Annotated in this window: 57 protein-coding genes (1 of these 57 only partly in view); 27 read left to right on the top strand and 30 right to left on the bottom strand. The window is 67.2% G+C overall.

What is annotated here, in order from left to right:
* Positions 1-263 carry the 5' portion of a hydroxyphenylacetyl-CoA thioesterase PaaI gene (gene paaI / locus C5C07_RS17835; RefSeq protein ID WP_004978302.1) on the bottom strand. The gene continues 148 nt to the left of window position 1, outside the view, so the window shows 263 of its 411 coding nt (coding positions 1-263); the start codon lies at positions 261-263; the stop codon falls past the left edge of the window.
* Positions 264-359: 96 nt separating this feature from the next.
* Between paaI and C5C07_RS17830 the strand changes: the two genes are divergently transcribed.
* Positions 360-830 carry a MaoC/PaaZ C-terminal domain-containing protein gene (locus C5C07_RS17830; RefSeq protein ID WP_004978303.1) on the top strand — a complete coding sequence of 157 codons (471 nt, stop codon included), beginning with the start codon at positions 360-362 and terminating at the stop codon, positions 828-830.
* Positions 831-851: 21 nt separating this feature from the next.
* Here C5C07_RS17830 and C5C07_RS17825 read toward each other — a convergent pair whose 3' ends face one another.
* Positions 852-1,370 carry a VOC family protein gene (locus C5C07_RS17825; protein ID WP_050460289.1) on the bottom strand — a complete coding sequence of 173 codons (519 nt, stop codon included), beginning with the start codon at positions 1,368-1,370 and terminating at the stop codon, positions 852-854.
* A 55-nt stretch (positions 1,371-1,425) separates the two neighbouring features.
* Here C5C07_RS17825 and C5C07_RS17820 point away from each other — a divergent pair, with 55 nt between their 5' ends.
* From C5C07_RS17820 to C5C07_RS17790, 7 genes are all read left to right on the top strand, one after another.
* On the top strand, positions 1,426-2,430 hold the full coding sequence (locus C5C07_RS17820) for an LLM class flavin-dependent oxidoreductase (RefSeq protein WP_115805734.1): 1,005 nt from the start codon (positions 1,426-1,428) through the stop codon (positions 2,428-2,430).
* A 180-nt stretch (positions 2,431-2,610) separates the two neighbouring features.
* Entirely contained in the window at positions 2,611-3,795 is a 1,185-nt protein-coding gene (locus tag C5C07_RS17815) for an ABC transporter substrate-binding protein (protein WP_004978309.1), read from the top strand.
* Between the two features lies 1 nt (position 3,796).
* Positions 3,797-5,797 carry an ABC transporter permease gene (locus C5C07_RS17810; protein ID WP_004978310.1) on the top strand — a complete coding sequence of 667 codons (2,001 nt, stop codon included), beginning with the start codon at positions 3,797-3,799 and terminating at the stop codon, positions 5,795-5,797.
* Positions 5,790-6,554, top strand: a complete 765-nt coding sequence (locus tag C5C07_RS17805) for an ABC transporter ATP-binding protein (protein ID WP_004978312.1) — start codon at positions 5,790-5,792, stop codon at positions 6,552-6,554. The genes C5C07_RS17810 and C5C07_RS17805 overlap by 8 nt, the downstream gene beginning before the upstream one ends.
* The gene (locus tag C5C07_RS17800; protein WP_004978314.1) at positions 6,551-7,279 is read left to right on the top strand and encodes an ABC transporter ATP-binding protein; all 729 of its coding nucleotides are present in this window, start codon (positions 6,551-6,553) and stop codon (positions 7,277-7,279) included. Before C5C07_RS17805 ends, C5C07_RS17800 begins: the two co-directional genes overlap by 4 nt.
* 79 nt (positions 7,280-7,358) lie before the next feature.
* Complete coding sequence (locus tag C5C07_RS17795) at positions 7,359-7,742, top strand: PaaI family thioesterase (protein ID WP_004978316.1); 384 nt, start codon at positions 7,359-7,361, stop codon at positions 7,740-7,742.
* Between the two features lie 68 nt (positions 7,743-7,810).
* Positions 7,811-9,262: an aldehyde dehydrogenase gene (locus C5C07_RS17790; RefSeq protein WP_115805733.1), complete on the top strand. Its 1,452-nt coding sequence runs from the start codon at positions 7,811-7,813 to the stop codon at positions 9,260-9,262.
* Positions 9,263-9,486: 224 nt separating this feature from the next.
* On the opposite strand, the gene paaE is transcribed toward C5C07_RS17790, so the two are convergent.
* The 5 genes from paaE to paaA are packed head-to-tail and all read right to left on the bottom strand — an operon-like array spanning position 9,487 to position 12,185.
* Positions 9,487-9,654, bottom strand: coding sequence for a 1,2-phenylacetyl-CoA epoxidase subunit PaaE (gene paaE, locus C5C07_RS21805; RefSeq protein ID WP_004978321.1), 168 nt, complete (start codon positions 9,652-9,654; stop codon positions 9,487-9,489).
* Between the two features lie 3 nt (positions 9,655-9,657).
* Positions 9,658-10,101, bottom strand: coding sequence for a 1,2-phenylacetyl-CoA epoxidase subunit PaaD (gene paaD, locus C5C07_RS17785; protein WP_004978324.1), 444 nt, complete (start codon positions 10,099-10,101; stop codon positions 9,658-9,660).
* Complete coding sequence (gene paaC / locus C5C07_RS17780) at positions 10,094-10,912, bottom strand: 1,2-phenylacetyl-CoA epoxidase subunit PaaC (protein WP_004978327.1); 819 nt, start codon at positions 10,910-10,912, stop codon at positions 10,094-10,096. Before paaC ends, paaD begins: the two co-directional genes overlap by 8 nt.
* Positions 10,913-10,914: 2 nt before the next feature.
* Positions 10,915-11,235 carry a 1,2-phenylacetyl-CoA epoxidase subunit PaaB gene (gene paaB, locus C5C07_RS17775; protein ID WP_004040859.1) on the bottom strand — a complete coding sequence of 107 codons (321 nt, stop codon included), beginning with the start codon at positions 11,233-11,235 and terminating at the stop codon, positions 10,915-10,917.
* A gap of 5 nt (positions 11,236-11,240) precedes the next feature.
* The gene (paaA, locus tag C5C07_RS17770) at positions 11,241-12,185 is read right to left on the bottom strand and encodes a 1,2-phenylacetyl-CoA epoxidase subunit PaaA (protein ID WP_004978329.1); all 945 of its coding nucleotides are present in this window, start codon (positions 12,183-12,185) and stop codon (positions 11,241-11,243) included.
* A gap of 91 nt (positions 12,186-12,276) precedes the next feature.
* Here paaA and C5C07_RS17765 point away from each other — a divergent pair, with 91 nt between their 5' ends.
* On the top strand, positions 12,277-12,915 hold the full coding sequence (locus C5C07_RS17765) for a helix-turn-helix domain-containing protein (RefSeq protein WP_049905307.1): 639 nt from the start codon (positions 12,277-12,279) through the stop codon (positions 12,913-12,915).
* 81 nt (positions 12,916-12,996) lie between these two features.
* Entirely contained in the window at positions 12,997-13,761 is a 765-nt protein-coding gene (locus C5C07_RS17760) for an enoyl-CoA hydratase/isomerase family protein (protein WP_115805732.1), read from the top strand.
* Positions 13,762-13,816: 55 nt separating this feature from the next.
* On the opposite strand, the gene C5C07_RS17755 is transcribed toward C5C07_RS17760, so the two are convergent.
* The 3 genes from C5C07_RS17755 to C5C07_RS17745 all read right to left on the bottom strand — a co-directional run bounded on the left by C5C07_RS17755 (position 13,817) and on the right by C5C07_RS17745 (position 16,762).
* Positions 13,817-14,692: an amidohydrolase family protein gene (locus tag C5C07_RS17755; protein ID WP_004978335.1), complete on the bottom strand. Its 876-nt coding sequence runs from the start codon at positions 14,690-14,692 to the stop codon at positions 13,817-13,819.
* A gap of 143 nt (positions 14,693-14,835) precedes the next feature.
* Positions 14,836-15,363: a hypothetical protein gene (locus C5C07_RS21960; protein ID WP_233510451.1), complete on the bottom strand. Its 528-nt coding sequence runs from the start codon at positions 15,361-15,363 to the stop codon at positions 14,836-14,838.
* A gap of 793 nt (positions 15,364-16,156) precedes the next feature.
* A complete protein-coding gene (locus tag C5C07_RS17745; protein WP_115805731.1) occupies positions 16,157-16,762 on the bottom strand; it encodes a bifunctional 2-polyprenyl-6-hydroxyphenol methylase/3-demethylubiquinol 3-O-methyltransferase UbiG in 606 nt (201 codons plus the stop codon).
* Positions 16,763-16,924: 162 nt separating this feature from the next.
* On the opposite strand from C5C07_RS17745, the gene C5C07_RS17740 reads away from it, so the two are divergent.
* Positions 16,925-17,293 carry a rhodanese-like domain-containing protein gene (locus C5C07_RS17740; protein WP_115805730.1) on the top strand — a complete coding sequence of 123 codons (369 nt, stop codon included), beginning with the start codon at positions 16,925-16,927 and terminating at the stop codon, positions 17,291-17,293.
* Here the strand turns inward: C5C07_RS17740 and C5C07_RS17735 are convergent.
* On the bottom strand, positions 17,274-18,104 hold the full coding sequence (locus tag C5C07_RS17735) for an alpha/beta fold hydrolase (RefSeq protein ID WP_115805729.1): 831 nt from the start codon (positions 18,102-18,104) through the stop codon (positions 17,274-17,276). The genes C5C07_RS17740 and C5C07_RS17735 overlap by 20 nt on opposite strands.
* A gap of 110 nt (positions 18,105-18,214) precedes the next feature.
* On the opposite strand from C5C07_RS17735, the gene C5C07_RS17730 reads away from it, so the two are divergent.
* Positions 18,215-18,682, top strand: coding sequence for a peptidylprolyl isomerase (locus C5C07_RS17730; RefSeq protein ID WP_004978347.1), 468 nt, complete (start codon positions 18,215-18,217; stop codon positions 18,680-18,682).
* 44 nt (positions 18,683-18,726) lie between these two features.
* Here C5C07_RS17730 and C5C07_RS17725 read toward each other — a convergent pair whose 3' ends face one another.
* The 3 genes from C5C07_RS17725 to C5C07_RS17715 form a co-directional block, all read right to left on the bottom strand.
* The gene (locus C5C07_RS17725) at positions 18,727-19,503 is read right to left on the bottom strand and encodes a hypothetical protein (RefSeq protein ID WP_115805728.1); all 777 of its coding nucleotides are present in this window, start codon (positions 19,501-19,503) and stop codon (positions 18,727-18,729) included.
* Between the two features lie 88 nt (positions 19,504-19,591).
* Entirely contained in the window at positions 19,592-20,731 is a 1,140-nt protein-coding gene (locus C5C07_RS17720) for a hypothetical protein (RefSeq protein WP_004978350.1), read from the bottom strand.
* A gap of 124 nt (positions 20,732-20,855) precedes the next feature.
* Positions 20,856-21,527 carry a hypothetical protein gene (locus C5C07_RS17715; protein ID WP_004978351.1) on the bottom strand — a complete coding sequence of 224 codons (672 nt, stop codon included), beginning with the start codon at positions 21,525-21,527 and terminating at the stop codon, positions 20,856-20,858.
* Positions 21,528-21,654: 127 nt separating this feature from the next.
* On the opposite strand from C5C07_RS17715, the gene C5C07_RS17710 reads away from it, so the two are divergent.
* From C5C07_RS17710 to C5C07_RS17675, 8 genes are all read left to right on the top strand, one after another.
* A complete protein-coding gene (locus tag C5C07_RS17710; protein ID WP_004978353.1) occupies positions 21,655-22,527 on the top strand; it encodes a universal stress protein in 873 nt (290 codons plus the stop codon).
* A gap of 174 nt (positions 22,528-22,701) precedes the next feature.
* Positions 22,702-23,340, top strand: coding sequence for a helix-turn-helix domain-containing protein (locus tag C5C07_RS17705; RefSeq protein WP_004978354.1), 639 nt, complete (start codon positions 22,702-22,704; stop codon positions 23,338-23,340).
* A gap of 165 nt (positions 23,341-23,505) precedes the next feature.
* Positions 23,506-24,840, top strand: a complete 1,335-nt coding sequence (locus tag C5C07_RS17700) for an ABC transporter substrate-binding protein (protein ID WP_231608406.1) — start codon at positions 23,506-23,508, stop codon at positions 24,838-24,840.
* Positions 24,837-25,766 carry a carbohydrate ABC transporter permease gene (locus C5C07_RS17695; RefSeq protein ID WP_004978357.1) on the top strand — a complete coding sequence of 310 codons (930 nt, stop codon included), beginning with the start codon at positions 24,837-24,839 and terminating at the stop codon, positions 25,764-25,766. Before C5C07_RS17700 ends, C5C07_RS17695 begins: the two co-directional genes overlap by 4 nt.
* A 1-nt stretch (position 25,767) precedes the next feature.
* A complete protein-coding gene (locus C5C07_RS17690) occupies positions 25,768-26,634 on the top strand; it encodes a carbohydrate ABC transporter permease (protein ID WP_004978359.1) in 867 nt (288 codons plus the stop codon).
* Positions 26,634-27,785, top strand: a complete 1,152-nt coding sequence (locus C5C07_RS17685; RefSeq protein ID WP_004978361.1) for an ABC transporter ATP-binding protein — start codon at positions 26,634-26,636, stop codon at positions 27,783-27,785. The genes C5C07_RS17690 and C5C07_RS17685 overlap by 1 nt, the downstream gene beginning before the upstream one ends.
* Complete coding sequence (locus tag C5C07_RS17680; RefSeq protein WP_004978363.1) at positions 27,782-29,041, top strand: CaiB/BaiF CoA-transferase family protein; 1,260 nt, start codon at positions 27,782-27,784, stop codon at positions 29,039-29,041. Before C5C07_RS17685 ends, C5C07_RS17680 begins: the two co-directional genes overlap by 4 nt.
* Complete coding sequence (locus tag C5C07_RS17675) at positions 29,042-30,130, top strand: LeuA family protein (protein ID WP_004978366.1); 1,089 nt, start codon at positions 29,042-29,044, stop codon at positions 30,128-30,130.
* Between the two features lie 62 nt (positions 30,131-30,192).
* Here C5C07_RS17675 and C5C07_RS17670 read toward each other — a convergent pair whose 3' ends face one another.
* From C5C07_RS17670 to C5C07_RS17660, 3 genes are all read right to left on the bottom strand, one after another.
* Positions 30,193-30,912 (bottom strand): cob(I)yrinic acid a,c-diamide adenosyltransferase, encoded by a 720-nt coding sequence (locus C5C07_RS17670; protein WP_115805727.1) that lies wholly within the window; start codon positions 30,910-30,912, stop codon positions 30,193-30,195.
* Between the two features lie 165 nt (positions 30,913-31,077).
* Positions 31,078-32,406: a cobyrinic acid a,c-diamide synthase gene (locus tag C5C07_RS17665; protein WP_115805726.1), complete on the bottom strand. Its 1,329-nt coding sequence runs from the start codon at positions 32,404-32,406 to the stop codon at positions 31,078-31,080.
* A gap of 159 nt (positions 32,407-32,565) precedes the next feature.
* A complete protein-coding gene (locus C5C07_RS17660) occupies positions 32,566-33,573 on the bottom strand; it encodes an AIR synthase family protein (protein ID WP_115805725.1) in 1,008 nt (335 codons plus the stop codon).
* 169 nt (positions 33,574-33,742) lie between these two features.
* Here C5C07_RS17660 and C5C07_RS17655 point away from each other — a divergent pair, with 169 nt between their 5' ends.
* The 5 genes from C5C07_RS17655 to C5C07_RS17635 all read left to right on the top strand — a co-directional run bounded on the left by C5C07_RS17655 (position 33,743) and on the right by C5C07_RS17635 (position 38,738).
* Complete coding sequence (locus C5C07_RS17655) at positions 33,743-34,789, top strand: alanine--glyoxylate aminotransferase family protein (RefSeq protein ID WP_115805724.1); 1,047 nt, start codon at positions 33,743-33,745, stop codon at positions 34,787-34,789.
* A gap of 61 nt (positions 34,790-34,850) precedes the next feature.
* A complete protein-coding gene (locus C5C07_RS17650; RefSeq protein WP_115805723.1) occupies positions 34,851-35,435 on the top strand; it encodes a hypothetical protein in 585 nt (194 codons plus the stop codon).
* A 62-nt stretch (positions 35,436-35,497) separates the two neighbouring features.
* A complete protein-coding gene (locus C5C07_RS17645) occupies positions 35,498-35,959 on the top strand; it encodes a hypothetical protein (protein WP_233510449.1) in 462 nt (153 codons plus the stop codon).
* Positions 35,960-36,086: 127 nt separating this feature from the next.
* A complete protein-coding gene (locus C5C07_RS17640) occupies positions 36,087-37,760 on the top strand; it encodes an FAD-dependent oxidoreductase (RefSeq protein WP_115805722.1) in 1,674 nt (557 codons plus the stop codon).
* Positions 37,761-37,763: 3 nt separating this feature from the next.
* Positions 37,764-38,738, top strand: coding sequence for a pyridoxamine 5'-phosphate oxidase family protein (locus tag C5C07_RS17635; RefSeq protein WP_231608402.1), 975 nt, complete (start codon positions 37,764-37,766; stop codon positions 38,736-38,738).
* Between the two features lie 73 nt (positions 38,739-38,811).
* Here C5C07_RS17635 and C5C07_RS17630 read toward each other — a convergent pair whose 3' ends face one another.
* The 9 genes from C5C07_RS17630 to C5C07_RS17590 form a co-directional block, all read right to left on the bottom strand.
* Positions 38,812-40,020 (bottom strand): cytochrome P450, encoded by a 1,209-nt coding sequence (locus C5C07_RS17630; RefSeq protein WP_115805721.1) that lies wholly within the window; start codon positions 40,018-40,020, stop codon positions 38,812-38,814.
* A 151-nt stretch (positions 40,021-40,171) separates the two neighbouring features.
* The gene (locus C5C07_RS17625; RefSeq protein WP_004978385.1) at positions 40,172-40,792 is read right to left on the bottom strand and encodes a TetR/AcrR family transcriptional regulator; all 621 of its coding nucleotides are present in this window, start codon (positions 40,790-40,792) and stop codon (positions 40,172-40,174) included.
* An 84-nt stretch (positions 40,793-40,876) separates the two neighbouring features.
* The gene (locus C5C07_RS17620; protein ID WP_004978387.1) at positions 40,877-41,164 is read right to left on the bottom strand and encodes a hypothetical protein; all 288 of its coding nucleotides are present in this window, start codon (positions 41,162-41,164) and stop codon (positions 40,877-40,879) included.
* 4 nt (positions 41,165-41,168) lie between these two features.
* Positions 41,169-42,002: an SDR family NAD(P)-dependent oxidoreductase gene (locus tag C5C07_RS17615; protein WP_115805720.1), complete on the bottom strand. Its 834-nt coding sequence runs from the start codon at positions 42,000-42,002 to the stop codon at positions 41,169-41,171.
* Between the two features lie 101 nt (positions 42,003-42,103).
* Positions 42,104-43,201, bottom strand: coding sequence for a phosphate uptake regulator PhoU (locus C5C07_RS17610; protein ID WP_115805719.1), 1,098 nt, complete (start codon positions 43,199-43,201; stop codon positions 42,104-42,106).
* Between the two features lie 170 nt (positions 43,202-43,371).
* Complete coding sequence (gene pstB, locus C5C07_RS17605) at positions 43,372-44,322, bottom strand: phosphate ABC transporter ATP-binding protein PstB (RefSeq protein ID WP_004978394.1); 951 nt, start codon at positions 44,320-44,322, stop codon at positions 43,372-43,374.
* Between the two features lie 2 nt (positions 44,323-44,324).
* Entirely contained in the window at positions 44,325-45,947 is a 1,623-nt protein-coding gene (gene pstA, locus C5C07_RS17600) for a phosphate ABC transporter permease PstA (RefSeq protein WP_115805718.1), read from the bottom strand.
* On the bottom strand, positions 45,947-47,080 hold the full coding sequence (pstC, locus tag C5C07_RS17595) for a phosphate ABC transporter permease subunit PstC (RefSeq protein ID WP_004978398.1): 1,134 nt from the start codon (positions 47,078-47,080) through the stop codon (positions 45,947-45,949). The genes pstA and pstC overlap by 1 nt, the downstream gene beginning before the upstream one ends.
* 62 nt (positions 47,081-47,142) lie before the next feature.
* The gene (locus tag C5C07_RS17590) at positions 47,143-48,333 is read right to left on the bottom strand and encodes a substrate-binding domain-containing protein (RefSeq protein WP_004978400.1); all 1,191 of its coding nucleotides are present in this window, start codon (positions 48,331-48,333) and stop codon (positions 47,143-47,145) included.
* A gap of 185 nt (positions 48,334-48,518) precedes the next feature.
* On the opposite strand from C5C07_RS17590, the gene C5C07_RS17585 reads away from it, so the two are divergent.
* Positions 48,519-49,502 carry a halo transducer protein gene (locus tag C5C07_RS17585; protein WP_115805717.1) on the top strand — a complete coding sequence of 328 codons (984 nt, stop codon included), beginning with the start codon at positions 48,519-48,521 and terminating at the stop codon, positions 49,500-49,502.
* A gap of 15 nt (positions 49,503-49,517) precedes the next feature.
* Here C5C07_RS17585 and C5C07_RS17580 read toward each other — a convergent pair whose 3' ends face one another.
* From C5C07_RS17580 to C5C07_RS17565, 4 genes are all read right to left on the bottom strand, one after another.
* Positions 49,518-52,667, bottom strand: coding sequence for a type 2 lanthipeptide synthetase LanM family protein (locus C5C07_RS17580; RefSeq protein WP_115805716.1), 3,150 nt, complete (start codon positions 52,665-52,667; stop codon positions 49,518-49,520).
* Between the two features lie 112 nt (positions 52,668-52,779).
* On the bottom strand, positions 52,780-52,959 hold the full coding sequence (locus tag C5C07_RS17575; RefSeq protein ID WP_049968935.1) for a hypothetical protein: 180 nt from the start codon (positions 52,957-52,959) through the stop codon (positions 52,780-52,782).
* Between the two features lie 109 nt (positions 52,960-53,068).
* The gene (locus C5C07_RS17570; RefSeq protein ID WP_082220718.1) at positions 53,069-53,908 is read right to left on the bottom strand and encodes an ABC transporter permease; all 840 of its coding nucleotides are present in this window, start codon (positions 53,906-53,908) and stop codon (positions 53,069-53,071) included.
* On the bottom strand, positions 53,905-54,966 hold the full coding sequence (locus C5C07_RS17565; RefSeq protein WP_233510448.1) for an ABC transporter ATP-binding protein: 1,062 nt from the start codon (positions 54,964-54,966) through the stop codon (positions 53,905-53,907). The genes C5C07_RS17570 and C5C07_RS17565 overlap by 4 nt, the downstream gene beginning before the upstream one ends.
* Before the next feature lie 296 nt (positions 54,967-55,262).
* Here C5C07_RS17565 and sod point away from each other — a divergent pair.
* Positions 55,263-55,683, top strand: a 421-nt coding sequence (sod, locus tag C5C07_RS17560; protein WP_147302044.1) for a superoxide dismutase [Mn], incomplete at its 3' end; no start/stop codon positions are given.

Raw genomic sequence — 55,683 nt, 5'->3', positions numbered from 1 at the left:
GCCGCGAGGTACGAGATGTTCGTCTCCAGCGCGAACGCGGCGTCGCCGTGGCTGTTCGAGGCGGCCGCGAAGGCCGCGTCGGCGAGGCTGTACACCGCGCCCCCGTGGGGCGTCCCGTGGAAGTTCAGGTGGTCTTCGGCCACGGTCAGCGTCGTCTCCGCGTACCCGTCGCCGACCTCGGCGAGGTCGATACCGACGCGCCCGCAGTAGGGGTCGTTCGAGGCGCGCTCCCGTATCTCCGCGTAGTCGTCTTGCTCCGACATGCGACCACACGTCGTCCTGCGCTCCCCAAGTAGGCATCGACTGTCAGGAAAGATAGGTATGTAAACTACTTTATCTGATGGCGGTGACGGTGAGATATGGCATACAGCTACGAACCGCACTACTTCGAGGACTTCGAGGAGGGCAAAGAGTTCCAGAGCGTCGGCCGCACCGTCACCGAGGCGGACTTCATGATGCACTCCGCGCTCTCGGGCGACTGGACCGAACTCCACACGAACAGCGAGTACGCGGAAGACACCCAGTTCGGCCAGCGAATCGCCCACGGGCCGATGACGTTCGTCCAGTCGACCGGCTTCGTGTATCGCTCGGGCATCGTCGAGCGCACCGCCATCGCCTTCCTCGGGATGAACTACATGGACCTGCCGAACCCGGTGTTCATCGGCGACACGCTCTCGCAGACGATGGTCGTCTCGGAGCGAAAGGACCTCGGGAGCCGCGACGACGCCGGACTGGTCGTCCTCGAAATCGAGATGACGAAGCAGGACGGTACCGTCGTCCTCGAAGGCGACATGAAGTTCCTCATCAAGACGAAGTCGGCCGAGGAGTAAGCCGGCTCCCCGACAGGAGACTCACGAATCCACCCGCTCGCCGCGGACGAACAACGCGTCGTCGGCTCCCTTCTCGCCGTAGTCGTCGTGGTACTCCATCAACTGAAAGAGCGCGCCGGTCGGGTTTCGCGGCGAGACGAACGCCTCGGTCCAGCCGTCTTCCACCGCGCGCCCCACGACGCGCTCGCCCGCGGCTTCGAGGGCGGCGACCATCGCGTCGACGTCCGACACCTCCAGCGTGACGTGGTGGAGGCCGGGGCCGTGCTCGTCGAGGAAGGTCGTCAGAAACGACTCCCCTTCGACGGGCGCGACGAGTTCGATTCTGGAGGCGTCGCCGAGGACGTAGGTCGCCCACTCGAACGAGCCGTCCGCGACCGTCTCGCGGTGGACGCGCTCGCAGCCGAGCGCGAGCAGCGTCGGCTCGGCGGCCTCGACGTCTTCGACGGCGATGCCCACGTGGTCGACGCGCGCGGCCGGCGGCGCCGGCTCCGTCGCGGTCGCGGTCGTCGAATCCGGGGGTACCGAGTCGTCGGGAACCATCTCCGACGAACTCGGTGTTCCTAACTATTAATAGCTAAGGTGCGAACTCCGAGTCATGAAACTCGGGACGGGACTGTTCACCTGCCAGCGGCGGCCGGACGACGACCGGCCGATGGCCGACCTGTACGACGAGATGCTGACGCTCGGGCGCGCGATAGACGACGCGGGCCTCGACAGCGCGTGGGTGTCCGAACACCACTTCATGGCGGACGGCTACCTCTCGGGGACGATGCCCTCCCTCGGGGCGCTCGCGGCGGCGACCGAGTCGGTCGAACTCGGCACGTGTATCGCGCTCGCGCCGCTGTACGACCCGATTCGGCTCGCCGAGGACGCGGCGACGGTCGACCTCCTCTCGGGCGGCCGAACGACGCTCGGCCTCGCGATCGGCTCCAACCCCCGCGAGTTCGACGCCTTCGGCGTTCCGCGAGACGAGCGCGTCGACCGCCTCGCCGACACGGTCTCCCTCCTCCGCGACGCGTGGTCGGACGGTCCGATAGCGCACGAGTCGCCGTTTCACGAGGGTGCGACCGGCGTCGACGTGACGCCCAAACCGGCACACGACGTGCCCCTCATGCTCGGCGGCGCGGCCAAGCCCGCGGTTCGCCGGGCGGCCCGGACGGCGGACGCGTGGTGTGCGCCGTCGTCGCTCTCCCTCGGGGGCCTGCGCAAGCGCGTCGAGGACATCCGGAGCGTCCGGGAGGCCGAAGGACTCGACGGTGAGTTCACGATATACGTCCTCCAACACGGTTTCGTCGGCGACTCGAAGGCCGAGGCGTGGGACGCGATGAGAGACGGTTACCTCTACCTCCAGCGCCGGTACGCCGAGATATTCTCCGGCGACGAGGTCCCCGAACTGTCCGACGAGCGCCGGGCGGAACTCAAGGCACAGGCCGTCTTCGGCACGCCCGACGACGTGGTCGCGGAACTCGACCGCTACCGCGACGCCCTCGGCGACGATATCCACTTCATCTTCCGCACCTACCACCCCGGAATCGGCACCGACCGGATGGTCGAGTGCGTCCGCCGACTCGGCGACGAGGTCCGCCCGCGACTCGTCTGAAGGGGCCGAATCGGCGGTTCAGGGCCGAACGCGACGTTCTTGTCGCCAGCGAAACGCAAACATTTAAACGTGAAGTTTTTCATGTTACATGTGAACATACATACCATGAGAGACGATTGTTCAGCGGACAGCGGCGCACAGCCGCGTCCGTCGCGGCGACGGTTCGTACAGGCGGCTGGGTTGGCGGGCGTGACCGGGCTGACGGGCGTCGCCGGCTGTCTCGGCGGCGGTGGGGGCGGCGGGTCGAACGCCATCACCTATGGAGTGATTAGCCCGATGACCGGCCCGTACGGCGGTCTCGCGGTCGGCCAGCGAAACGGGGCCGAGTTGGCGATACGACACGTCAACGAGAACGAGGACATCGACGTGGAGATAACGGGCGTCTACGAGGACACCGAGGCGGACCCCTCGACCGGCCGGCGGAAGGCGCAGTCCGTCGTCGAGCAGGACGGCGCGTCGTATCTCATGGGCGCGATATCGTCCAGCGTCGCGCTCGCGCTCAACGAGTTCGCGGCCGAAGAGGAGCTCATCTACAACCCCGGCGGGGCCGCGGTTCCCATCACGGGGTCGAACTGCAACGAGTGGGTGTTCCGCGCCGAGACGAACACGGCGCAGATGGCCGAGGCCGTCTCCGACTACACCGCCGAGAACCTCGGGACCAAGGTGTGGTTCCACATCGCCGACTACGCCTACGGCGAGTCGGTGATGCAGCGCGTCGAGCGCCGCATGCGCGACGGCCACGACATCGAAGTCGTCGGCCGGAGCCGCTCGCAGCTCGGCTCGACCAACTACAACTCCTACGTCAGCCAAATCGCCAACTCCGACGCCGAGGTGGCGGTTCTCGGCATGACCGGCGGCGACCTCATCAACTTCGTCAAGCAGGCGGCGAGCCAGGGGCTCAAAGAGAGCGTGAACCTCATGTCGCCGACGATGACGTTCTCGGTCGTCCGCGGCGCGCTCGGCGAGGCCGCCTACGGAACCTACGGCGGGGTCCGCTACCTGCCGACGCTCGAAACGGGCGACAACCAGTCGTTCGTCGAGGCCTACCAAAGCGAGTACGACTCCCTGCCGGACAACTTCGCGCGGGCCGCGTACATGTCCATTCGGATGACGGCGCGGGGCATCGCGGAGGCCGGCTCGACCGACCCCGCGGAGGTCAAGGAGGTGCTTCCGGGCCTCGAAATGGACACGATTCTCGGGCCGAACCAGTTCCGCGACTGCGACCACCAGGCGATGAACCCGGTGTGGCCGGGCGAACTCGTCGCGCCGGACGGCGGGAGCGGTCCCGCGACCGTCGAACTCGGCGAGATGATAGCCGGGGCGGACGCGCTCCCCGACTGCGGCGAACTCGGCTGCTCGCTCTAGCATGTCGGTCGCTAGTGCCGTCGCCGAGCAGGTCCTCAATGGGCTCGTCGTCGGGATGGTGTACGTCCTGCTCGCGGCCGGGCTCTCCATCATCTTCGGCGTCATGGACGTCATCAACTTCGCCCACGGAGAGCTGTTCGCCCTCGGCGCGTACTTCGCGTTCGCCATCGCCGGCCCCCTCGGCGGCGCGGGCTTCTGGGTCGCGCTCGTCGTCGCGCCCCTCCTCGTCGGCGTCGTCGGGATGGGAATCGAGCGGCTCACCGTCAAGCGGCTGTACGGCCGCGACCCGCTGTACCACATCCTCCTGACGTTCGGACTCGTCCTCATCATCAACGACCTCATCACGTCGGTGTGGGGCAAGTCCGCCCAGCCGTTTCCGGTTCCCTCGGTCCTCGACCAGCCGGTCGCGCTGTTCGGGTTCAACTACTCGCTGTACAACTACGGCATCATCGTCTTCGGGTCGGCGCTGGCGCTCGGCACGTGGCTCCTGTTGAACCGCACCCGCTTCGGGATGATAATCCGCGCCGGCTCCGAGGACCGCGAGATGGTCCGCACCCTCGGCATCGACATCGACCGCTACTACACCCTGACGTTCGGATTCGGCGCGGCGCTGGCCGGCGTCGCCGGCATCGTCCTCGGCGCGTACCAGAACGTCAGCCCGACGATGGGGAGTTCGGTCATCATCCCGGCGTTCGTCATCGTCGTTCTCGGTGGCCTCGGGTCGTTCCGCGGGGCCGTGGTCGGCGGGCTGTTCGTCGGCCTCGTCCAGACGTTCGCCCGGACGTACGCGCCGTTCCTGGAGGGACTCATCGTCTTCCTGCTCATGATCGCCGTGCTCGTCGTCAAGCCGACGGGGCTGTTCGGCACGAGCGTCGGCGCGGGCGACCACCACGACGGCGCGCTCCTCCACGGCTCCGGCGGCGGCGTGCTGTCCGCGGAGACGCGCGCGAAACTCGGCTACGCCGGCGTCGGCGCGCTCCTCGTCGTCCCGCTTCTCGCGGAGGTGACCGGCGTCACCTACTCCGTGACGCTCCTCGAAGACATCCTCATCTGGGCGCTGTTCGCGCTCAGCCTCGACCTCGTGCTCGGCTACGCGGGTCTCGTCTCGCTCGGTCACACGCTGTTTTACGGGGTCGGCGCGTACGCCTCGGTCCTCACGCTCATGCACGTCTCGCCGTCGGTGTTCGTCGCGCTCGTCGTCGCCGTCGCCGTCTGCGCGGCCATCGCGTGGGGCGTCGGTTACCTCTCGATACGCGTGTCCGGGGTGTTCTTCGCCATGATAACTCTCGGGTTCGCGGAGCTGTTCTACAACGCCGTGTTCAAGTTCGACTTCACCGGCGGCTCCGACGGCCTGTTCGGCGTCGACGCGTTCTACGGCCTCGCCGGCCTCGGCATCGACCCCGGCGAGTTCGCGGTCCCGCTGGGACCGGTCGTCCTCGACGGCGGCGTCGTCCAGTACTACTTCCTCCTCGCCGTCGTGGTCGGGTCGTACCTGCTGGCCCGCCGCCTCATCCGCGCGCCGTTCGGCTCGGTGCTGCAGTCCATCCGCGAGAGCGAAGAGCGCGCCTCCTTTATCGGCTACGACGTGACCGCCTACAAGCGCCGCGCCTTCGTCGTCTCCGGCGGCCTCGCAGGGCTCGCCGGCGGACTGTTCGCCGCCAACAACGGCTACGTCGCGCCGTCGTTCCTCCACTGGATAAACTCGGGCGAGGTCATCGTGATGACCGTCCTCGGCGGCATGGGGACGCTCTACGGACCGATGCTCGGCGCGGGCGTCTTCGTCGCCGCGGAGGACGTGCTCTCGTCGTACATCGACCAGTGGCAGCTCGCCATCGGCGTGCTGTTCGTCCTGTTCGTCATCTTCGTGCCGCGGGGGCTCGTGTCGCTCCCGCGGACGGTGGCCGACCACCCGCTTTTCGAATCGGCCGTCGGCGACCGGTTCCGCGACCGCGTCGGCGAACAGGCCGGTGTCACCGACCCGGAGGTAGACCGCCATGAGTGACCCCATACTGCGGACGGAGAACCTGACGAAGGAGTTCGGAAAGCTCGTCGCCGTCGACGACGTGACCCTCGACGTGGAACGCGGCGAGTTCCGGAGTCTCATCGGCCCCAACGGGGCCGGCAAGACGACGACGTTCAACCTCCTGACCGGCGCGCTCCGGCCGACCCGCGGCACCGTGACGTTCAACGGCGAGAACGTGACCGCGCTCCCGCCGCACGAGCGCGTGCGCCGCGGCCTCGGCCGGTCGTTCCAAATCACGAACGTCTTCTCGGGGCTCACGGTCCGCGAGAACGTCCGCCTCGCCGCGCAGGCGGCCCGCGAGGGCGGTTTCACGCCGGTCGAAGAGTACCTTCGGCGAAGCGACGCTTTCGACGACGTGAACGAGCACACCGACCGCGTGCTCGACCGGTCCGGCCTCCTGGGCCGCGGCGACGAACCCGCGGACGTGCTCGCCTACGGCGACAAGCGCCGGCTCGAAATCGCCATCGTGCTCGCCACCGACCCGGACATGGTGCTTCTGGACGAACCGACCGCCGGCATGAGCGCCGAGGAGACGCGGGCCACGATGGACCTCATCGACGAGGTGCTGTCGGACCGGACGCTCCTGCTCATCGAACACGACATCGACCTCGTGATGCGGGTGTCCGACCGCATCACGGTCCTCCACCGCGGCGAGGTGCTGGCCGAGGGGACGCCCGAGGCCGTCTCGGAGGACCCGGAGGTCCGCGAGGCCTACTTCGGGGGTGTCGAGGCGTGAGCGACGAACCGCTCTTGTCCGTCCGCGGACTCGTCTCGGGGTACGGGTCGACCCGCGTTCTGCAGGGCATCGACCTCGACGTGCCGCGGGGGTCTGTCGTCACGCTCATCGGGCGCAACGGCGTCGGCAAGACGACGACGCTCCGGAGCATCCTCGGGAACGTCCCGCCGTCAGCGGGGACCATCACCTTCGACGGGACGGACATCACGACGCTGTCGCCGGAGAAGACCGCTCGCGAGGGCATCGCGCTCGTCCCCGAGGAGCGCCGCGTCTTCCCCGGCCTGACCGTCACCGAGAACGTCGAAATCGGCCGTATCGGCGGTCGGCGAGACGTCGAGAAGCCGAGCGTCGACGCCGTCGTCGACGAGTTCGAGAACCTCGCGCGCCACCGGAACAGCCGGGGGGCGAACCTCTCGGGCGGCGAACAGCAGATGCTCGCTATCGCCCGCGCGCTCGTCTCCGCGCCGGACCTCCTGTTGCTCGACGAACCGACCGAAGGGCTCGCGCCCGCTATCGTCAAACAGGTCCAGCGAAAAATCGAGGAACTGAACGACGACGGCGCGACCATCCTTCTGGTCGAACAGAACGTGCAGGTCGCCCTCGACGCCGCGGACTACGTCTACATCCTCGACAAGGGCCGGGTCGTCCACGAGGGCCCCGCCGACGAGGTCGCGGCCGCCGACGAGGTCCTCGACCGGTACCTCGGCGTCTCGATGGCCGACTGACTGCGACCGGCGTCTCGCCGGTCGCTCGGTCGGGGCCGACCGACGAAACGAACTTAACGCACCTGTGCGAACTGGTGGCATGGACATCGAAGAGTTCTTCGAGAGCATGCCGTTCGCGCGGCTCTTGGGCGTCGAAGTCACCGAGGCCGCAGACGGGCACGCGGAGGGCCGCATCGAGATGCGCGAGGAACTGTCGTGGAACGCCGACCGGGTGATGGCCCACGGCGGCGTGACGTTCACTCTCGCGGACACGGTCGGCGGCGCGGCGCTCGTCAGCGAGGTCGACCAGCCCGTCCCGACTATCGACATGCGAATCGACTACCTCAACGCGGGGACCGGTGACCTCCGCGCCGAGGCCGACGTGGTCCGACTCGGCGGCGACGTGGGAACCGTGGACGTGGACGTGTACGCGACGGACGGGAATCACGTGGCGACTGCGAGGGGAGTCTACAAGACCGGTTGAGTTCCCCGCCCGTCGCACAGTTAGTAATCAACAATAGTTAATATTATGCGCGAAAAGGGTATTTCGTAATGGAATACAGTGGCCCGACCAGTCTCTACATCGACGGGGACTGGGTAGCCGCGGCATCGGACGAGACCATCGAGACGCGCGACCCGGCGACCGAAGCGCCGTACGCCGAGGTCGCCCGCGCGGGCGAGGCGGACGTCGACGCCGCGGTGCGGGCGGCGAACTCGGCGGGCGCTCGCGGCGGCGAGTGGGAGACCACGAGCGCGGCCGAGCGCGGCGAGAAACTGCGCGCGATGGCCGACTTCATCGAGGCGCGGAAAGACGAGATAGCGCTCGTCGAGTCCCACGATAACGGCAAGACGCCGTTCGAGGCCGGTATGGAGGTCCAGATGGTCGTCGACACCTTCCGCTACTACGCCGGGTGGACCGACAAGGTGACCGGCGAGTACAACCCCGTCCCCGGCGGGCGCGTCAACTACACGACCCGCGAACCGCTCGGCGTCACCGGACACATCGTCCCGTGGAACTACCCCTTCCAACTCGCGGGGCGCAGCCTCGCGCCGGCGCTCGCCTGCGGCAACACGGCGGTGGTAAAGCCCTCCAGCCAGACGCCGCTTTCGGCGCTCTACTACGGCCTCGCGGCCGAGGAAGCCGGCCTCCCCGACGGCGTGGTGAACGTGGTTCCCGGGAGCGGGTCCGAGGCGGGGTCGGCGCTCGCCTCGCACCCCGACGTGGCGCACGTCACCTTCACCGGCAGCACCGAAGTCGGTAAGGGCGTCATGGCCGACGCCGCGGCCACCGTGACCGGCGTCACGCTCGAACTCGGCGGGAAGGGCCCCAACGTCGTCTTCCCCGACGCCGACCTCGACGCCGCCGCCAAGGGCGTCCACTACGGCATCTTCATGAACGCCGGCCAGATGTGCTGGGCCGGGTCGCGCCTGCTCGTCCACGAGGACGTGGCCGACGACCTCGTCGAGCGAATCGTCGCGCGCGCCGAGTCGACCCCGCTCGGTTCCGGCATCGACGACGACGGTCGGATGGGGCCGGTCGTCAGCGAGTCCCACCGCGAGGACGTGTTGGAGTACATCTCCCTCGGCGTCGAGGAGGGCGCGACCATCGCCTGCGGCGGGGGCGTCCCCGAGGACAAGGAGACCGGCTACTTCGTGGAGCCGACGGTCCTCACCGACGTGACGAACGACATGACCGTGGCCCGCGAGGAGATATTCGGCCCGGTCCTCGTCGTCACCGAGTTCTCGGACCGGACGGAGGCGATCGAACTCGCCAATGACTCGCCGTACGGGCTTCTCGCCGGCGTCTGGACCGAGGGGCTCTCTCGCGCCCACCGCGTCGCCGACGCGCTCGACTACGGAATGGTCAGCGTCAACGAGTACCCGGTGACGTTCCCGCAGACGCCCTTCGGCGGCACGAAACAGAGCGGCCACGGCCGCGAGCAGGGCGCGGAGGCCGTCCGCGAGTTCACGCAGGCGAAGAACGTGAACCTCAACATCGGCTGACTCGGCCGCCAATTCGGCCCGTAATCCGCTGGACGCTTCGGCCCTCAACTCACTTCCCACTGAACGCTTCGGCCCTCAACTCACTTCCCACTGAACGCCTCGGCCCTCGACCCACTTCCCACTGAACGCTCCGGACCGCGACCCGTCGTCCCCGGACCGACCGCCTCGGCTCTCCGCGGAGGTCGTTCCAGAAAAACCGCTCTTCTCCAGTCTCTCCGCCGATGCTATTCGAACCGCTGGAACGGCTCTTGACAGTCGTTACAGAAGTGCATCGACCGGCACAGTCCCGGCCCCTTCGGATGCTCGCGGACGGTGTTCGTGCCGTCGCAGTACGGGCACTCCGCGCCCGACGTTTCGCCCGTCGTCTCGGTGCTGGGGTCGAAGCGGCGCATCGCTCACACCCCCAGTCCGAACTCGCGGAGGGCCTCGCGGCCCGCCTCGGTCACCATGTCGACGGTCCACTCCGGCGTGAACCGGAGTCGCACGGACGCCTCGTCGACGCCGGCCGACAGAATCGCGCACTGCACGTCGTTTTCGAGGTAGTCGCGCGCCGGACAGCCGGTGTAGGTCAGCGTCATCTCGACGATGCCGAGCGTCTTCGCCTCGCCGTCTTCGCCCTCCCGCTCGACGACGCGAACGTCGTAGATGAGACCGAGGTCGACGATGCTCACCGGCATCTCTGGGTCCTCGATTTCGTAGAGGGCGTCCCAGATGTCGGCTTCGACGCCCGCGGCTCCGACGCCCGTCTTCGGGAAGCCCTCGGGGACCTCGCCGTCGGCGTACTCCGTGTAGCCGCAGGCGGTCGCCTCGGGCGCGTCGTCGGCGCTCACGTCAGACACGCTCCCTGCCGATTCTCGCCGGCTCGGGCGCTTCGAGCTCATCGTACGTCCGCCGGAACTCCGCGGCCAGTTCGTCCCAGTGGTCGGTGTGGGTGCCGTCGCGGCCGCGGGCGCTCGGGCGCTCGACCTCGTCGGGTTCGGGCACGTCGAGCCCGAGCGATTCGAGGTACGGGATGACCGTCTCCAGCCACTCGATGCGGAGGTCGGCGGTAGACATCGTCCGGAAGCCGTTGTCGACGATCGCCGCCTCGTGTTCGGGCTCGGCGAAAAGCGAGAGCGCGTGGGGGAACAGCCGGTCGAGCGCGTCCTGCACCCGGTCGCGGCTGTCGCCCTCGGCGAGGCGGTCGAGCCAGCTCTGGGCGTTTTCGAGGTGGTAGCGCTCCTCGCTCAGCACCTTGCCGACGCGGTCGGCGAGCGGCGCGTAGCTGGTGTCGACGAGCGCGTCGAGGCGCAGGCGCTCGGCGGCGTCGTAGAGGTAGCTCCGCAGGACGACGTCGGCCCAGTCGCCCTCCGCGAACGGGAGTTCGACCAGCGTGGCGTGCCTGAACTCGTCGGCGGGGCGCTCCCAGATGAGTTCCGCCTCGGTGTGACCGAGCTCTTCGAGCAGGTCGTACCACAGCCGAGCGTGGCCGAACTCGTCCTGTGCGACGTTCGCCAACGCGAGGTCGGATTCCAGCGTCGGCGCGTAAATCTGCCACTCGATGAGGCGCTCGCCGTGGACGTACTCGTCGTCCGCGAGGCGGAACAGCAGCTCTTCGAGCGCGGCGCGCTGTTCGGCGTCGAGGTCTTCGGGGTTGAGCGTCGCTGGCATGGTTAGCTGTCCGCCTCGAGCGATTTCTCCACGTCGGCCTGCTCGGCCTCGCTTTCGGCGACTTCCGGCGCGGCCGGTTCGATGTCCGTGTACGAGGTGGCCCAGCGGTAGGTCTTGTCGGTCGTCCCGCCGAAGCTCGTCTCGTCGGCGTCGATTTCGCCGATTTCGTCGTGCGGGACGACCCACAGGCTGTGGGTCTTCATCCGCCGGCCGTGCTGGACGGCCGCGAACTGGAGCGCCAGCTCGCGGTCCGGCGCGTGGACGTTGCCGCAGTGTTTGTGGTACGCTCCCGGTTTGTCCTGTCTGAACACTTCCCAAATCATGGTTCTCAGTCCGCCGCCTGCGGGGTTCCGGCCCCCGACGCGCCCTCCCAGCCGTGCATCGATTCGCGCACCCACTCGACCGCCTCCTGTGCCTGTGCCCGGGAGTTGATCTGCTCGTGGCTCCCCTCGGAGGCGTTCTTGGCGATGGTCCAGAACTCGTCCCAGTTCAGGTCGTCCTCGTTGACGTGGTAGGTGTCGAGTTCCTCGTCGTACTCGATGCGCGGGTACTCGGGGACGACGAGGCCGTACTTCTCGGCCTTCGGGACGTACGTGTCGAGGAAGGTGTCGCGCAGTTCGTCGTTGGACTTCGTCTTCAGGCCGACCTCCTGGGCGAAGTCGTTGTGGACGGACTTGTCGTTGGTCGGGCCGAAGAACTGGATGATTCGCGGCCACCACGTCTCGAAGGCGGCCTGCGTCTTCTCTTGGGTCGCCTTCGACCCGTTCATCAACTCGGAGAGCATGGACTCGCCGTGTTTGACGTGGAAGCCCTCCTCGAAGCACACTTTGTCCATCGCGTGGGCGTACGGCGTCCACGACGTGTTCTTGAGCGTCGCCTGCCGGTGCATGGCCGCACCGTCGACGAAGAAGGCTATCATCGGCACCTCGTGCCACGACTCCATCGGGTAGTGGAAGCAGTTGAGGAACTTGCCGTCGCCGCGGGCGAGTTCGTCCAGCATCTCGTCGCGCGTCTTGACGCCGAGGGACTCGGCCGCGCGGTAGAGCAGTTGCGCGTGGCCGATTTCGTCCTGTACCTTCGCCGAGAACGCCAGCTTTCGGTCGATGCTCGGCGCTTGCCGGATGAACGGCTTTTCGAGGTAGCCGCCCATCACCTCGCTGTTCGCGTGGAACTGAATCATCCGCGTCGCGGCCTTGCGGTACTCCTCGGGCATGTCGTCTTTCGGAGCGAACTGCCGCGGGCCCGCTCGTTCTTTGACGGTTTCGAGGTCCATTGGTCTATCAGGAACTATCATCTATAACTACTTACGAATTGACCCGTCCATGGCCTGCCTTTTTATATCCGTGCCGCGTATGCACACGCCGATGATAGCGGAGTGCCTGGTGGCCGAGTTCCGAATCGACGGCGACGACTGCCCCCTGGCGCGGGCGACCGACGCGGTTCCAGTCGCGGTCGACGCGAACGCGCCGCAACTCCGCGCCGACGGCAACGTCCTGCTTCACTTTTCGGCCCCCGCGGACGACCGACTCCCCGAGGCCCTCGACGCCGACGACGCCATCCGCTACCTCCACGTCACCCGCGGCGACGACACGTACACCTTCCGCTGTCTCTCGAAACACCCCTGCGTCGTTCACGAGCTCGTCGACGCCGGCTTCCTCGTCGAGTCGATGCGGTACGACGACGGCGGCGCGACGATGCGCGGGGCGGTCGTCGGCTACGACGTGCTCCGCGGCGTGATGGAGACGGCCGGCGGCACCGTCGGTATCCAACTCCAGCGCGTCTACCCCCTCCGGGCGGACGAGGAATCGCCCATCGGTCGGGCGTGGGACCTCACGCCCGCGCAGGAAGCCGCCCTCCGGGCGGCCGTCGAGATGGGGTACTTCGACCTCCCCCGGAGTATCACGGCTCGGGACGTGGCGGACGAACTCGGAATCAGCAAGTCGGCGTTCCTCGAACGGCTCCGCCGGGCGCAACAGTCGGTGTTCGGGGCGCTGCTCGCATGAGCCGGGACCGCGGCCGACTCGCTCGGCTCGCCCGGCGGTCCGCCGGCGAGGCTATTTACCCCGCGTCCCCGTAGCGCGGGTATGCGAGTCGACGACGCCGACGGCGTCCGGACCGTGACGTTCGACAGACCCGAGGCGAAAAACGCGTTCACCGCCGACGTGGCCCGAGAGCTCTCGGCGGCGCTCGAAGAACTGACGCCCGAGGCGTTCGACGCCGCGGTGATAACCGGCGACGGCGACGCCTTCAGCGCCGGCGGCGACATTCGGGCGATGGCCGAGCGCGACGAGACCGCCCGCGAGGCCTACGAGCGCGTCCGCGGCACCCTCGGCCGCGTCGCCGAGGCGATTCTCACCGCTCCGGTGCCGGTCGTCGCCCGCGTCAACGGCGACGCCGTGGGCGCGGGGACCTCCGTCGTCGCCGCCTGCGACTTCGCCTACGCCGCCCGCGACGCTCGGTTCGGCGCGTCGTTCGTCAACGTCGGTCTCGTCCCCGACGCGGGCGCGACGGTGACGCTCCCCCGGTTGGTCGGCCTCCGGGCCGCGAAGGAACTCGCCTTCACCGGGAAACTCATCTCGGCCGAGCGCGCCGCCGAACTCGACCTCGTGAACGAGGCGGTCGCCACCGCCGCCCTCGACGCCACCGTGGACGAGACGGTAGAGACGCTCGCCGCACAGCCGACGGAGACGCTCGCGCTGGCGAAGGAAGCGATACACGCGAATCTCGGCCGGTCGTGGACCGACGGCCTCGAACGCGAGGCGCACGCGCAGACCCTCGCCTACGACACCGACGCCCACGAGGAGGGCGTTTCCGCGTTCTTGGAAAAGCGGCGGCCGGAGTTCGACTGAGGACGCCGGTCCCGGCCCGTTTCGTCTCGTCTCGGCCGTCCCGTTCTGTCCCGCCTCAGTCGAGGCCGAGGAACCGTTCCGCGTTCTCCCAGAGGAGCTTTCGCTTCACCTCCTCGGAGGCGTCGAAGTGCTCCTCGAACGACTCGAACCACCGGCCCGGCCGAATCATCGGGTAGTCGGTGCCGAACATCACCTTGTCCTGCAGGACGGTCTTGGCGTAGTGGAGCACCTGCTCGTCGATGTACTTCGGGAGCCACCCCGAGAGGTCCATGTAGACGTTGCCCTTCTGCTGGCAGATGGCGAGTTGCTCTCTCTCCCACGGGTACGCCGGGTGGGCGATGAGAATCTGGAGGTCCGGATGCTCGGCGGCCACGTCGTCGATGAGCATCGGGTTTCCGTACTTGATTTTCAGGCCGCGACCGCCGGGCGAGCACGCGCCGAGGGTGGAGTTCCCGCCGTGGAAGACGACCGGCACGCCGAGGTCCTCGATAGTGTCGAACAACTCCGCGTGCTCGTCGTCGCTCGGGTCGAACCCCTGTGCGATTTGCTGGAACTTGAACCCCGAGAGACCGAGGTCTTCGACGCACCGAACCGCCTCCTCGACGCAGTCGTCTTTCAGGGGGTCAACGCTCCCGAAGCCGACGAAGAAGTCGGGATGGTCGTCTCTCACTTCGGCCACGTAGTCGTTCGGAACCGGCGGATTTCCGGTGTTCGTCTCGGCGTCCCACCCGAGGAGCACCGCCCGCCCGATGTTGTGCTCGCGGTACTCGGCTATCATCTCCTCGTAGCTCCACGTCTCCATCTCCGCGCCGAACCTGTTCGCCGCGTCCCGCATCATCTCGCCGCCGGCGTCTTCGAGGAACTCCGCGGTCGGCTGGTGGGCGTGCGTGTCGATGATGCGCGGCTCGTCGAGCCAATCCAACACGGTCATTCGTGTATGACCGTCGCGGAGCGATAAAAATCGAACGGACGGAGCCAACCGAATGATGGCGCGGCGGCGTTGGCGTACCGCCACGGGAGGCGATTCGACGCGCAGCCCAATCAGTCACCGGCCAATCCGGTTAGGCTCGCCGCTCAGTCGTCGTCTCGGTTCGAACCCTCCCTTTCGTCCTCGGCGAGGGCGCGCGTTCGCGGGTCGATGGCGGGGTCACGCTGCTGTTTTCGAGCGCGACGCTTCGCCGCCCCGACGAGCGAGTCGTCGCCCGATTGCGTCTCGACGAACGTCTCGTCGCCGATGGCGCTCTCTGCGATGTCTCGAAGACTTCCGAGTTTCTCGCGGTCGCCCGGTGACCGACCCCGGTCCCGCCCGTCGCCGCGTCCCGACCCGTGGACGCCTTCATCCGACGACGCGAGCTGAGTGAACTGCGTCGCGTCCGTTATCAGCAGCTGTACTTGGTCTTTCGCGCGGTAGTGGTGGTCCTTCGCACCGGCGAACTCGAACCGCGCGCCCTCGCCGAGGTACGGGTGGCTCACGCCCTCGGGGACGACGAACACGACGCCTTCGGGTGCGCTCTCGTCGGTGAGGTAGCCGAGGATGTCCGGCGTCTCGGGGTCGTTCTTGTTGACCCACGAAACCTCGTCGACGGTCGCCTCCACCGTCACGTACGCCCCGCTCCCGGTGAGTTCCGAGAGCGTTCGGGTCGGATTCCGAGTCTCGGTGTCGCCTGAATCTGTGTTCGAGGCCGCAACTCCGTCCCGATTCGCCGACGATTCCGTGGCCTTGGAACTCGAGCTCGATGGGTCGTCTCCGATTGAGGCGAAAAGGTAGTTCACCTCGTTGCCGCGCCCTCTCATGTAATTCGAGACGGTGATACTGACTCGTTGGGGGCCCGACGAAGCCGAGAGCGAGCTGTCGTCCTCAAAGATACATTTCACGTCAGATTCGGACTCGGCTGATTGTAGAAACCACGCACCGTCGCGCTCTTCGACGGTCACCTCTCCCGTCGAACCCGATTCAGCGAACCAGTCCGTTGACATACCATCGGTTCGAACCCGAAAGAACATATGTGTTTCTCAGATTAGAGAACCGAATCCGGGCGGGCCGGTAGTCCGACTTCGTGTCCGGGACATCGATCGGACCCTATCTTCTCGCCGACCGACTGGTCCGGGGGAGCGTTGAAAAACAATATTATTCGAACACTTTCTCAAAAGAAGACAGCGCGTCGCCGGGCAGTCTCGCAACAGATATTTAGATAAACTACCTTTCAAACCTATATTATGTTTCTGACTCTACTGTCGGTGCCCTGAAAAAGCGGTCTGATATCGGGTGTGAGCGCAATTCAACTCGGAATAAAAAGACGAGTGTTTCAGAAACTCTCTATGATTTATTTTACTTCGGTCGTTATAACGCGCATCAGGAATCCTATGCCACTCCCGATTTGGTGTGTCGGTTTTATTATTGCTCTATTCCTCTCTCCGGGTACGACTGCGCGCCACCCCTCGTGTTCCGCGCGATAATTGTCGCTGTCGCGGAGCGTCGGTCGTCGCGGAGTTCGGTCGACTCGTCGTAGTAGAGTACGGTGAGGTCGAGACAGGCCCGGAGCAGTTCGTTGGAGTCGAAACGGTATCTGTCGGTGCTCGGCCCGACCGTCGCCGGCGGGTCGGCCCGCAGGTGGTGCTGGTAGAACAGGACGCCGCCGGGTTTCAGCGCCGCTTTGATGTCTGCGAGGCGGTCCAGCGTCCGGAAGTAGCTGATGGTGACGAGGTCGTACGTCGACTCGGAGAAGTCGTAGGCCGTCGCATCGGCCTGAATCGTCTCCACGCGGTCGGCGAATCCGCGGGACCGAGCGCGCTCGTCGATGATACTCAGTCCCTCGCTCGACTGGTCGAGCGCGTCCACCCGGTAGCCGTTTGCGGCGAGAAAAAGCGCGTTGCGGCCGTTTCCGGCCGCCACGTCGAGGGCGCGACCCTCGGGCAGTTCGTCGAGGTACGACCGTAACACCGGCGACGGCTCGGGGTCGGTCGGGTACGTTCCGGTCCGGTAGCGCTCGTCCCACTCCATAGGGGCGCTACGCGGACCGCCGTGTTCAAGCTACGGCGTCGTTCCCGGCGGACGGGACGGCGTCGAACGCCCGTGCGACCGACGACGGTCGGCGGGCCGTCGGTAGAGCACCGGGCCGCCGGAAGCACCAGCGCTTTCCGCGCCAGCGACGTGGGGAGAGCCGTGACCACGATTCGCCCCGACGAACTCGACGCCCGCCTCGCCGACGGGGACGACCCCTTCATCCTCGACATCCGCCCGGAGTCGAACTACCAGCGCGGCGCAATCGAGGGGAGCCGCAACGTCCCCGTCTACGACGACCTCCGGTCGGGCGACGACGCCTCGCTTCGAGGTCGGCTGGACGAGATTCCGCGGGACCGCGACGTGGTCGTCGTCTGTAAGATGGGCATCGTCGCGAAGCGGGCGACGGGGCTCCTCCGCGAGGAGGGATACGACGCGGCGACCCTCGCGGGTGGCATGAGCGGGTGGAACGGCTACCAGCGGGGGTCGCTGGGCTACAAACTCCGGTCGCTCATCTGGCGACTGTTCTGAGGCCGTCGAGGAACTCCCGAAGAGCGTCCTCGAAGAACGCGGGGTTGTCGAGGTTCGACGCGTGACCTGCGCCGGGGACCGCGCGGACCGTGACGGTCGGAATCCCGTCGCCGAACGCCGCGGCGTGCCTGCGCACGAACGGGAGTTCGTTCTCGCCGTACAGGACCAGCGTCGGGACGTCGATGTCGCCGAGGACGACCGACGAGTCGGTGAACCGACTGACCGCCCGAATCACCTTCGCGAACTCGTCGGTCGCCATCGGCGGGCCGCGCTCCCGAAGACGCTCGACGTTTCCGTAGTCGCCGCCCGCGGGCGTTCCCGACAGCCGCTCTTGGAACCAGACCATGACCTTCTCGACGCGCTCGTAGCCGACGAGTCGAACGAACGGAATCGTCAACCGAGGGACGACGAGTCGCTGGAACCGTTCGAGACGGTCGAAGACGACCGGGGAGAACGTGTCCGCGAGGACGAGCCCCGAGAGCCTATCTGGGTATCGCATCGCGTACGCCTGCGCGACACAGCCGCCGGTCGAGAGTCCGCAGACCACGGGCCGGTCGAGGTCCAACTCCGAGACGAGCGCCGCGAGGTCGTCGGCGAACAGCTCCATCGAGTACGTCGCCGGCTCCGAGCCGCCGGTCCGGCCGTGTCCCCGGATGTCGTACGAGATTGTCGTGTAGTCGTCGCGCAGCGCCTCAGTCTGGCGGTCCCACTGGCCGTGGTCGAGAACCGCGCCGTGAACGAAGACCACCGGCGGTCCCTCGCCCCGCCGTTCGTAGTAGGTGTCGATACCGTTTGTTCGAGCGAACGCCATGCTATCTAGTGGCGTGCTGAGAGCATGAGCGCGCGCCTCGATGTAACAGATAAATTATACTCTCGCCGGCAGTACGGTCACTTATCCGTCTCCGGCAGAGAGTAGGCGGTATGACGATAGAAACCGGCGACTCCGTTTCGCTCGAATACGTTGGAAAGCTCCCCGACGGCACGGTCTTCGACACGTCGCGTCAGGACGTGGCCGACGCCGAAGGACTCTCCGAGGCGCAGGGCGACCGCGACTACGAGCCGCTCGTGGTCGAAGTCGGCGCGGGAACCGTCATCGAGGGCCTCGACGAGGCGCTCGTCGGCATGTCCGTCGGCGACGAAGAGAGCATCGAGATTCCGCCGGAGAAGGCCTACGGCGAGCACGACGAAGACCTCGTCCGCGAGCACGAGACCGAACAGCTCCGCGAGGTGCTCGGCGACGAGCCCGAGGAGGGACTGTACGTCCAGACCCAGCAGGGCGGCCTCGGCGAAATCGTCCACGCCGACGACGACGTGGTCCGCATCGACTTCAACCACGAGCTCGCCGGCGAGACGCTCGTCTTCGACGTCGAAATCGTCGACGCCAACTGAACTGAACTGAGCCGCGGTCTCGCGGTTCGACCGTTCTTCTCCCGCTACTCGCGCCACCACGCAACGGCGTACAGCACTCCACCGACGAGAATCAAGACCGCGCCGACGCCGGCGACGCCGAGTCCGACGACGAGCGAGACTCCGAAGCCGAAGTCGTCGACGTGGCCGTAGACGGTGATGCTGTGGAGCGTTCCATCCTTCTCGACGAGCGCCGGGAGGCGGTCCACGAAGGCGTCGTTCACCCGCGGTCGGTAGCCGAAGTCCTCATCTGAGGAGTTCCGAAGGATTCTATCGACCGTCTCTCTCGCCCCCGGCGAGAGGTTCTCGTAGCGATACGCCCCTCGCTCGACGGTGGCGTTTGCGACGCGCTGGAGCGTGGCGTTTCGCGCGGTGACGACCGAGCCGTTTTCTTCCACGCTGAACCGGTAGTACTGCTGGCGCTCGCCGTAGGCGTCGTGGACGTACGTGTTGTTCCGCGCTATGGCTTGGAGGTCGGCTCTCGCGCCCGCCGACGCTGTCCGGGCGGTGCCGTTCCGCATCGCCGCCGCCAGCGTCTCGCGGGTCTCGTTCGGCGCGCGGTACTCGCCGGCCGAGTACCGGTGGCTGATCTGGTGCACCGAAATCGAGACCGTCCGCCCGTGGCGACTCACGATAGTCTCGATGTCCGATTCGTTCGCGAGCGACACGGTCTCGGCTCGGTACGACTGCGAGGTTTGCGGCGGCGGCGACGTCGCCCCCGCGAGCGCGGGCAGGTACACCGGCGCGGGGAGACAGACGAGGCCGACCACCGCGAGGAGGAGAGCGAGTTTCCGGAGACGCATCGTCGGCAGTTCCGCCGAGCGCGGTAAGTGTTTTTTGTCGCCGTCTCGCTCGCCTCACGGTTTCATCGCCGCGGTCGCCGGGCGACGCTCAGTTGTCCAGTCGCGGGTGCGCGTCGAGGCAGTCGGCGACCCTCTCGCGCTCCTCGCGGGCCGAAGCCAACTCGTCGGCCACGACGCCCCGCCGGAGGCGGTCGCGCTGGTCGTCGGTGAGTTCGGCCCGGGCGACCGCGGCGTCGCGGAGGCGGTCGTAGGACTCCTCGTACGTCAGTTCGTGGACCTCGCGGGCCCGCGAGACCGTCTCGTCGCCGGCGAACCGACTCACCACGGAGACGAGTTCCTTCGTCCGCCAGCGGAGTTCCGAGGCGGGCTCCGGCGGCCACGACACGGTCAGCGGGTCGGCGTCGAGCGTCTCCAGAAACCGCTTGTTCGTCCCGACGGCCGCGGAGAACCGCTTGGGGTCGTCCACGTAGTGGTCGAGTTTCGACCGCGAGTAGCCGGCGTACTCGACGAGCGTTGGAATCGGCTCGTCGCCGATGGCGGCGGTTTCGAGGTACTCGCGCAGTCGCTCGGGGGGACTGGGCGTCTCGACGAGCGGGTACGACTCGGCGGCCGCCAACCACGCGAGCACCTCGCGAGCGGGCGACTCGGCGCGGAACCGGCCGAACGCCTCGGCCACGGCGTCGTCGTACCGCTCGATGGGGTCGCGGAGTTCGTCCACCGGCGCGTCGATGTCGACCTCGCCGAGTCGCTCTACGCGTTCGAGGCGCTCGATTCGGGCGTCGAGTTCGTCCGCGCGCTCGCGCAGTCGTCGTCGGGCGCTCCGGTAGTCGTCTCTCGCCTCGTCCAGTTCGTCGAGCAGCGCCGCCTCCTCGCGGGCGGGTTCCAACTCGCGTCTGGCCTGCTCGAAGTCCGACGCCGACAGCGACGAGGTGATGCCGGTCGTGAGCGAGTCGTTGGCGGCGATGAAGGCGTCGCTGTGGCGCACGTCGGCGGGGACCTTCTCCAGCCGGTTCGACAGCGTCTCGCGGAACGCGACGTAGCCTTCGAGGTCGTCGGTCGCCCGCTCTTCGAACCGGTCGAGAATCCCCGTCACGTCGCTGACGGCCGACGAGAGCGTCCGAAGCTCCTCGCGGCCGATTTCGTCGACCGTCTCGCGCCGGTCGCTGAGGGTGTCGGCCGCCGTGCGGAGCGCCGCTACGGGGTCGTCGGCGAGCGCGGCGTCAGTCACGCCGCGGCACCTCGGGAGGGCGGCCCGTGCGCGGAATCGGTGTCATGCCCGACGAGTCGGTGCGCGAGGGTTGAAAACTTGGTGACCGAGGAAGACGGGACGGCGGTGGGTCGAGGAAGCCGAGTCAGCGCCGGTCTCGGCCGGTCGCCACGTCGAACGCGGCGGCGAGCGCGACCGCGAGCACGCACAGCGCGACCGACGGCGACAGTGAGAACAGGTCGACCATCCCGGGGAACGTGGCGACGACGAGGAGCGAAACGGCGTAGTAGACGCCGGCCACCGCGGCCGACGTGCGGGCCGGCGCGGCGCGCAGCCGAGGGAGCGCGAGCATCGCACAGAGCGCGACGCCGCCGGCGACGACGACCGAACCGGGGAGCCCCGCTCCGGCGAGGTCGGCGCGCGCGCCGAGGAACGTCCCGAGGCCGAGCGTCGCGTTCAGATAGGCCGCCCGCCGGACGAGAAAGCCGTAGCCCGCGTCGGGGCCGAGACCGATTTCGTTGTCCTCGATTCGGTGCCACGGCGCGCCGACGGAGACGGCGTTCATGCGGAGCGCACCGATGGCGAGGCAGGCGACCGCCAGCGAGACGACGGCCGCGGTCGTGACCGCCACGGGCGTCGAAACGGTCATGAAGGCGACCCAGAGCATCGGAAGCGCGAGGAGTAGGTGCTGTCCGAGCCCGAAGTAAACCGTCGCGTCGAGCCACGCGTCGACGCCGGTTTCGTCGTCGTCGCCGCCCTGTCGGCGGTGGCGCCGCGTCCGCGCGCCGCCGTGCGGAGACTCGTCTGTCGGTGCCATGACCGTCCGATTGTGACTGTCGAGTGATAACTGTGTGGTGCGGGTGGAGCTAGCGCCCCCGACGATGGCCGGTCCGCGGTCGCCGTCCGGCGAAAGGACTTACCGGCGACCGGGTGTATGACAGGCTATGTACGAGCGCATCCTCCTGCCCGTCGACGAGAGCACGTCGTCGAGCGCGGTTCTCCACCACGCCAGCGAACTCGCCCACTGGGACGACGCGGAGATACGACTGCTCTTCGTCGCCGACACGACCCGCGACAGCGTCACCGTGGTCGGGAACGACGTGGTCGACGCGCTCGAACGCGAGGGCGAGAGCGTCGTCGAGGAGGCGGCGGAGACGCTCCAGAACCTCGGCGTCGATTACTCGACGGACGTGGTGCAGGGCAACCCCGCGCCCACCATCGTCGAGTACGCCGAGGAGTACGACTACGACCTCGTCGTGATGCCGACCCGCGGGCGCAAAGGCATCTCTCGACAGCTCCGCGGGAGCGTCACGGAGAAGGTCGTCCGCCTGTCGGACCGGCCGGTACTCACCGCCCGCATGAAGCCCGACGAGGAGCTGACGTTCCCCTACGAGCGCATCCTCATCCCGACCGACGGAAGCCGCTCCGCGAAACGAGCGACGAGCCACGGCCTCGCACTCGCAGCCGAACTCGACGCGACGGTCCACGTGCTGTCGGTCGTGGACGACTCCGCGCTCGGCTTCGACGTTCGGTCGATGCTCTCCGGCGAAGAGAGCGAGCGCGGCGCGAACGAGGCGATTTCGAAGGTCGTCGAGGAGGCGAACGAGCGCGGCGTCACGAAGCTCGCCGAAACCATCGAACACGGCTCGCCGAGCGAGTCGATTCGGGAGTACGTCGAAGGCAACGACATCCACGCCGTCGTCATGGGGACCACCGGGCGGAGCGGCGTGGACCGAATCCTCCTCGGGAGCGTCGCCGAGCAGACGGTTCGGAGCGCCCCCGTCCCCGTCATCACGGTGTCGCCCGACGAGGAGTAACTTGGTCGAACTGGCGGCCGCGAACCGTCCAACGCGAGCGGGTGGCCCGCCGCCAGCCACCCGACTCGGGATACAGCTATTACCCGCGGGCGACGTATCGGCGCAGTAGCCGTGGTCGAACAGGACCGTCTCGGACGCCCGCCCAGCCCCGACAGCCGGAGGGTCCGGTAGCCGATGCTTCGCGCGACCATCCTCCTCGAACTGAACGAGGACTACGTGCTGTCGCACGTGAGCGACCTCGTCGACGGACCGGTCGTCGTGACGAACTGCGAGGTGCTCGGCGAGACGGACATCCGCTTCGTCGTCGACGCCGGGGAACACCGCGACGAGATGGCCGAACGGCTCGCCGCCAGCGAGGTCGTCCGCGACCTCGAACTCGTCGGCGACGACCAACTGCTCATCACGAAGCGGTCGTCCGGGGCGCTCCCCGTCATCCGCGAGAACCACGGGATGCTCCAGCGGATGAGCCAGTTCTACGGGCGCTCGCGCGTCTTCGACGTGGTCGTGTTCCGGCGGGCCGACCTCAAGGCCATCATCTCGGGGCTCCGGTCGCTCGGGACCGTCGAACTCCGCCGGCTGAAGCCCTTCGTCGGGCCCTCCACGCGGCTCTCGAAGCGGCAGGCAGAGGTCGTCGGCTACGCGCTCGAACGCGGCTACTACGACTGGCCGCGGGGCGTCACGGTCGAGGAAATCGCGGCGGCGTTCGAGGTGAGCCGACCGACCGTGTTGGAACACCTCCGGCGGGCGGAAAAGAAACTCCTCAGCGACGCGCTCGCCGACGCGACGACGCCCGCGAACCCCGACAGCACCTGACCACGACCGGACCGGTTCGGCCCCGGCGCACGTTGCATCCCGAATTTCAAGCACCTAGTACACCTGAAACGCGTCATCATATCCGCGGATTCCGATATAAAGAGCCAACAGGGGTAGGCGGTACTCCCGTGCCCTCTAGCGGTGTACGTATTGTTTGCAATTACCATGATAAATGGGAATCACTCTCGTGGTGGTGACGGGCGGAAAACGCGCGGGTCGTCGCGCCGGACGTTCCTCGCGGCGGTCGGGAGCGCGGCGGCGGTAACGACGGCTGGCTGTCTGGGCGGCGGCGGTGGCGGCGGCTCCAACGAGCCGATTCGATACCTCTCGGACCGGGGCGACTCGAAGGACGTGATGGACGAAATCATCGCCGAGTTCGAGGAGGAGACAGACCACACGGTCGAGATGATTTACACGGCGAAGGGGACCTCCTCGGACGCCGAGATGCAGAAGATGGTCGCCGCGGGCAACCCGCCGGACCTGCTTTTCGACACCTCGACGGACGCGTACCGGCTCCAGCGCGACGGCGTCCTCGCGCCCGTCACGGGGGCGGTTCAGGACAACGACCTGCCCGACCCGGTCAGCGTCGGCGGCGAGTCGTACTTCGCGGCCGCGATGGTCGAACCGCTCATGGGCTGGTACCGAAACGACGTGTACTCGGAGATGCCCGCGTCGTGGAGCGAGTGGGTCGAGGCGGCCGGCGAGGTGTCGGCCAACGAGTCGATGGAGGGCTACGTCATCCAGTCGGGCCAGACGAACAACGCCGACACCCAGATGACGCAGTACCTCTGGCAGAACGACGTGGAGATTTACGGCGGCCCCTCCGACGGCATCGAGGTCAGACTCGACAACGACGACAACCGACAGGCGGCCGTCGAGACGTTCGAGTGGGTCCAGTCGATGGCCGAACACTCGCCGAACGGCTCGGGGTGGGCGTGGGGCGACGCCATCGGCGCGCTCCAACAGGAGAACGCCGCGGCTATCGCCAGCGTCGGCGGCCTCCCCATTCTCACGATTCAGGCCAACCGCCCCGACCTCGTCGAGAATCTCAGCCCGATGCCCTTCCCCGTGCCGAGCGGGGCCGCACAGGACAGGTGGTGGGCGTACATGGAGGGTCACCTCGTCCGCAACGACGGCCAGAACACCGAGGGCGCGCAGGCGTTCGTCGACTTCTTCACGAGTTCGTCGCGCTTCTTCGACTTCGTGCTCTCCGCGCCGCTGTTCCAGTTCCCGCCGACGCGGGAGCAACTCGACGCGCCCGAGGTGGCCGAAAACGAGGTCATCCAGCAGCACCCCGACGTGATGAATCTCGTCCGCGACAACTGGGACGCCTTCACGAGCGTCCTCGCGACGGGCGACGGCGGCGCGCCGAACATCGTCGCGGCCGACGCCTACAGCGAACAGCTCTTCGGACAGGCGGCTGACCAGCTTCTCGTCGGCGGGCTCACACCCGACGAGACGGTCGACTGGTTGGCCGAAGAGCTCCGCGGGTTGCAATGAGTACGGCCCTCAAATCGCGGTTGGCGGCCGCCGGGTCGGCCCTCCGAGAGCGCGACGTGGACGGCACGACGCTCCTGTTGGCGGCGTGTTTCGTCCCGATGCTCGCGTTCTTCGTCGTGGTCTGGGTCATCCCCATCGTCTACGCGCTCGGGATGAGCCTGTTCGCGTCGCCGGTGCGGAACCCCGAGTTCGTCGGCCTCGGCAACTACGCGGAACTCCTCGGAAACGGTGCGTTCTGGGGCTTCCTCTGGAACAGCGTCGTCTACGCGGTGGCGACGACGGGGCTGAGCCTCGTCATCGGGCTGGGGCTCGCGCTCGTCATCAACCAGCGTATCCGCGGCGGCGACGCCCTGCGGACGCTGATGATTTTCCCGTACCTCCTGCCGACGCTCGTTGTCATCTTCATGTGGAAGTTCATCCTCGACCCCAACATCGGGATTCTGAACCAGTTCCTCGTCGACGCCGGGCTCATCGACAAGCCGATAGCGTTCTTCTCGACCCTGGAGTTCGCCATGCCGGCGGTCGTCGTCACGAGCGTCTGGAAGTTCGCCAGCTTCGCCTTCTTCATCCTGCTCGCGCGCCTGCAGGCCATCGACCCCGACCTCTACGAGCGGGCGCGGGTCGAGGGCGCGACGACGTGGCAGGCGTTCCGCGACATCACCTTCCCGCACCTCCGCGGGGCGATTCTCATCATCCTCCTCGTCAGGGGTATCTGGATGTTCAACAAGTTCGACATCATCTACCTCTCGACCCGGGGCGGCCCGCTCCAGCAGACGACGACGCTCCCGATTCGCGTCTACCAGCTCGCGTTCAGCGAGGTGAACTTCGGTATGGCGACGGCGCTCGCCGGCGTCATGTTCTTCCTCCTCGCCGGCGTCGCGGTGGTCTACTTCCGGGCGTTCGCCCCCGAAAAGGAGGTGGCGTGAGATGGCGACGTCCGCCGGTCGCGGCCTCGTCTCCCACGACACCCAGAAACGCCTCCAGCGAATCGCCGTCTACCTGACGGCGCTTCTCATCTCGGTGTTCACCATCATCCCGGTGTACGTGATGGTGGTCATCGCCATCCAGTCGCCGGCGACGACGTTCGCCGGCGGGCGGGTGAACCTGCTGCCCACCGAGCCGTCGCTCCGGAACTTCCTCGTCCTCCTCGGGTCGACCGACACGGTTCGGTACTTCATCAACAGCCTCGTGGTCACTCTCGGGTCGACCGTCCTCTCGACGACCATCGCGGTCGCGGCGGGCTACGGCCTGACGCGCTTCGACTTCACCGGGAAGTCGCTGGCGGCGCGGGCGGTGCTGTTCTCGTACATGTTCAGCCCCATCGTCCTCGCCATCCCGCTGTACGTCGTCTTCTCGACGCTCGGCCTGCTCAACAGCCACTTCGCGCTCACCCTCGCGCTGACGGCCATCTCCGCGCCGTTCTGCATCTGGCTGATGTGGCAGTACTTCCAGACCGTCCCCATCGCGCTCGAAGAGTCCGCGTGGGTCCGGGGCGCGAGCCGCTGGCGCACCGTCAGAGACGTGGTCCTGCCGGTCGCCCGGCCCGGCTACATCTCCGCAGCCATCTTCGCGTTCGCCGTCGCGTGGAACGACTTCACCATGGCGCGCGTCGTGATGAGCCGCGACGAGATGTACACCATCACCGTCGGCGCGTCGCTGTTCTTGGACCGCGTCAGCATCGGCTGGGGCGAGACGATGGCCGTCTCGCTTCTCATCTCGATTCCGCCGTTCCTCATCGCACTGTTCCTGCAACGATACCTCCTCCAGGGCTTCAGCGTTGGAGGCCTCGAATAATGGCAACCAGCATCCACCTCGACACCGTCAGAAAGGAGTTTCGCACCCTCGGAAACACGCACGTCGCCGTCGACGACCTCAGCCTCGACATCCCCGAAGGCTCGTTTACGACCTTCGTCGGCCCCTCGGGCTGCGGGAAGACGACGACCCTGCGCATGTTGGCCGGGCTGGAGACGCCCACCTCGGGTACCGTCTCGTTCGGCGACGAGGACGTGACCGACCTCCCGCCGCAGGAGCGCAACGTCTCGATGGTGTTCCAGTCCATCGCGCTCTACCCGCACATGTCCGTCCGCGAGAACATCGGCTACGGCCTGAAGATTCACGGCGTCCCGAAGGCCGAGCGCGACGAGCGCATCGACGAGGCCGCCGAAGTCCTCCAAATCGAGGCGCAGTTGGAGAAGATGCCCGCCGAGCTCTCCGGCGGCCAACAACAGCGCGTCGCCCTCGGCGGCGCGTTCGTGCAGGACCCCGACGTGCTGCTGTTGGACGAGCCGATGTCCGACCTCGACGCGAAGCTCAAATCCGACCTCCGCGTCGAGATTCAGCGGCTCCACCAGGAGCTCGACACGACCGTCGTCTACGTCACCCACGACCAGACCGAGGCGATGACGATGAGCGACCAGGTGGTCCTCCTGCGCGACGGCGAACTCGCGCAGGTCGACCCGCCGAAACAGCTGTTCGACTACCCGAACTCGGAGTACGTCGCGCAGTTCATCGGCATGCCCTCGACCAACGTCGTCGACTGCGCGGTCGAGCACCGCGACGGCGAGACCGTGCTCGTCGGCCCCGGGCTCACGCTCTCGCTTCCGGCGGGCGTCGACGTGCCAACTGACGGCCGCGTCAGACTCGGCATCAGGCCGCAGTACCTCGACGTGGGCTCCGCCGGGGCGTGTCGGCTCTCGGTCGACGTGGAGGTCGTCGAGACGCTCGGGACCGAGTCCGTGGTCCACGGCCGCCTCGAAGACGGCACCCCCTTCGACGTGGTCAGCGACGCCGTCGACGACGCGGTCGCTGGCGACCGACTCGACGTGTCGTTCGACCTCGCCGACGCGTTCGTCTTCGGCGAGGACGGCGAGACGATACTCTTCGGGTCTGAACGCGCCAGCGAGCGCTCGTCGTCGCCCGCGGGGGCGGGGGGCGTCACTCCATGAGCGGCGACAGCGCCGAGCGCGCCGAGAGTAGCGAGGCCGCCGCGGACGCGACCGGCTCTGCGACCGCGTCGGCGACGCGCGGGCTCCCGCTCGACGGCGTGCGCGTGCTCGAACTCGGCCACATCATCGCCGGACCGTTCTGTTCGATGCTCCTCGCCGACCTCGGTGCGGACGTCATCAAGGTCGAACACCCGAAGGGCGGCGACCTCATCCGCGGGTCGTCGCCGGTCGGTAACAGCTCGTTCAACTACGTCAACCGGGACAAGCGGAGCCTCACGCTCGACCTCAAGTCCGACGCGGCGCTCGACGCGTTCTTCGACCTGCTCGACGAGACCGACGTCGTCGTCGAGAACTACGCGCCGGGAACCGCCGAACGGCTCGGCATCGGCTACGAGCAGTTGAAAGAGACGCATCCGGGCCTCGTCTACTGCTCCATCAAGGGGTTCAACCCCGGTCCCTACGAGTCGTACCCCGCGCTCGACCCCATCGCCGAGGCGCTGTCGGGGCTGATGAGCGTCACCGGTCACGAGGGAATGCCCCCGGTCCGGTCGGGCACGAGCATCGCCGACATGGCCGCGTCGTTCTACGGCGCGATAGCGGTCCTCGGGGCGCTCTACCGCCGCGACCGGACCGGCGAGGGGTCGAAGGTGACCGCGCCGCTGTTCGAGTCCACCGTCTCGATGATGGGCTACTGGCTCGCGTACACCGAGGCCTACGACGACGTGCCGGGACCGATGGGCGCGTCGCACCCCAACTGGGCACCCTACGACGTGTTCGAGACGGCCGACGACGAGTGGGTGTTCATCGGTCCTTCGGGCGAGCGCCAGTGGACGGCGCTCTGCGAGGCGCTCGGCCTCGACCTCCACGAGGACGACCGGTTCGACACGCTCCCCGGCCGCCGGGAGAACCTCGACGAACTCATGGACCTGCTCCGCGCCGAGTGCGAGACCCACGACGCGGCCGACCTCGTCGCCGGACTGCGCGAGGTCGGCGTCCCCGTCGCCAAGGTGAACTCGATGGACGAGGTCGCCGAGGACCCGCACCTGCGGGCGACCGACTTCTTCACCGAGGTCGAGACCGCCGAGGGAACGTCGCGGTCGGTCAGCGTCCCGCGGTTCCCCGTCGTCGCCAGCGGCTTCGACCGCCCCGACTCGACCGACCCGCCGAAGCTCGGCGAGCACACCGAGGCCATCCTCTCGTCGCTCGGCTACGACGCCGCCGACATCGACGCGCTCCGGCGCGCGGGAGGGGTCTGAATGGCCGCCGCGGAGCCGGTCCTCCTCGACGTGACCTGCCGCGAGGGCGAACAGCGACCCGGCGCGTCCTACACGACGGGACAGAAAGTCGCGGCCGTGCGCGCCCTCGACGACCTCGGCGTCGACTACGTGCAGGTCGGGTTCCCGATTGCGGGCGAACAGACCGGCGAGGTCTGCGACGCCGTCGACGTCGAGACGAAACTGACGGGCATCGCCCGGGCCGTCCCGAAGGACGTCGAGGCCGCGGTCGACGCCGGCGTCGACGTCATCGACGTGTTCGCGCCGACCAGCGAGCGACAGCGGACCGAACTCCTCGGGAAAGACGAGGACGAACTGCGCTCGCTCGTCGGCGAGACGGTCGACGCCGCGACCGAGACCGGGCTGGAGGTCCACTTCACCGCGATGGACGGCTTCCGGACAGACCCCGCGTTCCTCGACGACCTGTTCGACTCGATAGACGCGACGTACCTCACTATCGCGGACACCGTGGGCTCGAAGACGCCGTTCGAAGTCTCGTCGTTCCTCCACGACCTCGACACCGACCCGACCCGCCTCGGCGTCCACTTCCACGACGACCTCGGCGTCGCGACGGCCAACGCGCTCACCGCGGTCGCCCACGACGTGCAGAAAGTGGACGTGTCGGTCGGCGGTATCGGCGAGCGCGCCGGCAACGTCCCCGTCGAGGAGTTCGTCGTCGCGGCCGAGACGAGCCGCGCCGTGAACCGCCCGGCGCTCGACCCCTCGACGCTCATCCCCCGGGCGAACGACGTGCTGACGGCGCTCGGCGAGTCGGTGCCGGCGGAGAAATCGGTGCTCGGGTCGGACGTGTTCTCTCACGAGTCCGGGCTCCACACCGCGGCGATGCTCGACGACCCGGCGACGTTCGAGCCGTTCGACCCGGCCGCGTTCGGCGGGTCGCGGACGCTCTACTTCGGCCCGCAGAGCGGGACCGGCGCGGCCCGGCGGCTCTTGGAGCGGGTCGGCGACGACCCCGACGAGACGAAGGTCGCGGCGCTCGTCGAGACGCTCCGGTCGCTCGACGAACCGGTGCCGACCGACGAGGCGCTGGATATCGCCCGACGGCTCTGAATCGGCGCTGTCTCACCGCTCAGTCGGCGCTCAGTCGGCACTGAGCCGGCACCGACTCGGCGTCAGTACTCGGTCCCTTTTCTCGCGCGCTGGCCGGCGTCGATGGGGTGTTTCTCCTTTCGAACGTTGGTCACGAGGTCCGCGGCGTCGTAGACGTAGGTCGGCTCCTCGTGGCTCCCGGTCAACACGAGTTCGAGATGCTCGGGCTTTCGCTCCACGAGGTCGAGCACGTCTCCCTCGTCGAGCAGTCCCATCGCGACGGCGTAGAGGAGTTCGTCGATGATGAGGAGGTGGACGCCGTCCTCCGGCGGGCCGTCGAGGGCGAGCGGTTCGGTGAGGTCGGCGTCGGCCGCGGCGTCGACGAGTTCGCGCGCCCGGTCGAGACCGGCGGCGACCTGCGCCTCGTGGTCGGCGTCGTCGCTGCCGTCGGCCATGCCGGCCCAGCCGTAGTGGCCGAGGTTCTCGAAGGAGAAGCCGGGCATCGCCGCGATGGCGTTGTACTCGCCGCGGACGGCCTCGACGGAGTCCGCGCCGCCCTTCAGGAACTGGAGCATGTGGACGCGGTAGCCGTGGCCGGCGGCGCGAAAGCCCATGCCCATCGCGGCCGTGGTCTTGCCCTTGCCGTCGCCCCACCACACCTGCACGAGGCCGAAGTCGTCGGGCGCGGCGGGTTCGATGGCGGCCGCTTCGGGGCGGACGCCGCGGCCGGGGGTGTTCGCCCGAACCGAGTCGGGGGTGGTCTCGTCGTCTGTCTCGGGATTTCCGTCGGGTGCGTCGGTCATCGTTGAGTGTGAATCGGTGTCGCGTCGGGGTCGGGTCGGTGCGGACCGGACAGGTCCGTCCCGCCCCGCGTGGGTCGGTCGTCGGTCGGTGCTTGTCGCGGCTTCGTATATAGGGGTTCGCCGCCCTCGCTCCCGCGCTCGCACGCTCTCGCGCTCTCGCCGCGGTCAGTCCGTCAGCCGCGAGACGAAGCGGTCGAACGCCCCGCTCTCGGGGTGGACGTGGGCGTAGGTGCCGAGGGTTCGGTACTCGGTGAGTCCCTCGCGGCCGTCGATGCCGGTGCCGCGCTCCACGTCGAAGGCGAACCGGGCGTCGGTCGCGGGGTCGGCCGACGAGTAGTGGAACTCGTGGCCGCGGAGCATCTCGCCCGCGTCGGCGGTCAGCGTCCCGTCGGTCGCCCGGAGCTCCACGTGGTCGAGCGCCTGATAGCGCTCTTGCATCGTCACGTCGGCGGGGAGGATACCGGCCATCTCGTGGGTGTCGCCGTCGGTCGTCGTCAGCGACTCGGTGAGCGCCATCAGGCCGCCGCACTCGCCGAACACCGGGAGGCCGTCGGCGGCCCGGTCGGCGAGCGCCGGGAGCGTCGGCGACGACGCGAGTTCCGCGGCGAACCGCTCGGGGTAGCCGCCGGGGAGATAGACGCCGTCGCAGTCGGGGAGGCTGTCGCCGGCGACCGGCGAGAAGTACGAGACGGTGCCGAGGGATTCCAGTCTGTCGAGGGTCGAGGGGTAGACGAAACAGAACGCCTCGTCGCGGGCGACGGCGACCGTCGGACCGTCCGAATCCGTAGCTTGGGACGACTCGGCTCGAATGCCCGATTCGAACTCCTCGGTGTTCCACTCCGACTCTCGCGCCACCTCGGCGAGCGCGTCGGCGCGAATCCCGTCGGCCGCGGCGTCGAGCGCCTCGTCGGACAGCGGAGCCTCGTCGCCGAGGTGGAGTCCGAGGTGGCGCTCCGGGATTTCGAGGTCGTCGCTCGGCGGGATTCGGCCGAGGTACGGCAGTTCCTCGGGGAGCGCGTCGCGGATACCCTCGGCGTGTCGGCCGCCGTGAGCGCGAGAGGCGATGACGCCGGCCACGTCGGCGTCGATTCCCATCCGGTCCGCGTAGGTCCGGAAGCCGTAGGCCGTCGCCGCGACGCTCTGCATCCCGGCTCTCGCGTCCGCGACGAGGACCACGGGGAGGTCGAGGAGGGCGGCGACCCGAGCCGTCGAGGTGTCGCCGTCGTAGAGGCCCATCATGCCTTCGACGACGCAGATGTCGCCCTCGCCGCGGGCGTAGGTCCGGCGCATGCCGTCTTCGCCTTCGAGCCACGGGTCGAGCGTCCGCGACGGTTTCCCGGTGACGGCGGCGTGGTGCGAGGGGTCGATGAAGTCGGGACCGGCCTTGGCCGGTTGGACCGCGTAGCCCTCGCGTTCGAGCGCGCGGCACACCGCGAGCGTCGTGACCGTCTTCCCGACGCCGGAGGCCGTGCCGGCGACGACGACGCCTCTCATCTGGTCACCGCGGTCCGGGTCGCTGGCGGCGCTTCCGGCGGGTCGCTCGCGAGTCGAGACGGACGTTCGGCAGTCATATCAACAAGTGGAATTTCAGTAGTCAAAGTTGTGTTGGGTCGGGTCGCCCGGGACGGCGTCGGTCGGCGACCCGCGTTCGGCTCAGTCCCAGAGTTCGTACATGTCGTCTTCGACGCCGTCGGCGTAGTGGGTCCCGTCGTAGACGACGCCCGCGTCCGAATCAACGTCGGTGTCCGCGGCCGCGCTCGTGTCGTCGCTCGCCGCCTCGACGGTTCCGACGACCGTCGCCTCGATTCGCTCGTCGTCGAGCGCGGCAAGAGCCGTGTCGGCCTCGTCGCCGGGGACCGCCGCGAGGAGCGCGCCGGAGCCGAGAATCCGCATCGGGTCGACGCCCATCGCGTCGCAGAGCGCCCGGGTCTCGGGGCGGACGGGCACGTCGTCGCCGTCGACTTCGATTCGGACGCCGGAAGCGCAGGCGAGTTCGACCAGTCCGTTGAGGACGCCGCCCTCGGTCGGGTCGTGCATCGCGGTCGCGGCGGACGCGAGCACGGCGGATTCGGGGAGGACGCTGATGTCGTCGAAGAAGCCCGCGGCGCGCTCGACCGTCTCGGCGTCGACGCCGGCGGTATCGAGGTCGGCGCGGAAGTCGGTGGCGAGGACGGCGGTGCCTTCGATGCCGGCACCCTTGGTGAGAATCACCGCGTCGCCGGGCTCCGCGCCGCCGGTCGGGACGTAGCGGTCGGTCGGTCCCATGCAGGTGAGCGAGAGGAGCGGGCGGGAGAGGCCGGCGACCGTCTCGGTGTGGCCGCCGACGATACTGATGCCGAGTCGGTTGGCCTCCGCGTCGAGTTGGGCGGTGATGTCGTCGAGCAGGTCCACGTCGGGTTCGGGGAGGAGGACGGTGCTCACGAGCCACTCGGGGGCGCCCCCGCAGGCGGCCACGTCGTTGCTGGCGATAGCGACGCCGAGGGTGCCGATGCGCTCGGCGGCGAGCGAGATGGGGTCGGTGCTGACGACCATCGTCCCCTCGCCGGTGGCGACGGCGGCGGCGTCCTCGCCGTAGCCGGCCCCGACGAGCAGGTCGTCGTTGGGGGCCCCCGTCCGCGAGAAGACGTAGCGGTCGAGGTCCGCAGGTGAGAGTTTGCCCATACACGTGGGTGACGGCGAGGGCGCTTTTGTGCCTTCCCGTCCGCCGCCGACGCTGACGGTCGCGCTCGCCGGCCGCGTCCGCCGCCCGCCACCCCCGCCGAGCAGGCCGTGGTCGGGCACCCGCCGCGGATGCCGTACTGCTAAGACGCTCTGTTCGTAACGGGAATCCATGCTGATGACACCCGGTCCCACGGCCGTCCCGCCGCGGGTCCGCGACCGACTGAGCGAGCCGATGCCGAACCCCGATATCGAGCAGTCCTTCTTCGACACCTACGACGGCGTCTGCGAGAAACTCCGGCGCGTCTACGACACCGACGACGACGTGGTCGTCATGGGCGGCGAGGGTATCCTCGGTCTCGAAGCCGCCATCGCCTCCACGGTCGCCCCCGGCGACGACGTGCTCTGCGTCTCGAACGGCCTCTACGGCGACGGCTTCGCCGACTTCGTCGAGAGCTACGGCGGCGAGCCGACCGTCGTCGGTGTCGACTACACCGACCCGCTCGACGTGGCGGGCGTCGAAGCCGCGCTCGACGAGGGCGAGTTCGAGGTCGCCACCATGGTCCACTGCGAGACGCCGACGGGGACGCTCAACGACATCGCGCCGGTCCTCGAACGCCTCCACGACCACGGCGTGTTGACCGTCGTCGACGCCGTCTCCTCGCTCGGCGGGACGCCCGTCCCGAGCGAGCACATCGACATCAACCTCGGCGCGTCGCAGAAGGCGTTCAGCTCGCCGCCGGGTCTCACCACGGCCGCCGTCAGCGACCGCGCGTGGGAGGTCATCGAGGAGCGCGACCCCGACTCCCTCTACACGAACCTCCTCCCGTGGCGCGACACGAGCGAGGGCTTCCCGTACACCCACCTCGGCGCGAACGTCGCCGCCCTCGACGAGTCGCTGTCGATGCTTCTCGAAGAAGGGCTCGACGCCGTCTACGAGCGCCACGAGGAGGCCGCCGCGCACTGCCGCGAGCGCGGGGCCGACCTCGGACTCGACCTCTACACCGACGCCGAGCGGAGCGCTCCGACGGTGACGGCGTTCCACCTCCCCGGCGAGGCGAAGCGCGTCCGGAACGAACTCGAGGCCGAACACGACATCGTCCTCGCGACCGGCCTCGCCGACCTCGCCGACGACATCCTCCGCGTCGGCCACATGGGTTACAACGCCGACGCGGAGAAGGTCGACCGCGTGATGGACGCGCTCGCGACCGTCGTCTGAGGACGCGGGTCGGCCGTCGGCCGGCTGTCAACGCTTTTACCCGAAGCCGACGACAGTCTCGGTGAGAACAACCGTGACCGAGACGAGTGATTCAGCGGGACGGCGGCGACCAGACGACGGAATCAGGGCCGCCATCGTCGCCGTGTTCCTGACGGGGCTCCGCCGCCGCAACCCGGCCGCGATGGTGAACGCCGTGTTCGCCCTCGCGGGCACGTTCCTCCCCGTCGCCGTCGAGCGACTGGCCGGCGTCGAGTTCCGTCCGTGGCAGCGCCTCTACGTCGAGTCGGCGATGCTGACCCACTCGGTCGGGATGCTCGGCCCCTACGACGACGTGTGGTGGTGGGACCACCTCACCCACGCCCACTCGGCGACGATTCTCGGCGGGGTCGTCCACGTCCTCTCGCGCCGCCGCGGCCGCGACCCGTCCACTCGCGTCCTCGCGGTCGTGGTCTGCGCCGGCGTGCTCTGGGAACTCGCCGAGTACGCCATCCACCGCGGGGCCGACGCGCTCGGTATCGACCCCGTGCTCGTCTCCTACGGCCGGGTCGACACCGCGCTCGACCTCGTCTTTAACCTCGTCGGCGCGGCGCTCGTCGTCCTGCTCGGCGACCGCGTCCTGACGAACCTCGTTCCCGAAGACGCGTGAGGCCCGGTCGGAACGCGCCGGGCACCGGAACGGTGATGTGACTCCGTCGGAGTTACAGCGTCGTGAACCGGCGGTCGCTACTCGCAGCGCTCGGGCTCGGTTCGGTCGCCGCGCTGAGCGGCTGTCTCAACGTCGAAGGAGTCAACGGGGGCGTGCTCACGGTGATGCACATCTCGTCACCGGAGGCCGCGGCGGTCGTTCCCGCCTCGGACGACCGACTCGACGGAGCGGAGTTGATACAGCGGGCGCTCGACCGAGTGACCCGACGAGACCCCTACAGCGTGATGGATTTCAGACTGGCCAGAGACGAGTACGCGACCGTCACGACCGCACTGGAGGACCTCCCGTACTACGACCGTTCGGAGCACGATGCGTCGATTCCGTCGGGGTACTACGTGAGCCACGGCGAGCTCGTCTATCGACTTGCGAACATACCCCTCTGTTCTGATACTCCGCTCGTCTCCGCTGACAACGCTCGGAATCGGTGTTGGACGTCGGTTCCCGAGGACACCACCACGTTGTAGCGACGCTCTCGTCGCCTCCGTCCACTCGTTCTCTGCTACGGGACGGGGTCGCTCGGTTCTCGCCGGCTGAGACGGCAGATGCTTCGATATTGCAAATAATTATTCCGTCTTGCGCCACGAGTAGCGTATGTCAGCAGGCAGTTTTCGAGTCGCCGTTCTCGGGGGAGGGGTCGGCGGGCTGAGCGCGGCGCACGAACTCGGAGAACGCGGCTTCGACGTGACCGTGTACGAGGCCAAATCGCGACTGGGCGGGAAAGCTCGGAGCTTCTCGGTCCCCTCCGGTGACGACGGTCACTCGCTGCCGGCAGAACACGGATTTCGGTTCTTCCCGGGTTTTTATCGGAATCTCCGAGACACGCTCGGCCGAATCCCGCGGCCGTCCGGGGGCACGGTCGCGGACAACCTCGTCGAGACGGACGAAACGCTCATCGCGACGACGACGGGCGAAGAGATGCGGTCCGAGACGCGGACGCCGAACACGATTGCGGAGTGGGTCGCCGCGCTCAAACCGACGATCGGGGGCGGCGAAATCACCCCCGCCGAGACGAACTACTTCTTACGACGCCTGCTGGTGCTGCTGACGAGCTGTCGAGCGCGCCGCGAGCAGGAACTCGACCGCGTGTCGTGGTGGGAGTTCGTCGACGCGGAGGCGCAGTCACCGGCCTACCGCAAGCACCTCGCCGAGAGCACGCAGGCGCTCGTCGCGCTGAAGCCCCAGCGGGGGAGCGCCCGTACCATCGGACAGATCTACGCGCAGTTGATGCTCGACCAGATTGACCCCAACCGACCGACCGAGGCGGTGCTCAACGGCCCGACGAGCGAGGTCTGGATTACGCCGTGGGAGTCCTATCTGGAATCGCTGGGCGTGTCCGTCCGAACGGAGTCGCCGGTCGCGAAAATCGACTCCGACGGCCGTCGCGTCACCGGCGTCGAACTCGCCGGCGGGGAGCGAGTGACCGCGGACTACTACGTGGCGGCGCTTCCGGTCGAGGTAATGGCGTCGTTGGTGACGCCGGAACTCCGGCTGGCGGCCCCGTCGCTCGGAGCCATCGGGCGACTCGACACCGCTTGGATGAACGGGATTCAGTTCTACCTCACCGAGGACCTGCCGCTCGCACGCGGCCATCAGGCGTACACAGACTCCCCGTGGGCGCTGACCGCGATTTCGCAGCGCCAGTTCTGGGACGACGGCCCGTTCGACATCGAGACGTGTGCCGACGGCTCGATTCGAGGGGTCCTCTCCGCGATTATCTCGGACTGGGAGACCCCCGGGCCGGTGTACGACAAGCCGGCCCGCGAGTGTAGCCGCGAGGAGATCAAAACCGAGGTCTGGCACCAACTGACGGCTCACCTCAACCGGGATGCGGAGCGGCTCTCGACCGAGTACCTGTACGACTGGGTGCTCGACCCCGCAATCGTCGAGACCGGCGACGGCATGGAGAACCACGAACCGCTGTTGATCAACACGGTCGGCTCGCTCCGAGACCGACCCCCCGCGGTGACCGACGCACCGAACCTCGTGTTGGCGGCCGACTACGTCCGCACGGACACTGACTTGGCGACGATGGAGAGCGCGAACGAGGCGGCCCGCCGAGCCGTCGGTGGCATCGTCGAGCGCACGGGGGCCGGAGCGCCGCCCCCGACTGTCTGGGGGCTGTCTGAGCCGCAACTGTTCGACCCGCCGAAGCGGCAGGACGAGGTCGCGTTTCGGCTGGGACTCCCACACCCCGGCGAGGCCGAGCGCGGACTGCGGTCGACGTTCCGGGGACTGCGCACGAGCGGCTGGGGATTAGATGACTGACCGTTGGCGACGACGCTGGGCACCTGCCGCTACTCCGGAAGCGGCCGGTCGATTGCCGCGCCCCCGGAGTCGTCCGTGACGGCGTCCACCGGGACCGACCGGATTCGAGACGCCGTGTACGACTCGCTGACGGCCGAGTTCGCGACGGCCCGCGACGACCGCCCGGCGGTGGTGCCGGTCACGCCCTTTTTCGACCGCGAACGGGAGGTCGTCGTGGTAACGGCCGCGCCGGCGTTCGCGGGGAAGGCCGAGCGAGCGGCGGCCAACCCGCGGGTGTCGCTCCTGCTCCACGAAGGCGAGGGTCGATTGCACCTCACTGGACGCGCGACGGTTCGAGACGACGACCTGGAAGCGAACACCGCCGTCGTCGAGCGGCTCATCCGCGACGAGCCGCCGTCGCCGAAACGGAAGGCGATGGTCGAGGCGGCAGACTTCCTCGGAACGCGGCTCGGGCTGCTCCTTCTGGACTGGTACGGGCTTCGGATTCTCATCGAGATTCGGCCGACTGCGGTCGATTCCCGCCCGTCCGATGGCACGACGACGGTCCCGACGTGGAGCGCGGCCGGCGTCGACGGCGGAGAGGCGGAGACCTACGACCGGGTGGTCGCGACCGTCACCGACGACGCGGGGTATCCCCGAAGTTGGCCGGTTTCGTCCGCGACCGTCCGCGACGGTCGGCTCCGGCTGACGCCGCCGGACGACGTGACGCCGGTCGACGGCCAGCCCGCGTGCGTCCTCGTCCACTGGCACGACGCGGACCTCGCGAAGCTCGAACAGCGACTCATCCGCGGTCGGTGTCGGAAGGACGCGCGCGGACTCGTGTTCGACCCCGCGAGTTCGTTCCACCTGCGGAACCGAACGCCGCGGGACCGGCTTCGGTTCATCGTCGACGGTAAGCGTCGGACGCGGGCCTACTTCGACGACCGCGGACGGACGTACAGACCGGTTCCTCGCCTTCGGACGCTCCTCGAATGGTGAGGTGCGCGTCGTTTGTATCCTCGACGAGAGCGAGCGATTCCCCTGCGCGAACGCGCGTCTCGACGCCCGCGCGTTAGTTCACGCGACATGGGAGCGACTGAAGCCCGTAGTGTCCGTTGAGCGGGTGGAGGTCCGACAGGTCGGCTTCCAGACTGTCGAAACGCGCGAGGAGTCGGTCGAGTGCGGTGTCCGCTTCGAGGCGCGCGAGCGGTGCGCCCAGACAGTAGTGGACGCCTTTCCCGAACGCGAGGTGTTGGTTCGGTCTGCGCTCCGGGCGGAACGTCTCGGGGTCGTCGAAGACCGCCGGGTCGCGGTTCGCGGCACCCACCCAGACGTTCACGACTTCGCCCGCCGAGATGCGCTTTCCGCCCACTTCGACGTCTTCGCTTGCGATGCGCTGAATCTCCTGTATCGGGGAGCGATAGCGGAGGACCTCTTCGATGGCTTTCTTGCGGCTGACCTCGCCGGACCGGACCGCCTCCGTGAGGCCCTGTTCCTCGAAACACCAGATGGCGTTCGTGAGGAGGTTCGTCGTCGTGATGTTCCCCGCGAGGAGGAGAATCATACAGAACCCGATTTTCTCCTGCCGGCTCAGTTCGTCTGTCGTCGCCGCCAGCGTGATGAGGTCGTCTCCGTCGCCTCCCTGTCGTTCCGTGAGGAGTTTGGCGAAGTACTGACCCATCTCCTTTTGCGCCGCCCCCCGCTTTCGTTTCATCCGCTGGACTGCTTCGTCACTCGGCTCTTCGGGGCGAGCGATGAGCGCTTCGGACCACTCCTTGAACTGGTCGCGGCGTTCGGCGGGGATGCCCAGTAGTTCCGCGATGACCGTCACCGGGAGCGGGACGGCGAACGATTCGACGAAGTCGAATTGGTCCCGAGTTTCGAGTCCGTCCACTAACTCGTCGGTGAGTTCTTCGAGTCGAGGCCGATACTCGCGCAGCGCGCCGGGTTGGAAGCGCTCGTTGACGAATCCCCGCAGGCGCTCGTGCTCCGGCGGGTCCGTGCTAATCATCGTTTTGAGAACGGACATCTCGCCCCCAGCGTCGTCCCCTAGGCTGGCGCTACTGCCGGAGCGGTCCGCCGAGAACGTCTCGTGGTCGCGGAGGACGCGGTCGACGTCCTCGTAGCGGAAGACGTCCCACGTTTCGCGCTGTTCGTCGTACTGGACTGGGGCATCACGCCGCATCTCGGCGTACCACTCGAACGGTGCGAGGTGGGCGTCGCGACTTCGGAGCGCGGCCGGTAACTGGCGAGCACTGTCGACTGAATCAGTTGACTGCACGCGTTAATTGACCAATTAATCAGTTATAGGCTTGTTGGCTTCTGCTCTCGAGAGAGAGAGTGACGGCACACAGCGTTTGGAGGCGGCGCTACGGGGTGGGAGAGGCGGAAAGGCCGGTTACCGGCGGGGTACCGGCGGCACCGAACCGGTGTCAGCTGTCGGCGGAGATGTCGGCGATAATTCCGTCGATGAGGGCCCGTGCCTGTTCGTCGGCGTCGGCCCAGTTCGTCGTCGACCGGGTGTGCAGTCCCTGCTTGAGCAGAAAGAGGACGTGGGTGGCGGTCAGTTCCGGGTCGACGGGGCGGAACTGCCCGTTCTCGATGCCGGCTTCGATAACGTGCGTGAGCGCGTCCCGCATCCGCCCGTCGACTCGCGTCGTCTCTTCGCGGAACGCGTCGTCCCACGTCGCGTGTGCCCACAACTCGACGAACACTCGCGCGGTGGCCGTCTCGATATCGGCCGGCGGGGAGTGCATGGCCGCTTCGAGCTGCGCGGTAGACGGGTGGAGGACCTGTTCGACGAACGTCCGAAGCTCTGCCCCCGCGTCGGTCACCGGTCGCTCCAACCGTTGTCCGACGAATATCCCGACGAAGTCGTCGAGCATCGAGAGCAACAGTTCGTCTTTGCTGTCGAAGTAGTGGTAGATAATCGACGGGTTCTGTCCGAGTTCCTCACCGATGTCCTTGATCGTGAGGTCCGCGTATCCGTGCTCGGAGAGCGCGCGGAACGCGGCTTCCCTGATTCGCTGTTTCGTCCCGGGATTGTCACTCATCGCGTCTGTGGTTCGAGTTCGTCCACGGCCCGTATTCAGTATTCTCATCGACGCAGTCGCAACCGGCGTCCCGCCGTTTGGGTCTCATTCGTCCTCGCTCCAGTACGAGGCAAGCGAGACGGCGAACAGGACACCCGTCCCGAACGCGGTGGCGAGCGTCCCTCGGGTGACCGCGTCTCGGTTTCGCCACCCGAGTCCGACGGCAATCGCGGCGTTCGCACTCCCCCAAACGACGTTCGCGACGGCGCTCGAATCCTCTCCGGCCGGGGTCTGGTGTCGTTGCCCGGTGATGCCTTTGACCAGGTGCGGGACCGCGTTCGTCCCGAACAGCCCGAGGAGGGCGAACGCGACGTACTCTCGGCTCGTCGCCATCGGCTCAGTCGGCCGCCTGCCCGCCATCGACGGGCAACGTGTGTCCGGTGATGAACGAGGCGTCGGACGAACAGAGGAACGCAACTGCCCCGGCCATCTCCTCGGGTTCGGCGACGCGACCCATCGGAACGTCCCGCATGGCGGACGTGTCGAATTCGGCCCGCATCGTCGAAATCGCCATCTTGAGCATCTGAACCACCCTGTCGACCTTACTCAGGAACGGTATCGAGGACAGGAATCCGTCGTCGAACATGCTGGACGAGATGTTCGTCTTCGTCGGGCCGGGCGCGATGGCGTTGACGCGGACGCCCTGTTCGGCGTACTCGAGCGCGACCGACTTCGTCAGGCCGACGACGCCGTGTTTGCTCGCCGAGTAGCTCGACAGCCCGCCCATCCCGACCAGACCCGCCTCCGACGCCGTGTTGACGATGACGCCGCCGTGCCGTTTCAGCACGGGGAGTTCGGCCTTCATGCACGTCCAGACGCCCTTCAGGTTGATGTCGATGAGCCGCTGCCACTGCTCGTCGCTGATGCTCGTCGTCTCCGCGAACCCGGTGAGGATGCCGGCGTTGTTGAACGCGATGTCGAGGCTCCCGTACTTGTCGACCGCGACTTTGACCATTCGCCGGACCGACTCCGCGTCGGTGACGTCGACGGCGACGAACGTCGCTTCGTTCCCGGCGGCCTCGATGCGGGCGACCGTCTCCCGGCCCGTCTCCTCGACGACGTCGGCGACCACGACGTTCACGCCCTCCGCGGCGAACCGCTCCGCCGTCGCGCGCCCGATTCCCGAACCGCCACCCGTTACGACTGCCGTCTTTCCGGTTAGTCCCTTCATGGTCGATGTCTCGTTTAATTAATCGGTCAATTAATAAGCTTTCCCGGATGGCGACCCCGGCGATAACCGCGGGCTCCGACAGACGCGGGACACCGACCGCGTCAGGCGCTCTGGGAGTGTCCTGCGGACTCGGTCCCGTCCTCGCGGGTCGGGCGCTCGTCCATGTTTCGGGTTCGGACCGCCGTCCTGAGCCCGACCTCGGCGACGTTACCGGCGTGTTCGGCAGTTCGTTCGAGCGCGTGGAGCGCGTGCGCGAACCGGTAGTTCGCGTCAGCGTCGACCTCCTCGAACAGCCGTCGCTCCGCGTCGGCGACGCCCTCGCAGACCCGGTCGCGCGCCGCCAGCGCCTCCCGCGCCGCGTCGGGGTCGTCGCCTTCGAGGGCGACCTGCACCGCTGATTCGAGCGACGCCGGGACCAACTCGGCGAGTTCGGACACCTCGTCGGCGACTGCGGGAGGAAGCGGGTCGGGAACCGCCGACGCGACGGCGGCGATTCGCTCGGCCTGGTCGGCGACGCGCTCTAACTCGCGGGCCGCGGTGTGGAGTCGGAACAGCTCCGGGCGCGTCTCTCCGAGGGCGTCCACCTCGTCGAGGCGGTCGAGCCCGCGGGTGAAGTGCCGGTCGACCATGGCGAACAGGCGGTCGGCGCGGTCGTCGCGCTCCGCGAAGCCGTCGAGGGGGGCGGCACCGGTGAGCGCGGCGGTCGCGTCGCGGTGCATCGAAACGGCGACGAACTGGAGCTGTCGGACCGACTGGCGGATAGAGACCTCGTTCGCGTCGAGGACGTTCCGCACCGTGACGGCGGTGTCCGACTCCTCCGTGATGGTCACGCCGACGAGGTTCCGTGCGACCCGCCTGACGGCCTGTCGCTGTTCGGCGTCGAACGTCCCGTCGGCCTCGATGACGACCTGTTTCGACCCGGCGGCGTAGGCCGCCCGGAGCGTCTGTTCGAGGAAGTCGCCGCCTGCGGGGTCGACTCCGCCGTCCGCGCCGTCCGCGTCGCTCCCACCGACAGTCACCGTGAACTGCATCGACGAATCGTCCTCGCACTCGGGAGCCTGCACGACTAACATCCCGTCGAGGTGCGTGTGGAGGTTGACGACGGTTCCGGCGGTGATGCCCTCACCGTCCGCCCACTCTCGGGGGAGCGAGACGGTGAACGTCCCGTTGCTGACCTGCTGAATCTTGCGTGTCTCCATTGTGTTGGCTGTCTGAGTTCGTGTTGTCTGAATGCCAGTTCCGCGGTGACGCCGACCCCGCCTCGACGGGTAGCTCGACTGGCGAGAAGCGAGCGTTGCCGGCCGCGGGGACGGGCGGGCGGGTCGGCGGTCTGTCCGGGTCGAGACGGCGGGTGTGAGTCTGGCGTCGACTACCCGAACTTCCCGCTGATGTAGTCCTCGACGCGCTGGCTCTGGGGGTCTTCGAACACCTGGTCGGTGTCGCCGTACTCGACGAGTTCGCCGCCGGTGAGGAACACCGCCGTCTGGTCCGAGATGCGCGCCGCCTGCTGCATGTTGTGGGTGACGATGACGACCGTGTACTCCTCGGCGAGGTCGTGGACGAGGTCCTCGATTTTCGAGGTCGCGATGGGGTCGAGCGCCGAGGCGGGCTCGTCCATGAGCAGCACTTCGGGGTCGGTCGCCAGCGCGCGGGCGATGCAGAGCCGCTGTTGCTGGCCGCCGGAGAGGCCGAGCGCGTTGTCGTCGAGGCGGTCGTTCACCTCGTCCCACAGCGCCGCCTGTCGGAGGGAGCGCTCGACGAGTTCGTCGACCGCGTCGTCGTCGCTCCGGCCGAGTAAGTTGGCGAGCAGGCCGGTGTCGAGGTCGCCGTGCTTCCGCGGGCCGTAGGAGATGTTGTCCGCGATGCTCTTCGGGAACGGGTTCGGCGACTGGAACACCATCCCGACGCGCTTGCGGAGTTCGACGAGGTTGACGCCGTCCTGGTAGATTTCCTCTCCTTCGAGTCGGACCGAGCCGTCGATGCTCGCGGCCTTGATACGGTCGTTCATCCGGTTGAGACACCGGAGGAACGTCGACTTCCCGCAGCCGGAGGGGCCGATGAGCGCCGTGACGCTGTTTTCGGGAATCTCCATCGAGACGCTCTTCAGCGCGTGGTCGTCGCCGTAGTACACGTCGAGGTCGGAGACCGAGAGCTTCGCCTCGCCCTCGAACTCGTGTTCGACCCACTCCTCGCGGGTCCGCTCGCGCGTCTCGCCGCTCGTGACTTCGAGCGGCTGGTCGGTGCCGGGGCTCGCGCCGCCGGCGAGTTCGCTGTCCGTCGTCGCCTGTGCGTCGTCCGTCGTCTGTCTGGTTTCACTCATGGTTAGTCGTGCTGAAGTTTACTCCGGAAGTAGTACCGCGTCGCGATGCCGACCGCGTAGAAGCCCAAGACGACCACGAGCAGGATGAGCGCCGTCGCCCACCGGAACTCGTCGATGGCGCTGATGTTCGACGACTCCCCGACGCCCGCGGTGATAAGCGAGTAGAGCTGATACGGGAGCGCCGAGGTCGCCTGCATCAGTTCGGGGTTGGTGACGAACGGCGGCGCAGACTGGAGCTGGAAGCCGCCGAGCACGTCGACCGTCTGGCTGCCCGGCGGGGCGACGCTCCCCGACATGGTCAGGAGAATGGGCGCGGTCTCACCGGCGATGCGGCCGACCCCGAGGATGATACCCGTGACGATGCCCGGAAGCGCCGCCGGGAGGACGATGCTCCGAACGGTCTGCCACTTCGTGACACCGAGGGCCGCGCTCGCGTCGCGGTACTCGTCGGGGACCGCCAGCATCGACTCCCGACTCGTGATGACGACGAGCGGGAGGAGCATGAAGCCGAGCGTGAGCATCCCCGCCAGCAGCGACTTCCGGTTGCCGAGCCGCGGGACGAGGAACGCCAGTCCGAACAGCCCGAAGACGATGCTGGGCGTGCTCCACAGGCCGTTGGTTGCGATTTCGACGACCTGCGTGAAGCGCCCGCGGTCCGCGTACTCGGTGATGAAGACCGCCGCGCCGATACCGAGCGGAACGGCGAACAGCACCGCGCCGACGACGAGCCAAATCGTGCCCACGATGGCCGGGAGGACGCCGTTCACGTCGTTGAGGAGCGCGACGCCGTTCATCACGAACGGCCACGAGACGGGAAGCGAGAACGTCACGCCGACCAGCGTCACTTCGGGGCCCGCACCCGCGCCGAGCGCGAGGCCCTTGAACAGCCCCGGCAGGCCCTTCAGGACCGTGAACGCGACGAGAAGGAACAGCAGCGCGATGATGGAGATGGCGTTCAGGTAGACGAGGACGTACGCGCCGATGTGGCGGCCGCGCGCGCCGAACCCGCCGTAGGCCTTCGCGGCGGCCCAGCCGACGAGCAGGGAACAGAACGCCGTCAGGACCGGAATCGTGAACTCGGCGTTGAACGACGCCTGCTGTTCCCACCCGAGGTCCCAGACCCACGACGGCCCGATGACGCCGGTGAGGAAGACGACGCCGGCGAAGACGGCCAGCGCGCCGGCGGGGAGCGTCGAGCCGATGTCCTCGCGGGGGACCGCGCTCACCGCGAACGCGGCCCCGCCGGTGACGAGCGACGCGACGACCCACCCGGCCGTCCCGAGCCCGAGCGTCTGCGAGGCGACCAGCCCGCCGACGACGAACCAGATGAGGCCGAACGTCCCAGAGGCGAGAAGCCCGGCGGTCGGTCTGGGGTCGGTGGCGACGTAGCCGAGGCGGGAGCCGACGCCGAAGGTGACGACGGCGAAGCCGAGAACGACCAACAGTCCGCCGAGGAGCGCGACCATCGGCACGCCCGCCACGGGGTCGGTGATGGTCACGAGTTCGAACACCGACGCGAGCGAGAGGGCGAACAGCACCGCCGCCAGTCCCACCGCGCCGGCGGCGACCGCTTCTGTCTCGGAGGTGTCCTCGCTGACGAGCGCGGTGTCGGTCGCACTCGCCATTATTCGGCACCTCCGAGCTTCCGGCGCATGCGCGCCTCGATGTACTGCGAGCCGATGCTGAGGAACAGCACCGTGACGAACAGGATGACGCCCGCGACGAACAGCGCCGAGAGCTGGAGGCCGTCGGCGTCGCCGTAGTTCGCCGCGATGAGCGACGTGAGCGTGTCGTTACCGTAGAAGACGTTGTACAGCGGCTTCGTGAGCCCCGGACTGCCGCGGAGCATCACGGTCGCCGCCATCGTCTCGCCGATGGCGCGGCCCACGCCGAGGAGGACCGCGGCCGAGACGCCCGAGAACGCCGCCGGCAACGTGATGGAGGTCATCGTCTGCCAGTCGGTCGTGCCGAGAGCGAGCGATCCGCTTTTCATCGACTCGGGGACGCTGTTGAGCGCGTCTTCGGCGACCGAGACGACCGTCGGGAGCGCCATCAGGCCGACGACGATGCCGACGAACAGGTACGTTCCCTGCCCGAGGATGTCGAACTGGTCGGCCGCCCACGGGCTGAGGATGGTAAAGCCGATGAAACCGTAGACGATGGATGGGATGCCCGCCAGAATCTCGACACCCGGTTTGACGAGTTCGCGGACGGTCCGCGGGGCGATTTCGCTGAGGAAGAGCGCCGCGGCCACGCCCAGCGGGGCGGCGACCGCCGTCGCGATGATGGTGACGAGCACCGTCCCGTGAATCATCGGGACGAGCGAGTACTGAATCGGCGGCGTCACCGGACTCCAGCGCGTCTCGATGAAGAGTCGCAGGCCCGGAATCGGCACGCCGAAGACGTTCACGGTCGCGTACTGCACGGTCGGCCACGCCTCCGCGAAGATGAAGACGAGGATGAGCCCGAGGACGAGGATGGTCGAGACCGTCGTCGTCAGCGTGAGCACGCGCGCTGTCAATTCTTGGTGTCTGAGCCAGCCGTAGCCCGTCGCGACGAGGAACACCGCGAACGGGATAGCTGTCAGCGAGGAGACGGCCAGAAAGCCCGCGAACGCCGCGAGGAGCGACACCGCCGCGACCGTGACCGTGACGAGCGCGTCCGGTGGCGTCTCGTCGACGAAGTCGCGACCGCGCCGGAGCCCTCGCCGAGCCGTCGCTCGGAGGCCGGCACCGTCGGAGTCTGGAAGTACGTTCATGATTGGAGCGTCGATGAATGGAAAGAACGAGGTTCAGGAACCGCTACCGCGTCCGAGTCGCGTTACGCTTGGCTCGGAAGCTTGTCCTTCTCGGACTGAAGGTCCTTGTCGGGAAGTGGGATGTAGTTGTTGTCCTCGACGAACAGCTTCTGACCGAACGTGGTCAGGAACATGTTCATGAACGCGGCTTCGCGCATGTCCGTCCCGCTCGGGGTGTCCTCCGTGATGGTCGTGTACTGGTGGAGGTCGCGGTTGAGCGGGTAGTCGCTGTCGAAGATGGTGTGCTCCGCGCTCTTGTCCGGCGCGTAGAGCGTGCCCTCGAATTCGATGCCGATGGGCTGGACCTGCGGGCCGGTGAACGCGAGTGCCATGTACGCGATGGCACCGTCGTTCTGCTGGACGACGGTCGCGACCTGCTGGTTCTGGCCCTTCCGGGTGTCGACGCCTTCCATCGAGGCGTCGGCGCTGCCGAGCATGTTGAGGCGGAACGAGGTGTCCGTCCCGGAGCCTTCCGCGCGGCCGACCACGTAGATTTCCTGGTCGTGACCGCCGACTTCGCTCCAGTTGGTAATTTCGTCCTGGTAGATCTTGCGAACTTCTTCGCCGGTGAGTTCCGTCACGCCTGCGTCGGAGACGTCCTTCGAGACGACGACGGGCTGGCCGTCGCGGCCGAGGACGTGGTCCACGTAGTTCGCGTCGCGCTCTTCTTCGCTGATGCCGAGTTCCGCCGTGATGGGACCCGACGAGTTACCGATGTCGACGAGGCCGTCGCGGACGGACTTACAGCCCGTTCCGGAGTGGCTCAGGCCGATGCTGGTGGCGAACGGCGGGTTCGCCTGCGTGTCGGTCGGCTCGAAGCCGTAGAGGCTCGCGAAGTAGTCGGCGAGGCGGAGGTCCGTCTCAATCTCGTCCCACCCGGGGACGGACGCCTCGTCGGTCGAACCCCAGTACTCGCCGTCGCTCGGCGGCGCGTTGGAGTTCCAGTAGGAGCTTCCCTTGTTCGCGATGGGATACACCGTCGAGGAGCCCTCGGCGGTGAGCATCTGCGGCGCGCTCGATTCGGTCGTCTCCTCGGGGGTCGAGGTCGTGGTCTCCGGAGCGTCCGTCTCTTCTTCTTCGGTCGCCGGCGCGTCGGTCTCGGGGTTCGACTGCCCCGAACAACCGGCGAGCCCCGCGACGCCCGCCGCGCTCGATGCGACGAGGAACTGCCGACGTGATACGCTGCCTGCCAACTTCTTGGAATCTTGCGCCATCACGTGGTCAGACCCGGTTTTAAATAAAATGCGTTTATAATACCACTTTAGTTCTATCAGAGTTCAACGTAACACTAAGAGTCGAAATAGTCCGATATTAGCGCACACATCGGTACCGAGACCTATATACTCGAACGTAATCGAGACGACAGAAAATATAACGGGTCCCGAGATACGTACGCACGATGGCCCAGCAGGACGGAACCACCGGCTCAGAACGTATCGTCGGTCTGTCGAAACCCGCGGCGGTCGAGCGCGTCGTGGACGCCGACGAGTCCCGAGACCCCGACACCGTTCGCGCGGTGCTCGACCACGTGACCGAAGACGGCATCGTGACGGCCGACGGCGTCGACTCGGCGGTCACGGACACGTCGATGATTCTCTCGACCGCGGAGACCCGCGTCGAACTCGCGTCCATCGACCTCGACGACGCCCGCGAGGCCGCCGGCGACGACGCGGCCGTCGGTGCCGTTCGCTCCCGTCTCGACGTGTTCGAGGCGAAGGTCTCGAACGCGACCGAGCGGGTCGAATCGCTCGGCGAGAGTGTACAGGGGCTCTCCGGGTGGCGCGGCGACCCCCGGTCCGTCTACGACACCGTGCTCGGGCTCCGGGAGGTCGCGTCAGAAGCGCAGGCGCTCACCACGCACGCGGACAACGTACAACTCGACATCGAGGAGTTCGAGCGGTGGCTGTCGACCCACGACGTTCGCGTGCGCGGGCTCGACGGCGACGTGGCGGCGCTCGAACAGTCGCTCGACGGGCTCGCCGACCGAGTGGCGTTCGTCGCCGACGGGAAGGACGCCGACACGCCCGAAGCGGGAGGCGATGACCGCGCGACCGAATGGTACAACGCCGCGCTCCGCGCCCGCGTTTCGGACCTGCTGGTCGAGGACGTGCGAGCCGAACTCGCCGACCTGCGGGAACTGGCTCCCGAGTCGGCCGGGGAGGACGACGGTCTCGGCGACGCCGCCGTCGACCTCGACGAACTCGACGCCCGCGTGGAACGGCTCCGCGGGCGACTCGGCGACCTCGCCCGGCCGTCGTGGACCGACGAGTACGGGGCGCGAATCGAGTCGTTCGAGGCGACGCTGGCCGCGTTCGAACCGCCGGTGTCGTGGGGCGCGGTGCAGGCCGAACTCGACGACGCTCGGGTCGGCGACGACGGGTGAGTTGAGGTCCCCCACTCACTCCAAGAGGAGAACAGAAGGAAGTTGTTCGGGGTTCTCTAATCGTAATAGCGAGTAGACGACGCCGGAGAGACCGTGGAAGAACATCGGGTTCGGAAAGGTCGCCGTGTGTCCAGTCATCGAAAACTCGCCGTGGGCGTCTCTCCGAGTGAGACACCGGCGGGCCAGTCCGATTGCGTGTGATCCGTCGAGGGTCCCGCGGCGCGCACCGACGAGAAGCGCTTCGACCCGCCCGAAGTTCCCGCAGCAGACGTGGTCCATGTTCGACGGCTCGGCTCGCGCGGTCTCCGAGAGCGCGTCAATCGCGGCGTTGTGGAGGTCGCTGTCGTCGAGTGCGTCTGCGATGCCGAGCCGAGCGAGTGCCATCCCCGACCGACCGTGGCACCACTTATCATCATAGCTCGTGTCCTCGTGCGATTTCGCCCAGTTGTTCCGGTTCGGGTCGTACAGCGCCGATTCGAAGGCGAGTGCCTCGCGCGTTGCGTCCAAGAACCGTTCGTCCCCTGTCGCCTCGGCGAGGCGGGCGAGCGCGTAGCCGATTCCGCACGCGCCGTGTGAGAACCCCGTGAGTGGCGGCTCGTCCTCGGCAGTTCGCCACACTCGGTAGCCGTCTTCCAGCACGCGGCCATCAAGGAGGCGCTCTCCGCACGCGACTGCCCGGTCGAGAACGGACTCGTCGCCGTGCCGGTCGTAGTACGCGAGGAGGCCAAGAACGGTCCCACCAACCCCCTCCAGTACGTCGAACGTTTCGTCGTTCATTACGTGGGACTCCGTGACGACGTCCGCGGCGGACCGCGCGGCGCGGCGGTATTCGTCGGCGTCGAGAAGCTCCGAGATGACCGTAAGCGTGTATACGACCGACCCGACGCCGAGCATCCCACCCAGGTTCGGCGGCGGGCCACCGTCTTCGATGGCGTCGAGTATGGGTGATAAGATTTCTTCCGCCACGGTTCGATAGCGCGTCTCGCCCGTAGTCTCGAAGAGCGCTGCGGCCGCCAGCGCGATACCACCGCGCCCGTGGTACAGCGAGAAGTCCGTCGGATAGAGGTCGATTCCCGTCTCCGTCGGCGAGATCGACACCCAAGCGTCGCCGTCTGGCGTCTCAATACCGGCGTCCAGAACCTCCTCGAACAGGGTCCTCGCGGTCGCCTCGAACGTATTGGCGGAGACGTCGGGCTCGGGTGCGGGACCCGGTACTTGCGGCCCGAACGCGTACTGGAGCAGCCACGCCTGCCGGTCGCGGTCGTCGTCGTTCATCGAGTCGACCCGCTGTCGACATCGGTGAAAGCCGGGCGTATCGACGTCAACGGGTAACTCCTTCCCATCGTGAACGACTGTGCTGCTCGTCGGCGACGACGCGAACCGCGGGAAGTCGCGGCGGCGGAGCGCCCTCCGCTCGGCCGCGTACAGCGGCCAGTACTGGTCGGCGTCGATTCGACCGTCGAAGAAGGGAACAGCGAGCTTCTCGTACTCGACCGAGAGACGGGCCCCGTCTCGGAGCGGGTCGCGGGCGGCCGCCGACCGGAGAATCGAGCCGTATCGAGCCGTCGCCCGGTACACCAACCGGTTCTCAATGCCGTCGACGAGGCTGGAAGGCAACACCTCGCCGAAGAACGCGCCGTTTTCGTGTAACGAGCGGATGGCGTCGTACGCTTCGGTGAATCCCTCGCCAAGCGCCTCGGTGTACGAAACCGGCGGGTGGTCACCGTCTGTAGTACTCGCGGTGTTCGTGGTCAGGTTGACCTCTGGCCGGACCTCCTCTACCGTCATGACGTCCGTGTTCGCCGCTTCGATACCGGGTTTGGAGACGTCTTTGAACGCCCGCTCACTCGAACTACCGAAACCGGCGTGGGGAACGCCTGCATCGTCGTCGCTCGGGGTGCGCGGGTCGCCGACCGACCACGGTGCCAAGAGCGTAGAGAGTATCGTACTGTGGGCGACCGTGGACACTTCCGTGGGCGTCGGCATGGCCGCCGGATCAACGTAGGGGTGGAAAACCGTCTCGCCGTCGACGACCATCGGGCTCTCACCGTCGACGAGCAGGTTCTCGTACTGGCAGTCGGTCATGTTGAGCGCGTACGCGACGCAAGTGAGGACGCCCGCTTGCTCGTAGTACCGCCGTACTGCGTCGGTATCGGCTAAGTCGTCGTACGCTATCGGCTCCATCCACCCGTAGCTGTCTCTGGGGAGGTATTCCGGCGACCGAAAGGTCGTGACGGACGTGCGTTCGCTTACTCGTTCGAGCACTTCGTACAGGGCCACACCCCCGTCGACGCCTCTCGGTTTGTAGATGACGTCCGTCGAACCGAACGAAACGCGGACCGGAATTCGGCCCTTGGCGTGCGCGTCCGTCGAGAGCGGTTCGAGCGAGGTCACCGAACCGTCGATGCCGAACCGCTCCCTGAGCGAGGGAGCGTCGTCTCGAATCCGCTGGCAGAGTTCGGAAATCGCGTCGACCCAGTTGTCGATAATGACGGCAATTTGTCGGGCGAGAACAGGGTACTCGACGCAGAGGTTAGATATCCCGTGTGCGAACATTGCGTCGATGAACTCCTCGTAGTACTCGGTCGGCGGATCGTCGAACTCGTCGGGGTCGGCCGCAGCCAGTTCGGGGTCGAAGTGCTCTACGAAGCTCTTGAATTCGACGTACAGCGGCCGGACACAGAGCGCGTGGAACCGTCTGGTCAGCCCTTCGACCAGCGGCTCGACCGACTCGTCCGGAACGGAGAGCGTACCGAGCCGACCGCGCGCGAACTCGCTGAACCCGGTCAAAAGCTCCCGGAACGGGACGTCGTCCGGCGTACTCGAGTAGCGCGTCGGGTCGGAAGCCCGGAGGTACTGGATTAGTTCTTCGATCGTCTCGATCCACGCCGGGAGCGGCACGTCGCTTGGCCACTTCGTGGCCGCCAACTGGGCTTCGGCATCTGCCCGCTGGATTCCGTCGGCCGCCAACCGCTCGGTGAACTGTTCTTCGTCGGCGAAAAGTCCCTCCCACTCGTCCAGAATCGTCGTCGGAGATATCTCGGGGTCGGGGCCGGAGTCATTGGAGGGACCTTCGAGACGCTCGTGGAGCGTCCGGGCGCGACCGGCGATTTCGCGACGTTGTTGTTGTGTGAACACCATCTCGTCAGCTGTCGATGTCGTCATAGTGGATGTGAATCGGTACGCTACGGAGTGAATCGGAAAGCGCCTGCGAGCCGTCAGAAAAACCGATGGGCTTCTCCGCGGTCGAGCGACGCGGAGAAGCTTCGGGAACACCTCAGTTGGTGGTGTCGCAGCAGGGGAGCTTCGAGGCCGTGTGGCACGGGAGGTAGCACGACGCCGTCCCGGTGCTGTCGTGGGACATCTCGAACTTATCGGAGATGATCGACCCGAAGAGGCCGTCGTAGTGTGATTTGTCAACAGTACGTGCAATGCCGATGTCCAATGCAACTGACATCAAATTGTATATCTAAACGACATGTTATAAAACTAATGGCAATTAGTTATAAATTCAGCTCGTGTCGTCACTGGGGAGAGTTGGCCGATACCCCGTCGGTGGGTGTCACTCAGTAGTGTCCCATGACACCGCGGCGACGAGCGACCCGCGAGCAGTACTTGAAGACGACGTATCCGCAGACGAGATAACCGACACCGACCCCGAGGAGGACGGACAGTTCTTCGGCCGAGAACTCCCACAGCCGAATCCCGCGGCGCATCGATTGCTGGAGGAGCGCGGACCCCTGGACGAGCGGCAGTAGCCGAAGGGCCGGTACGTCTGCCGTTGGGGCTCCCACGAGACCGACCATCGCGAACTGCATGAGGTTCGAAACCGCTCCGATTCGCTTGTAGATAAGCGCGAGGCCCGCGAACACAAACCCGATTCCGACGACCGAAAGTAGCGAAGCGATTACCACGGGGGCGATAGTGAGCAGGTCGACCGAGAGCGTCCGTCCCGTAGTCACCAGCATGAGCACGAGGATAACTCCGCCGATAGCCATACTCTGAATCACGTTCGAGGCCGCTTTCAGGAGCATGACGCGGCCGAATCCGAACGGAGACATGTATAGCTGTTCGAGGGTTCCCCACTGGGACTCCTGTGTGATGTTCCCCGAGAGACCGGAGTACGCGCCTTGCGCCATCGTCCAGAGGAACCAACCGACGATGACGCCGTTGAGCGTCGAATCGAGCGATTGTGGCGACCCACCGATTCCGCCCACCACCGCTTGTCCGCCGAAGAAGACGATGGCGAAGAACACGTACATCGTCGCCACGTTGATGGCGAAGTTCACGCGGTACCGGAACATCACGGTGAACTGTTTTCTGATGACCTCCCAGAGGAGGCGACCAAGGCCGACGAGTGTCCTCGTCCCACCGAGGCTAGTCGAGTGCGCTGGCTCCGAACTCATGTCTGCGTGTCCATTTGTGGTGGGCGGCCAGATCCGAGTGAGCCCTCCGAAGACTGGTTTGTCAGTTGGATGAATATCTCCTCGAGGTCTGGTTCGACCGAAGTGAACGACTCGACTTCGCACCCGACCTCGCGCAGTCCGTCGACGAGTCGGTAGAACTCGTCGCCGCTGACGCGGACCGAAAACTGGGTCGAATCACCTCTCGTCTCGAACGAGTCCGCGTCGAACTGAGCTGAGAGGTACTGACGGACCCGCTGTGAGAGCGTCCCATCGACTACGATACGATACGACTGTATGTCGAACACATCGAGGAGGTCCGAGACGCTCTGGTCAGTGACGACCTCACCGTCATTCATCACCACAACTCGATCGCAGATGTCCTCGATGACGTCCATGTCATGGCTCGACAGGAGAAGCGTCGTTCCTTGGTCCGTGACCAGACGACGAAGCTCCTTGCGCAGCTCGAGCGAACTCTCGACATCGAGTCCGAGCGTCGGCTCGTCCAGCAGAACGACGTCGGCGTCCCTCGCGAGCGTGCAGGCGAGCGAGACTTTCTGCTTTTCGCCCCGTGAGAGTTCTCTGACGGTCGAGTCAGCTTTGTCTGTGAGCCCAAACTTCTCGAGCAGTTCCTGTTGACGTCGCTCTGTTTGCCCCGTCGACTCTCCGGCGAGTGCCGCGAAAAACCGCATATTCTCCCGAACCGTCAACCGCCAGTAGACGTTCCGAGCGCCCTCCAGCATCGCCCCGATGTGTTGGTACGCGCGCTCCGGTTCGTCATGTACGTCAGTCCCGTGAATCTGGACCGTTCCGTTTGTGGGAACGATGAGGCCGAGCAACGATTTAATCGTGGTCGTCTTCCCGGCACCATTGGGTCCGAGCAACCCGACGGCGGTGCCCCGCTCGATGTCGAAGTCCACTTGCTCGACTGCCGTGACCCGACCATCGCTACCCTCGTACTGCTTGTGGAGGTCTGACACCGAGAGTGCGATAGGGCCCGGTTCAGAGGGAGGAACCGCTCCATCAGATTGTAATGACGAATAGTTGAACTCTTCGAGCACGTCAGTTCGTGACGGCGGTCTACTATAATAAATTGTTGGCTACCAAACACGAACGACAACTCCGCGAAACCACGGTTTTATTCCGCCCGCAGAGTGCGTCTTCCCAAATCTCGAACCAGACGAACGACTCGGATTCGTCTGTTTGAAAGCGTCCTACTCGTCGGCCCGCAGACACTCCCCCAAGAGCTAGTAAATCGTGGGTCGAGGTGCGAGCGCGAACTATCACATCCACTACGTAAATCGCGTTCAGCGAAAGTACATGTGTGTTCGGTCCCTCGGTCTAGCTGCGAACACCAATGTCAGACTACGAACTTGACCCCCTCCCGTACGAGTACGACGCACTTGAGCCCCACATCTCCGAGCAGGTGCTGACGTGGCATCACGACACCCACCATCAGGGCTACGTCAACGGCTGGAACGCGGCCGAGGAGACCCTCGCCGAGAACCGCGAAGCAGGCGAGTTCGGCTCGTCTGCCGGCGCGCTTCGTAACGTCACCCACAACGGCTCGGGACACATCCTGCACGACCTGTTCTGGCAGAACATGTCGCCGGAAGGCGGCGACGAGCCCGAGGGTGCGCTCGCAGAGCGCATCGCGGAGGACTTCGGCTCCTACGAAGCCTGGAAGGGCGAATTCGAAGCGGCGGCCGGCGCGGCCGGCGGCTGGGCGCTTCTCGTCTACGACTCGTTCTCGAACCAGCTTCGGAACGTCGTCGTCG

This window comes from Haloferax sp. Atlit-4N, assembly GCF_003383025.1.
GTDB classification, from domain to species: Archaea; Halobacteriota; Halobacteria; order Halobacteriales; family Haloferacaceae; genus Haloferax; species Haloferax gibbonsii.
The sequence above is the reverse complement of the archived record's forward strand: the minus strand, read 5'-3'. Positions and strand labels throughout refer to the sequence as shown.

Coding starts and splice junctions, on each gene's coding strand:
- pstB (WP_004978394.1), bottom strand. CDS start 44,322: ATGAGTGAAACCAGACAGACGACGGACGACGCACAGGCGACGACGGAC.
- C5C07_RS17735 (WP_115805729.1), bottom strand. CDS start 18,104: ATGGCGTTCGCTCGAACAAACGGTATCGACACCTACTACGAACGGCGG.
- C5C07_RS17725 (WP_115805728.1), bottom strand. CDS start 19,503: ATGCGTCTCCGGAAACTCGCTCTCCTCCTCGCGGTGGTCGGCCTCGTC.
- pstC (WP_004978398.1), bottom strand. CDS start 47,080: ATGAACGTACTTCCAGACTCCGACGGTGCCGGCCTCCGAGCGACGGCT.
- C5C07_RS17705 (WP_004978354.1), top strand. CDS start 22,702: ATGCTTCGCGCGACCATCCTCCTCGAACTGAACGAGGACTACGTGCTG.
- C5C07_RS17660 (WP_115805725.1), bottom strand. CDS start 33,573: ATGGGCAAACTCTCACCTGCGGACCTCGACCGCTACGTCTTCTCGCGG.
- C5C07_RS17665 (WP_115805726.1), bottom strand. CDS start 32,406: ATGAGAGGCGTCGTCGTCGCCGGCACGGCCTCCGGCGTCGGGAAGACG.
- C5C07_RS17640 (WP_115805722.1), top strand. CDS start 36,087: ATGTCAGCAGGCAGTTTTCGAGTCGCCGTTCTCGGGGGAGGGGTCGGC.
- paaA (WP_004978329.1), bottom strand. CDS start 12,185: ATGGACCTCGAAACCGTCAAAGAACGAGCGGGCCCGCGGCAGTTCGCT.
- C5C07_RS17585 (WP_115805717.1), top strand. CDS start 48,519: ATGGCCCAGCAGGACGGAACCACCGGCTCAGAACGTATCGTCGGTCTG.
- C5C07_RS17830 (WP_004978303.1), top strand. CDS start 360: ATGGCATACAGCTACGAACCGCACTACTTCGAGGACTTCGAGGAGGGC.
- C5C07_RS17745 (WP_115805731.1), bottom strand. CDS start 16,762: ATGGAGTGGGACGAGCGCTACCGGACCGGAACGTACCCGACCGACCCC.
- C5C07_RS17610 (WP_115805719.1), bottom strand. CDS start 43,201: ATGGAGACACGCAAGATTCAGCAGGTCAGCAACGGGACGTTCACCGTC.
- C5C07_RS17680 (WP_004978363.1), top strand. CDS start 27,782: ATGAGCGGCGACAGCGCCGAGCGCGCCGAGAGTAGCGAGGCCGCCGCG.
- C5C07_RS17655 (WP_115805724.1), top strand. CDS start 33,743: ATGCTGATGACACCCGGTCCCACGGCCGTCCCGCCGCGGGTCCGCGAC.
- C5C07_RS17690 (WP_004978359.1), top strand. CDS start 25,768: ATGGCGACGTCCGCCGGTCGCGGCCTCGTCTCCCACGACACCCAGAAA.
- C5C07_RS17810 (WP_004978310.1), top strand. CDS start 3,797: ATGTCGGTCGCTAGTGCCGTCGCCGAGCAGGTCCTCAATGGGCTCGTC.
- C5C07_RS17575 (WP_049968935.1), bottom strand. CDS start 52,959: ATGTCAGTTGCATTGGACATCGGCATTGCACGTACTGTTGACAAATCA.
- C5C07_RS17710 (WP_004978353.1), top strand. CDS start 21,655: ATGTACGAGCGCATCCTCCTGCCCGTCGACGAGAGCACGTCGTCGAGC.
- C5C07_RS17795 (WP_004978316.1), top strand. CDS start 7,359: ATGGACATCGAAGAGTTCTTCGAGAGCATGCCGTTCGCGCGGCTCTTG.
- C5C07_RS17755 (WP_004978335.1), bottom strand. CDS start 14,692: ATGACCGTGTTGGATTGGCTCGACGAGCCGCGCATCATCGACACGCAC.
- C5C07_RS17685 (WP_004978361.1), top strand. CDS start 26,634: ATGGCAACCAGCATCCACCTCGACACCGTCAGAAAGGAGTTTCGCACC.
- C5C07_RS17765 (WP_049905307.1), top strand. CDS start 12,277: ATGATAGCGGAGTGCCTGGTGGCCGAGTTCCGAATCGACGGCGACGAC.
- C5C07_RS17715 (WP_004978351.1), bottom strand. CDS start 21,527: ATGGCACCGACAGACGAGTCTCCGCACGGCGGCGCGCGGACGCGGCGC.
- C5C07_RS17580 (WP_115805716.1), bottom strand. CDS start 52,667: ATGACGACATCGACAGCTGACGAGATGGTGTTCACACAACAACAACGT.
- C5C07_RS17805 (WP_004978312.1), top strand. CDS start 5,790: ATGAGTGACCCCATACTGCGGACGGAGAACCTGACGAAGGAGTTCGGA.
- C5C07_RS17820 (WP_115805734.1), top strand. CDS start 1,426: ATGAAACTCGGGACGGGACTGTTCACCTGCCAGCGGCGGCCGGACGAC.
- paaE (WP_004978321.1), bottom strand. CDS start 9,654: ATGCGCCGCTTCGACCCCAGCACCGAGACGACGGGCGAAACGTCGGGC.
- C5C07_RS17590 (WP_004978400.1), bottom strand. CDS start 48,333: ATGGCGCAAGATTCCAAGAAGTTGGCAGGCAGCGTATCACGTCGGCAG.
- C5C07_RS17625 (WP_004978385.1), bottom strand. CDS start 40,792: ATGAGTGACAATCCCGGGACGAAACAGCGAATCAGGGAAGCCGCGTTC.
- C5C07_RS17790 (WP_115805733.1), top strand. CDS start 7,811: ATGGAATACAGTGGCCCGACCAGTCTCTACATCGACGGGGACTGGGTA.
- paaC (WP_004978327.1), bottom strand. CDS start 10,912: ATGCCAGCGACGCTCAACCCCGAAGACCTCGACGCCGAACAGCGCGCC.
- C5C07_RS17760 (WP_115805732.1), top strand. CDS start 12,997: ATGCGAGTCGACGACGCCGACGGCGTCCGGACCGTGACGTTCGACAGA.
- C5C07_RS17730 (WP_004978347.1), top strand. CDS start 18,215: ATGACGATAGAAACCGGCGACTCCGTTTCGCTCGAATACGTTGGAAAG.
- C5C07_RS17695 (WP_004978357.1), top strand. CDS start 24,837: ATGAGTACGGCCCTCAAATCGCGGTTGGCGGCCGCCGGGTCGGCCCTC.
- paaB (WP_004040859.1), bottom strand. CDS start 11,235: ATGATTTGGGAAGTGTTCAGACAGGACAAACCGGGAGCGTACCACAAA.
- C5C07_RS17700 (WP_231608406.1), top strand. CDS start 23,506: ATGATAAATGGGAATCACTCTCGTGGTGGTGACGGGCGGAAAACGCGC.
- C5C07_RS17825 (WP_050460289.1), bottom strand. CDS start 1,370: ATGGTTCCCGACGACTCGGTACCCCCGGATTCGACGACCGCGACCGCG.
- C5C07_RS17670 (WP_115805727.1), bottom strand. CDS start 30,912: ATGACCGACGCACCCGACGGAAATCCCGAGACAGACGACGAGACCACC.
- C5C07_RS17620 (WP_004978387.1), bottom strand. CDS start 41,164: ATGGCGACGAGCCGAGAGTACGTCGCGTTCGCCCTCCTCGGGCTGTTC.
- C5C07_RS17570 (WP_082220718.1), bottom strand. CDS start 53,908: ATGAGTTCGGAGCCAGCGCACTCGACTAGCCTCGGTGGGACGAGGACA.
- C5C07_RS17615 (WP_115805720.1), bottom strand. CDS start 42,002: ATGAAGGGACTAACCGGAAAGACGGCAGTCGTAACGGGTGGCGGTTCG.
- C5C07_RS17675 (WP_004978366.1), top strand. CDS start 29,042: ATGGCCGCCGCGGAGCCGGTCCTCCTCGACGTGACCTGCCGCGAGGGC.
- pstA (WP_115805718.1), bottom strand. CDS start 45,947: ATGGCGAGTGCGACCGACACCGCGCTCGTCAGCGAGGACACCTCCGAG.